38 protein-coding genes are annotated in these 52,000 nt (G+C 72.3%); 18 read left to right on the top strand and 20 right to left on the bottom strand.

Going from position 1 to position 52,000, the window contains the following annotated elements; genetic code table 11:
* The 5 genes from AB0G74_RS27845 to AB0G74_RS27825 form a co-directional block, all read right to left on the bottom strand.
* A partial coding sequence (locus AB0G74_RS27845; protein WP_361151472.1) for an NAD(P)-binding domain-containing protein occupies window positions 1-604 on the bottom strand: 604 nt, incomplete at its 3' end.
* Window positions 601-1,734 (bottom strand): phosphotransferase, encoded by a 1,134-nt coding sequence (locus AB0G74_RS27840; RefSeq protein ID WP_361151470.1) that lies wholly within the window; start codon window positions 1,732-1,734, stop codon window positions 601-603. The genes AB0G74_RS27845 and AB0G74_RS27840, both read right to left, overlap by 4 nt.
* Before the next feature lie 56 nt (window positions 1,735-1,790).
* A complete protein-coding gene (locus AB0G74_RS27835; protein WP_361151468.1) occupies window positions 1,791-2,390 on the bottom strand; it encodes a DUF6302 family protein in 600 nt (199 codons plus the stop codon).
* A gap of 215 nt (window positions 2,391-2,605) precedes the next feature.
* The gene (locus tag AB0G74_RS27830) at window positions 2,606-2,818 is read right to left on the bottom strand and encodes a hypothetical protein (protein ID WP_361151465.1); all 213 of its coding nucleotides are present in this window, start codon (window positions 2,816-2,818) and stop codon (window positions 2,606-2,608) included.
* Window positions 2,815-3,219, bottom strand: a complete 405-nt coding sequence (locus AB0G74_RS27825) for a hypothetical protein (protein ID WP_361151462.1) — start codon at window positions 3,217-3,219, stop codon at window positions 2,815-2,817. Before AB0G74_RS27825 ends, AB0G74_RS27830 begins: the two co-directional genes overlap by 4 nt.
* Before the next feature lie 650 nt (window positions 3,220-3,869).
* Between AB0G74_RS27825 and AB0G74_RS27820 the strand changes: the two genes are divergently transcribed.
* Together AB0G74_RS27820 and AB0G74_RS27815 are read left to right on the top strand one after the other, a co-directional pair.
* Window positions 3,870-4,829 (top strand): transcriptional regulator, encoded by a 960-nt coding sequence (locus AB0G74_RS27820; RefSeq protein WP_361151459.1) that lies wholly within the window; start codon window positions 3,870-3,872, stop codon window positions 4,827-4,829.
* A 122-nt stretch (window positions 4,830-4,951) separates the two neighbouring features.
* Complete coding sequence (locus tag AB0G74_RS27815) at window positions 4,952-5,326, top strand: hypothetical protein (protein ID WP_361151457.1); 375 nt, start codon at window positions 4,952-4,954, stop codon at window positions 5,324-5,326.
* A 212-nt stretch (window positions 5,327-5,538) separates the two neighbouring features.
* Here the strand turns inward: AB0G74_RS27815 and AB0G74_RS27810 are convergent, their stop codons facing one another.
* The gene (locus AB0G74_RS27810; protein ID WP_361151455.1) at window positions 5,539-5,829 is read right to left on the bottom strand and encodes a hypothetical protein; all 291 of its coding nucleotides are present in this window, start codon (window positions 5,827-5,829) and stop codon (window positions 5,539-5,541) included.
* 398 nt (window positions 5,830-6,227) lie between these two features.
* Between AB0G74_RS27810 and AB0G74_RS27805 the strand changes: the two genes are divergently transcribed.
* Window positions 6,228-6,473: a hypothetical protein gene (locus AB0G74_RS27805; protein ID WP_361151452.1), complete on the top strand. Its 246-nt coding sequence runs from the start codon at window positions 6,228-6,230 to the stop codon at window positions 6,471-6,473.
* Window positions 6,474-6,559: 86 nt separating this feature from the next.
* Here the strand turns inward: AB0G74_RS27805 and AB0G74_RS27800 are convergent, their stop codons facing one another.
* Window positions 6,560-24,226 (bottom strand): DUF6884 domain-containing protein, encoded by a 17,667-nt coding sequence (locus AB0G74_RS27800; protein ID WP_361151449.1) that lies wholly within the window; start codon window positions 24,224-24,226, stop codon window positions 6,560-6,562.
* Window positions 24,227-24,734: 508 nt separating this feature from the next.
* Here AB0G74_RS27800 and AB0G74_RS27795 point away from each other — a divergent pair.
* The 3 genes from AB0G74_RS27795 (at window position 24,735) to AB0G74_RS27785 (ending at window position 27,875) form a co-directional block, all read left to right on the top strand.
* The gene (locus AB0G74_RS27795; protein WP_361151446.1) at window positions 24,735-25,829 is read left to right on the top strand and encodes a hypothetical protein; all 1,095 of its coding nucleotides are present in this window, start codon (window positions 24,735-24,737) and stop codon (window positions 25,827-25,829) included.
* A complete protein-coding gene (locus AB0G74_RS27790) occupies window positions 25,829-26,038 on the top strand; it encodes a hypothetical protein (RefSeq protein ID WP_361151444.1) in 210 nt (69 codons plus the stop codon). Before AB0G74_RS27795 ends, AB0G74_RS27790 begins: the two co-directional genes overlap by 1 nt.
* 298 nt (window positions 26,039-26,336) lie before the next feature.
* The gene (locus AB0G74_RS27785) at window positions 26,337-27,875 is read left to right on the top strand and encodes a 3'-5' exonuclease (protein WP_361151441.1); all 1,539 of its coding nucleotides are present in this window, start codon (window positions 26,337-26,339) and stop codon (window positions 27,873-27,875) included.
* A gap of 106 nt (window positions 27,876-27,981) precedes the next feature.
* On the opposite strand, the gene AB0G74_RS27780 is transcribed toward AB0G74_RS27785, so the two are convergent.
* From AB0G74_RS27780 to AB0G74_RS27760, 5 genes are all read right to left on the bottom strand, one after another.
* Window positions 27,982-28,515 (bottom strand): nucleoside 2-deoxyribosyltransferase domain-containing protein, encoded by a 534-nt coding sequence (locus AB0G74_RS27780; protein WP_361151439.1) that lies wholly within the window; start codon window positions 28,513-28,515, stop codon window positions 27,982-27,984.
* Window positions 28,512-28,916 (bottom strand): HIT domain-containing protein, encoded by a 405-nt coding sequence (locus tag AB0G74_RS27775; RefSeq protein ID WP_361151436.1) that lies wholly within the window; start codon window positions 28,914-28,916, stop codon window positions 28,512-28,514. Before AB0G74_RS27775 ends, AB0G74_RS27780 begins: the two co-directional genes overlap by 4 nt.
* Window positions 28,917-29,023: 107 nt before the next feature.
* Complete coding sequence (locus AB0G74_RS27770; protein ID WP_361151434.1) at window positions 29,024-29,167, bottom strand: hypothetical protein; 144 nt, start codon at window positions 29,165-29,167, stop codon at window positions 29,024-29,026.
* A 22-nt stretch (window positions 29,168-29,189) separates the two neighbouring features.
* Window positions 29,190-29,771, bottom strand: coding sequence for a hypothetical protein (locus AB0G74_RS27765; RefSeq protein WP_361151432.1), 582 nt, complete (start codon window positions 29,769-29,771; stop codon window positions 29,190-29,192).
* Between the two features lie 81 nt (window positions 29,772-29,852).
* Window positions 29,853-31,052 carry a hypothetical protein gene (locus tag AB0G74_RS27760; protein ID WP_361151429.1) on the bottom strand — a complete coding sequence of 400 codons (1,200 nt, stop codon included), beginning with the start codon at window positions 31,050-31,052 and terminating at the stop codon, window positions 29,853-29,855.
* A 529-nt stretch (window positions 31,053-31,581) separates the two neighbouring features.
* On the opposite strand from AB0G74_RS27760, the gene AB0G74_RS27755 reads away from it, so the two are divergent.
* The 3 genes from AB0G74_RS27755 to AB0G74_RS27745 all read left to right on the top strand — a co-directional run bounded on the left by AB0G74_RS27755 (window position 31,582) and on the right by AB0G74_RS27745 (window position 34,330).
* On the top strand, window positions 31,582-32,568 hold the full coding sequence (locus AB0G74_RS27755; protein WP_361151426.1) for an AAA family ATPase: 987 nt from the start codon (window positions 31,582-31,584) through the stop codon (window positions 32,566-32,568).
* On the top strand, window positions 32,565-32,918 hold the full coding sequence (locus AB0G74_RS27750; protein ID WP_361151423.1) for a hypothetical protein: 354 nt from the start codon (window positions 32,565-32,567) through the stop codon (window positions 32,916-32,918). Before AB0G74_RS27755 ends, AB0G74_RS27750 begins: the two co-directional genes overlap by 4 nt.
* A gap of 143 nt (window positions 32,919-33,061) precedes the next feature.
* Window positions 33,062-34,330, top strand: coding sequence for a hypothetical protein (locus tag AB0G74_RS27745; protein WP_361151421.1), 1,269 nt, complete (start codon window positions 33,062-33,064; stop codon window positions 34,328-34,330).
* Window positions 34,331-34,772: 442 nt separating this feature from the next.
* On the opposite strand, the gene AB0G74_RS27740 is transcribed toward AB0G74_RS27745, so the two are convergent.
* Window positions 34,773-35,267: a hypothetical protein gene (locus AB0G74_RS27740; protein ID WP_361151418.1), complete on the bottom strand. Its 495-nt coding sequence runs from the start codon at window positions 35,265-35,267 to the stop codon at window positions 34,773-34,775.
* Between the two features lie 356 nt (window positions 35,268-35,623).
* Here AB0G74_RS27740 and AB0G74_RS27735 point away from each other — a divergent pair, with 356 nt between their 5' ends.
* Window positions 35,624-36,448, top strand: coding sequence for a hypothetical protein (locus AB0G74_RS27735; RefSeq protein WP_361151415.1), 825 nt, complete (start codon window positions 35,624-35,626; stop codon window positions 36,446-36,448).
* A gap of 1,020 nt (window positions 36,449-37,468) precedes the next feature.
* Here the strand turns inward: AB0G74_RS27735 and AB0G74_RS27730 are convergent.
* The 7 genes from AB0G74_RS27730 to AB0G74_RS27700 form a co-directional block, all read right to left on the bottom strand.
* Window positions 37,469-37,963, bottom strand: coding sequence for a hypothetical protein (locus tag AB0G74_RS27730; RefSeq protein ID WP_361151413.1), 495 nt, complete (start codon window positions 37,961-37,963; stop codon window positions 37,469-37,471).
* 1,108 nt (window positions 37,964-39,071) lie between these two features.
* Window positions 39,072-40,448, bottom strand: a complete 1,377-nt coding sequence (gene dnaB / locus AB0G74_RS27725; RefSeq protein WP_361151411.1) for a replicative DNA helicase — start codon at window positions 40,446-40,448, stop codon at window positions 39,072-39,074.
* A gap of 87 nt (window positions 40,449-40,535) precedes the next feature.
* Complete coding sequence (locus AB0G74_RS27720; RefSeq protein ID WP_361151409.1) at window positions 40,536-41,792, bottom strand: hypothetical protein; 1,257 nt, start codon at window positions 41,790-41,792, stop codon at window positions 40,536-40,538.
* Window positions 41,789-41,947 carry a hypothetical protein gene (locus AB0G74_RS27715; protein WP_361151407.1) on the bottom strand — a complete coding sequence of 53 codons (159 nt, stop codon included), beginning with the start codon at window positions 41,945-41,947 and terminating at the stop codon, window positions 41,789-41,791. Before AB0G74_RS27715 ends, AB0G74_RS27720 begins: the two co-directional genes overlap by 4 nt.
* Before the next feature lie 253 nt (window positions 41,948-42,200).
* Window positions 42,201-42,392, bottom strand: coding sequence for a hypothetical protein (locus tag AB0G74_RS27710; RefSeq protein ID WP_361151405.1), 192 nt, complete (start codon window positions 42,390-42,392; stop codon window positions 42,201-42,203).
* Between the two features lie 212 nt (window positions 42,393-42,604).
* Window positions 42,605-43,444 (bottom strand): integrase, encoded by an 840-nt coding sequence (locus AB0G74_RS27705; RefSeq protein WP_361151403.1) that lies wholly within the window; start codon window positions 43,442-43,444, stop codon window positions 42,605-42,607.
* Between the two features lie 13 nt (window positions 43,445-43,457).
* Complete coding sequence (locus AB0G74_RS27700) at window positions 43,458-44,381, bottom strand: sigma-70 family RNA polymerase sigma factor (RefSeq protein ID WP_361151401.1); 924 nt, start codon at window positions 44,379-44,381, stop codon at window positions 43,458-43,460.
* Window positions 44,382-44,864: 483 nt separating this feature from the next.
* On the opposite strand from AB0G74_RS27700, the gene AB0G74_RS27695 reads away from it, so the two are divergent.
* The 8 genes from AB0G74_RS27695 to AB0G74_RS27660 all read left to right on the top strand — a co-directional run bounded on the left by AB0G74_RS27695 (window position 44,865) and on the right by AB0G74_RS27660 (window position 51,950).
* Window positions 44,865-45,251 carry a hypothetical protein gene (locus AB0G74_RS27695; protein WP_361151398.1) on the top strand — a complete coding sequence of 129 codons (387 nt, stop codon included), beginning with the start codon at window positions 44,865-44,867 and terminating at the stop codon, window positions 45,249-45,251.
* Window positions 45,252-45,315: 64 nt separating this feature from the next.
* Complete coding sequence (locus AB0G74_RS27690) at window positions 45,316-45,957, top strand: hypothetical protein (protein WP_361151396.1); 642 nt, start codon at window positions 45,316-45,318, stop codon at window positions 45,955-45,957.
* Complete coding sequence (locus AB0G74_RS27685) at window positions 45,954-46,358, top strand: hypothetical protein (RefSeq protein ID WP_361151393.1); 405 nt, start codon at window positions 45,954-45,956, stop codon at window positions 46,356-46,358. Before AB0G74_RS27690 ends, AB0G74_RS27685 begins: the two co-directional genes overlap by 4 nt.
* A 66-nt stretch (window positions 46,359-46,424) precedes the next feature.
* The gene (locus AB0G74_RS27680) at window positions 46,425-48,281 is read left to right on the top strand and encodes a hypothetical protein (protein WP_361151390.1); all 1,857 of its coding nucleotides are present in this window, start codon (window positions 46,425-46,427) and stop codon (window positions 48,279-48,281) included.
* Between the two features lie 91 nt (window positions 48,282-48,372).
* Complete coding sequence (locus tag AB0G74_RS27675) at window positions 48,373-48,840, top strand: hypothetical protein (RefSeq protein ID WP_361151388.1); 468 nt, start codon at window positions 48,373-48,375, stop codon at window positions 48,838-48,840.
* Window positions 48,840-49,073, top strand: coding sequence for a hypothetical protein (locus AB0G74_RS27670; RefSeq protein ID WP_361151385.1), 234 nt, complete (start codon window positions 48,840-48,842; stop codon window positions 49,071-49,073). Before AB0G74_RS27675 ends, AB0G74_RS27670 begins: the two co-directional genes overlap by 1 nt.
* Before the next feature lie 149 nt (window positions 49,074-49,222).
* Entirely contained in the window at window positions 49,223-51,583 is a 2,361-nt protein-coding gene (locus AB0G74_RS27665; RefSeq protein WP_361151383.1) for a hypothetical protein, read from the top strand.
* A 1-nt stretch (window position 51,584) separates the two neighbouring features.
* A complete protein-coding gene (locus AB0G74_RS27660) occupies window positions 51,585-51,950 on the top strand; it encodes a plasmid transfer protein (RefSeq protein WP_361151381.1) in 366 nt (121 codons plus the stop codon).
* Window positions 51,951-52,000: the final 50 nt, after the last annotated feature.

Here is a 52,000-nt window from a genome sequence, read left to right as displayed (position 1 = left end):
GGACGTGCTCGGGGTCGTACGGGACCACCCGGCCGCCGACCGCCGCCCAGAGGGGGACGGCCGCCTCACCGTGCTCACCGATCACCTGCCCCCCGGTGACCTTCTCGACGGGGACGCCGCCGGTTCGGGCGAGGGTGATCCGGTAGCGGGCGGCGTCCGTCTCCGCGCCGACCCCGTAGACCCTGGCGCACCCCGAAGCCTCCGCGAAAACCCGGGACAGGACGTCGACCGGGTTAGTCACGACGACGACCGTCCCCGGATATCCGGTCAAGCGGCGGCCGAGCCGGCCGATGAGGGGGGCGTTCGCGGTGAGCCCGGCCATCCGGACATCGCGGGTAGCCGTGTTGGTGAACGGAGCGCGGGGGCACAGCACGATCGCCTCGCACCCGCGCATCCCGTCAACGTCGGACCGGGCGTGGCGGGTAGGGGAGCCGAGGACGACCGCCATGTCCTCCAGATCTGTCACCAGGGCGTCCGTCCGTGCCGCCGTACGGGAGGCGATGAGGATCCGCTCCGATTCCCCGGCCGCCGTCAGCAGCATCGCGACCGCCTGGCCGACCGCTCCGGCGCCGACGATGCCCACGGTTGCGGCTCGGGCGCTCACCGGGCCAGCACCTGGTCGGTGTGAGAGAGCGCGGTCGCCCAGGCCCGGCCGCCGTCACCGTTCTGCTCCAGGGCGCGGGCGATCCGGTCCAGCATCAGGACCACACGGTGATCCACGCCCAGCAGACCGTGGAGATGACCGGGCAGCGGCATCATCGCCGGGGCCGTCCGAACGGTGTGCAGGATGTTTGCCGTATCCATCGCCCACGCCAGAACGAGCTGCCACAGCCGCCCACCCCCGTGGGGCCCCGGCGCAGTGTGGCGGGCCCACTCCGCCACCGCTTCGTCGATCCCGGCCATCGCGCGGCAGGGGTTCGAAGAGGGGACGACCGCCAGGTACAGAACCAGCCGCGATACGAGCTTCGCGACGTCGAGCACGGGCGACCCGACGGACAGAGCGGGGTCGATGAACGCGTACCGGTCCCGTCCGACAAGGACATGCTCCGGCTTGAGGTCGCCGAACACCGCCACGTCAGGTGAGTCCAGACCTGCGGCCAGTTCGCGCAGCCGGATCACCGCCTGCTCCAGCAGCTCGTCCGACCGCTGACTCTGGCCGAACTTGCGCTCGAAGACGGCGGAGATCGTGGCATCGGGTGTGCCCGCCGCACGGGCCAGGACCAGGGCTTCCGGACGGGCAGTCAGGATATTCAGCTCCCGCAACGCCCCTCGGAGCAGTCGGCTGGTGCGGGCCGGGTACTGGGCGACCACGGCGCCCAGCGGACGGCCGGGCAACTCCCGGGTGAACAGAACGCCGTCCCGGACCACCGGCTGCGAATCGCCGAGCCCGGCGGACGCCAGCAACCCGTACTGAAGGGCCTGCCGCTCCATCAGATGCCCCGCGCCGGACTCGTACTGCTCCTGGGCCGCCAGCACCTCGGGCCACGCCCCGTGCGTGCCGCGCAGCACGGAGGACACGGACACGCCGAGCAGGGAAAGCTTCGCGACGAACGGCGTGTTGCCGACCGCGATCCGTAAGACGCACGAAGTCGCCGACGGGACGTACCCGCGAATCCGGATCGTCGACCCCGGCCACTGCGCCGCCGCGGCGTCCAGGATCCGGTCACGGCCGTACCGGAGGACCGGGGGTATATCCAGCTGGCGGTCGGTCGGCGCCAGGGACTGAGGGTTCATGATCGGCTCCAGATACAAGGGGTGGGACGGATGGTGAGCGGGACGAAGGGGGGAGGTCAGGGGGCGGTCGGCTCCGGCCGGCGGGGCGGGGTCGCGGTGCCGTCCGGGGCGAGAGCCCCGGTGTCGGAGAAGACGACGAGCCCGTTGCAGAGCCGGGCCCAGCCCGTCACGTCGTCCCGGCAGGTCACCCGCGCGGCCTCCTGGTCGGCGGCTCCGGCGCCGGGGCACGGCGGCCGGTGGGCACACGCCCGGCGCCGGGCGGCGTATTCGCCGATCGCCGACTCGCGGTAGCCGTAGAACCGGCCCAGGCGGACATCGTCGTCCGTGTCCGGCTGGGGCTCCCCCCATTCCACGGCGTGGCAGACGTCGCCGTCCGGGGACCAGTGGAGGCGCAGATGCGGGAAGCCCGGCAGGCCGGTGAGGAGTTCGCGGGCCTCGACGGCGAGGACCAGGACGTCGTAGGGGAGGTAGCCGCCGAGGCGGCCGGGGCCGACGGGCACGGCCAGCCGGGCGTCGTCGAGGACCCTGACGGTGACCGCGGCCTCCAGGAGCGAGGGGTCCGCCAGCCGTTCCCGGTAGTAGGCGATGTCTCTGGCGGCCTCGGGCGGCAGCAGCTGGATCTGGGACTCCACCTGGGGCGGATGGGTGACGGACACGGCACTCCTCTCGGCAACACGAACAAGGAAGAGGGAGGAAGGGGTTGGGCTCCCGGCCGCCGCCGCGTCGGGGCGCAGGGCGGCGGCCGGGGGTCCCGCCGAAAAGGGGAGGCGGCGGGAGCGGCACCGTCCTTTGCGGATCGCGGCACGGGCCGGATCGGGTCGGACGGCGCCCCGCAGGGGGCCGGGCCCCGGTCCCTGGCGGGGCCCGGCGGTCACGGGGAGCGGTGCCCTTGCAGGGCGGCGACCGGCGGTTCGGAGACCTCCTCCACGATCACCAGGACCGGCAGCATGGGACGCGGCACCATGATCAGATCCGGCGGCTCCCGGTCCCCGGCCAAAGGCCGGGGCGGCAGCGGATGCCCACGCGCGGCGGCTCCGGCGGCGTCATCGTCGGCCCGCTGGTGGTCGTACGGCGGCGGGGTCACAGGTCATCACCGACCCGGTCCAGGAGATCCAGCAGTACGAGGGCCAGGCGCCGCAGGTCCGCCAGCGGCATCGCGCCGACCGGACCGGCAGTCTCCACGGCTCCGGTGAGTTCGCGGGCCCGGGCCAGTACGTCCGTACAGCGCGCCGACAGCCGGGGCGATGCCCCTACCCGGGCCGCGACCCGCACCAGTCCCCAGAAGAGGCAGACCGCGACGGCGGGCGGGGGATGCGGTACGGAGTAGCGGCCGAGGACGTCCTCCAGCGCGTCGTACACCTCGTCGTCCGGGGCGGACAGGACGAGCCGGAGCTGCCGGAGCGTACGCGTACGGGCGCAGAGCCCGAACAAGCCGATCGGGGGAAGGGCCGGGGCGACGGGTTCGATCTCGGAGCGGGTGAGCATAGAGGTGTCCCAGGCGAGGGTGCGTGAGGGTATGCGGAACGGGTGCGCGGGAGCCGGACCGCGCGGAACACCGGCGGCGGGCCCAGTAATTGGGTAACGCCGGGTCGGGACGTGCCGAGAGGGCAGCAGGTATATGGCGTACAGCGGCCAGTGCCTCGACATCGCGGTGCGCGGCCCTCCCCTCAGTGGCCAGGATCGGCGTGCACACCAGGTAACCGCGTGGCCACAGCGCCGGGTACCGTGGAAGCGGAGCGCATTTTCCAAAGGTTCCAACGACGGCGGGGAGTTGAGCGGTGAGCACGGGATTCGAACGGCTGTACCGCGAGAGCGGATGGACGCTGCGGCAGCTGTCCCAAGCCGTGAACCGCATCGGCACCGAGCGGGGAACGCCGCTTCAGTACCGTGCGCAAGGGGTCCACCACTGGCTCTGCGGGAAGGTGCCGAAGACGACGGTCCGACCGATCGTCCTGGAGGCCCTGTCGCGCCAGCTCGGGCGTCAGGTGACGGCCCTTGAGGCAGGGTGGCCCGAAGAGGCTGACAGCCCCTTATCCGGCCGCTCAAGCCCTATTACGACGCTGCTCGACCTCGGGAGACAGGATATGGATCCGTCACGGCGCAGCATGATAAACGCAGGGCTTTTCTCCGTCGCCATGACCATCCCCGGATGGCCCGACGTCGTGGGCCGGATGGAGGCGGTGCAAGCGGGTACTCCCCGCCGGATCGGCGCTCGTGACGTCGACCTCGTACGGCAGATGACGGAAAAACTCGCCGACGTCGAAGATGACTTCGGCGGCCGGTTCGCGCGCCCCATGGCGGCGGCATTCATGGTCAACACCGTCGTCCCGTACCTCCGCGCCGACGCGCCGGAGGACATCCGCCGCGCCATGCTCTCGGCCGCCGCTTTCCTCAGCTATCTGACCGGGTGGATGGCCGTGGACGAAGGTCTCCACCGGCTGGCTCAGCGGTACTACACAACCGGCCTGGAACTCGCCGGAGCAGCCGGAGACCACAACACGTACTGCCACATCCTCCGCGGCATGTCCGTCCAAGCCGTCGACCTCGGCCACGGGGCCCCGGCCGCCCGGCTGGCAGCAGCCGCCATGGCCGCTGCTCCGTCGTCGGGCCCGCGAATGCTCGCCTTCATGGAGGGGCAGCAGGCGCACGCCCTGGCCGTCGCGGGCGACCGGGCCGGAGCGCTCCACAGCCTCCGCGTCACGGAGAAGGCCGTCAGCCGGGCCGAAAGCGGCGCCAAGACCTTCGGCGGGTACCGCCCCTCCACGCTGGCGCTCCACACGTCGCAGGTACGGTACGCACTCGGGGACCTGGCCGGGAGTGTCCAGTCCATGGAGGAATACTTCTCCCTCCGTGACGAGTCGAACTCACAGGTCGGCTTCCTCCGCTTCTCCGCCGTCCTGGCCGAGCGGCGGCTTGAACTCGGCCACCTCGAAGCCGCGTGCGAGACGTGGTCGACGGTGCTGGACGGCTACCCGGCGATGCACTCGGACCGCGTGGACCGGCATGTCCGGGAGATCGCCGTCCGCCTCCGGCCGTACCAGGCGAACCCTGCGGCCCGAGCGGTCTACGAGCGCGCGACGAGGGCCGTGGCCTGATACCGGGCCCGGAAATGTCACTCTCGACCGGCGGCCACAGCCGCTGAGCCCCCGGCGAACGAACGCCGGGGGCTCTAGTGTCTGCGCCGGGATCCCCGGGGCACGCCGTTTAGGGTCGCTGTGTGCGCGAGGAACCCGAACCGTCATCCGTACCGGACCGCGAGGCCGAGGAAGTCCCGCCGTGGCGGCCCGAGCACAGTCCCGGCTCCGTGAACGCCGTGGTGTACCGGCGGGGCCGCCTCCCCGGGCTCTGGATCTACACCCGCGGGGCCTGGCGCCGCGGATGGGTCCTGATGCGCCAGGACTACCCCGGCCCCGGCGGGCGCGGACGCCGGTACGCCTACCACGTCGAGATCACTCTCCCGAACGACGACGACGGTGTCCTCAGCACCCAGAACCTTGCCGTCTGGTGGGGCCAGGACGCCGTACGCGTCCTGCGTCCGCCGCTGCCTCCCGCCGACGGTTCACGGCCGACAGACGAGCCGTGGAGAACCTAACAACGGGACGGCGCGGGTTGTCGTACTGCGGACGCGCCGGGGCCGGGCACCGGGTGATCCGGGCCGCTCTGCACCTCGTGTAAACACCCGTCGCCAGTTCTGCGGATGCGCCACTCTATCTGTGACTGTGTGTGAACTGGTCCGGCACAAGTGGCTCCGGGCTCAACGGCCCGGCTTGAGGCTCGCTCGTGGGGCCGGATCACGAGACGGGGTCACGACTCTTCGCTCCGCGCGTCGTGCTGCGGCTGGAAGGCGGGCTTGGCGGTTGCTTCCTCCCACCAGGTCGGCCAGCTGTTGGGGTAGGCGAACCGGGTATCGCAGGGGCAAATTACATCCGGATTCTCGCCGGGCTCTCCCACCAGCGTGAGGCCCAGGTCCATGCCGCACTCCGGGCAAGCGGCATGCCGCAGTTCCCGCACTTCGTAGTAGATACGGTCGGTGAAGCGGATCCACTTCTCCGGCACTTTTCCCTCCCGGGGTCTGACACACAGATACTCGAACATAGCCCTTTGCTCACACGCAGAGGCTGAGCGCCCGGTTGCGGTGCCGTACTGATCAGATGCGCTGGGCCGGGAGCGGGTGAGGTCGCGGGACGCGCTGGCCGTCTCGCGTGTCCAGCTCGGCGGCCCGGGTGCTGTGGTACCCCGTGCGGGTGGTCATCCGGCCGTGGCCACCACCACCGGGCGGGAGGCCGGTTGACCTCAGTATGAAGATCATCAGCCGGGCTGCCGTGGTCACAACGGCGGCCCTTGTGTCCCTCTCCGCTCTCGTTGCTGCGCAGCCCGCTCCGGCGACATCCGGGACCATCCGCGTCCAGGAGTGCCGGAAGCCCCCCGCCGGGAGCGGGTGCACTCCGGCGATCGTCCTGCACACCTGGGCCGCGCCCGGCGGGAAGGTCGGCGTGGGATGGATCTACGCGTCCACGGAGTCGCCCCGGCGTACGCACGATCTGCGGTGGCTGGTCCAGACCCCCGGAGGGAAGCTCACCGCGAAGTCCGGCTGGGCGAAGGGGCGCCGGACCGGTGGAACCCACGTCGAGACCTACTGGGGCAAGGACGGCCGGACTGGGCCGCGCTACCCCAGGAAGACCCGGGTGTGTGTCCAGGTCCGGGGCGGGAAGCCGCTGTGCCTCCGGCTCTCGCGTTGACGGCCGGATAGACGGGGACAGCCGGATCGGCGTTCACCGGGTTCCGGCCGGGCGCGGACCGGTTGAGCCCGTGCCCGGCCGGGGCCTCAGCGCTGGTTGGGCTTGCGGCCCTGTTGCGGGTTGGTGGTCCCCCGGCGCAGGTGCCCGGACTGCTCGCCGCCGCCGGTGGTGGGCTTCTTCGGCTTTCCGGAGCGCTTTGCCGTTGTGGACCGGCCGCGCGCGGCCGCCGCCGACACTTTGCGCCCCTGGCCCGGCAGGGGCCGGGCCAGGGCCTCGCCCATCTTCCGCATCTCCGGGATATCGACGGTGCGGACCGGTGCCCCGCCGGCGTCCGACGCCGCTGGCGGTGGGCCGTGGCGCCGGGGCTCCGCGTAGTCGAAGGCCGCGTCCCCCAGCCGCAGCAGGGCCTCAGCACTCGGCAGGTCTCCGCCCCGCCCCGGCGGGTCGCTGTGCTTCCGGAGCCGGTCGGCACCAGCCCGCGCCAGCTCAGCTACCTTTTCGCAGACCTTCAGCGAAGTACGGCGGATGAAGTCCGAGAACCGACCGTCGCGCGTCATCAACTGCTCGAAGCCCTCGCCCGCGCGCTTCTTCAGGACGCTCATCAGGTTCGAGAAGGCCCCGCGGACGGTCTGGAGTCGCTGCCATTCCGGCAGGTCCGCGAGGGCGGGCGCGTGCTCGTCGGCCGCCCGCAGCGCCGTGTTCACCGCGTTCGCCTTCGCCCCCGTGTCCTCTGGCGCGGCTCCGGGCCCGGCGGCCGCGCCGGACGAAGCGGCGGCCACCGGCTCTTGGGGGGCGGGCCCGGTCCCGCCGGGCTCGCCCAGCGCGTCCCTGAGCCTGAGCAGCTCGGCCCGGACAGCGGCAAAGCCCTCGCCCGTGTCCCGGTCAGCGGGTACATGCTCGTCCCACGCCTCCTTCACCGCCTCGAACCCGGCGACGAGGTCGACTTCAGGGCCTGTCGGTACCGGGTCCGGGTCCGGTCCGGTCCACAGCGGCAGGTCCCCGGGCTTGAACTGAGGGGGTGTGGACATCTCGGACTCCTCCGGTGCTTGTGGGCTCGGGGCGGGTTCGGCTGGGATCGGTTCCGTGGCCGCCGCCGGGGCGGGGGTAGCCGCAGGCTCAGCAGCAGGGAGGGGCAGGGCGCGCAGTTGCTCGTAGGCGGTCGGTGTTGCGACGGCAAGCACCTGGGCCCGGCGGGCACCGTCGTTTCCCATGTAGGTCCACCACAGCAGCTCGGAGCCGTCGTTGGCTACGAGGGCGTCGGCTGACTGCTCGAACTGCGCGGTGAACTCGGCCAGCGTGGTGTGGGCGCTCTGGAGCAGGCCGTCCCGCTCGGTGGCCGTGGCCACCAGCCAGTCGGCGACCTCGTCAACGGTGGGCGCCATACCGTCCCGCAGAACGTCGCCGACCGCGACGACCAGTACCGGGCGGACCCGGGGTGTGCTCCAGGCCGGGGCCAGCGGGCTTTCGGCGAGGTACGGGGCGAGCCAGGCCGCCGTCTCCTCGTCGGAGACGAGCTGCTCTGCGTGCTGGGCCGGGCGATCCAGCATCGGGACGGTGACGGTGACGGGCAGGAGCTGGCCGGGCATGTCGGCGACGACGGCCCCGGGCAGAACGATGGTCTGCGACAGCGCCACGGTGTCGATCCGGGCAAGCACCTCCCCTGGCTCGGAGGCGGAGGACAGCGAGATGGTGACGGTCGGCCCCGTCACCGGCTCCACGGCTGGGACCGATTCCGGCCCTGGGACCGGTACGGCCGAGGACGCGGGGTCCGGAACGGGTGCCGGTCGGGGGGCCGAAGGCGCGGCTGTTGCCGTGTCCGGTACGGCAGCGGCGGCAGCCTCCCGCGCGTCCCGTTCCCGGGCGGCCGCGTCCCGTTCGCCCTGTACGGCGTCGAGGGTGGCCTGGAGCCGACCGCGCAGACGCGCGGCGTCGTAGAGCAACCGGGCGAGTGGGAAGACCAGGTGCTGCCGCTCCTGCGCGTCGGGGTTCTCCGGCAGCGTGACGCCCCAGGCGTTGACCGCGTCCCTCACCGCGATCAGGTCGGCTTCCATCTGCCGGGAGCCGTGGCCGCCGCTGACGGCGGCCGCGAGGCTGCCGAGGTGCCGGTCCAGCTCCTGGAAGGCCGGGTTCTGGGCGTAGTCGGTGTCCGCCCGGGCGGCAGCGGCGGTGACGGCCTCCCGGTGCCACAGCGCGGCTTCCCGCAGTTCGCGGCGCACTACGTCGGCCCGGGTCAGCGGCCCGGACGCGGTGGCCGCGACGACCGGCTCGCCGTACGGCGTCCCGGTGAATGCCGAGTACAGGATGGCCGCGTGGGCCCCGGCGGCCCGGGGCGTGTCATGGGGCCCCGTCACATCCGCGGGCAGGCCGTCGAATGCGAGGCGGGCGTACCAGCTCCCGGCGGCGGACTCCCGGATCTCCGCGATCACCCTGTCACCGTGCCGTACGCCGCCCTCAACGGGCCGCGGCTGCCCGTCCACCGTGACCAGGTGCAGCTCGTACGCGGGATCCGTGGACAAGGGCACGACCTCGATATGCCGACGGGGCTCCGGCGGGTCCTCGACGTCCACCACTGGCGTGGTCGCCGGTTCCTCCGTCGGCGGACCGGCGACCGGGGCCTCTGCCGTCGTCTCGGGCGCGGGAGCGTCAGGTTCGCCTGCCACTGTGTCCTCCTGCTCTGCGGGGTCGCCGTCCGGCTCGCGATCCGGTACGGGAGTCTCGGGCGGCGCCGCTTCGTCAGCCGGGCTCGTGTCGGAGCCCGGGGCGGCGGCCGTGCCCGGCCCGTCCTCGTCGGCTGGCCCGGCCGGGGGCGGGGCGTCGTCCGTGACGGCGCCGGGCTCGGTGCCCGCCGTCGTCCTTTCGGTCGTCGGCGGCGCTGCGGGGCCGGGGCCGGCGGCCGGTTCGCGGGACTCCGGCCCGGTGACGCTGTCCGGAGTTTCCTGCCGGTCGTCGCCGGTCGCGGGGGCCGGTTCGGCGGGCTCCGGCTCTGCTGCGGCTTTCTCCTGAGGGGCGGCGGCCGGTGCGGCGGATGCCGCGGCAAGGGCGGCCAGCTCCGTCTCGAACGCCTCCACCGTCGCCCGAGACCGGGAGGCCATCAGGTCAGCAGCCTCCCGGACCTGAACCAGCGGGCCGCGCAGATCTTCTCCCACCACGGGCTCCAGAGCGCCGCTCCAGACCGCGACCGTATGGACCTGGCGCACCAGATCGTCCGGCGAGCCCACCGGGCCGTCACGCAGGATCTGTTCGGCGTCCCGGTACGCCGCGGCCAACTGCGCCACGGCGTTGGCGGGGGGCCCGTCGCCGTCGGGGCGCTGCCGCCGGTCGGCGTCGTAGTACCGCTGCACTTCGGGCAGGGCCTCCCACAGCGCGAAGGCTTCGCCGAGCCGGTCGATGTCCGCCTGGGCTTCCTCGTCGGCGGTGTAAGGCTCGGCGGGGCCGAGGACGGGTACGTCGACGTTCAGGAGTACGACGTCCAGGTCCGGCGGTTCAGGCGCGGCCGGTGCCCCGGAGGTCTCTTCCGGGACGACGTCGTCCAGCGTCGGCGCCACCACGGCGGAACCCTTCCCCTTGCGCTTCCTGCCCGGGACTGACGCGGAGTTTGAGGACTCGGGGCTCTGGCTGCGGCGCACGGGCTCTGCCTCGGCGAGGGAGCGCGGCACCGCGTCCGCTCCCGGCGCCACCGGGCCGTGGGCCGGGTTGTGTGCCAGAGCCAGGGCCTCACCGGCGGAGAGACGGTCGGCGTACTCGGCGGCGTCGGCCCGCTCGGTCCAGCTGCACACGCACCACGCCTCCACCCAGTCCCGGCCCGGGCCGCCGAGGGTGACGAGCGTCGCGTGCGGCACTTCGTCAGCCGCCGATGAGGCGTGGAGACGGAGCCGTTCGAGCATCGCCGCCCACGAGGACATGTAGCCGTCGACGGCGTCGCAGGACGCGACCTGCGCCCCCGCCTGGTCCTCGATCAGGAGCGGGCCCAGCTCGCCGGAGGCGGTGCGGCCTCTCCACTCTTTGCGGACCGTGTACCGGGCTCCGGTCCCGGCGGTGATCGTCCACGAGCCGTCAGGATGGTACTGGATCGACTCCGACTCCCCGACGTCCGGCAGGAGCCACAGCCCCGCGTCGTACTGCATACGGCGGGCGACTGCGAACCCGGCCACCAGGTCGCCGCCGGTCTCGGTCGCGTGCTCGGCAACGGCCGCCAGGGCCGCGCTCTCGCCCTTGCCGGAACCGATGCTGATCACGTCCCACAGGCCCGACGGCTCTGCGCCGTACCAGGACGCCCGCCACATGATCCCCCGCGCGCCCTCACCCTGGGCGTCGTGGGAGATCGTGTATTCACCGACAGTCAGCCCGGGTCCGGTGACGTCGAACTGATAGAAGGACGGCTCCCCGTTAAGAATCCGAGGGGTGACGGTCAGCGCAGTGACGTCGACGGCCACGGGCGTCCCCTCGCCGGACCCCGCCGCCGCGCTGCCGCTCTCCGCCTCCGGGCCGTCGAGCCCCAGGGGCAGGGGTGCGACACCGTCGCGGGACGCCTCGTTCGCCGCTTCCACGGGGGCCGCGCCGCGCCGGGCGACCAGCGCCGCCCGGTCCTGACGGGCTGCGAACGCCGCCTCCGCCGCCCGTTTCTGGGCCTGCGCGTCTCCGCCCGCCGCCTTCACTTCGGCCCGTGCTTCACGCTTGGCGCGGTCGTCGCCCGCCTCGCACGCCTCGGCGACGATCTGATCCGCCAGAGCCCGGGCGGGCCACGGGGCAGCTTCTCCGGCATCCAGCGCGGCCGTCAGCATCTGCCCGGCCAGCTCGGCGATCCGGTCGTCCCAGAGCCCCCACCTGAGGTCGCACTCCTTCGGATCACCCTTGGCCAGATCCCGAGCGAGTACCTGGACCTCACGGTATCCGTGCCTGTCCTCGTCGCCGCTCAGCCGGAGGGACAGACACCGCGCGCACAGGGTGTAGTGACCCAGCTCGCCGCCCTGGTCATCGGCGACGGCGACCGTGTACCGGGCACCCGAATTCTTCGCGCTGTCCTTGCCGACGTACGGCCACGACCCGTCGCAGTACGCGTCCGGGGTGTCGGCCATGTCATCCGTGAGCCGGGCCACGACGCGTAGCCGCTCGTCCGGAATGGCTTCCTGGCCCGGTGCCCAGATTTTCCATTCGGCGACGTACTGCCGGGTGTCCTGGCCCTTCCGGGACCAGCCCTCACTGGTGCGGCCCTGCGCGCCGTCCGGGTCGGTCAGGTGCTGCCAGCCCCACCGGCACGACGCGATCAGGCCGATACGGCCGAACCGGTGGACCAGGTACACCCCCTCTTCGAGCTGGACGCGGTTGGTGGTCGTCTCGAACCGGGGGGCCTGCGCCGTCAGGTGCCCGTACCGGGCCCACAGCGAGGCGAACCGGGTACGGGTCGCCGAGTCCTCGCGGATCCGCGCCAGTACGGCGGCGAGGGTCCGGTCCTCGATGTTCACGTTCCACCACGAGGAGCCGCCGGTGTCGTGAGCACCCTCCCAGCGGTCCTGATCCGGACGGTCTGTCGCCGAGGGGCGAATGCGGAACGTGTGCCCGCCCGGCGTCGACAGGATCCAGCCCGCCGCCGGTACGTACGACCCGGTGAACGAGACGGGGACGATCGATTCGCCCTCGGCAAGCGCCGCCCGAAGCTCGGCTTCCCGCCCGGCGTCGGCCGCGGCGTCCTTGGGGTCGGTGCGGGGTGTCGCCGCTTCCTCTGCGGGCGCTTCAGCCGCTCCGTTCCCCTCAGCCTCACCATCAGGTGAAGCGCCGGGACCCTGGGCACCGGTTGCGGCGGCTGGCGAGGCGGGCTGTGGATCGCCGGACCCCGTCCCCGGCCCGGTGTCCGGGGACTCGTCAGCGGCTTCGCCTGCCTGACGGAGCCACTCCGCCGCGGCGGCCTGCTGCTCGGAGTTCTCGCCCACCGCTTCGGCGGCCGATCGTACGGCGGCCGCCGTCTCGATGTACGCCAGGCACTCGTCGCGCGTACCTGAGAACTCCACGACATCGGTCATCCCGCGGGACCGGCGGACGATGTGGAACTGGATGGTCTGCGGGTCTCCGGGCTGCAAGCCCCCGTGGAGGGAGTACGTGATGCCCGCTGCTCCGGTGACCTCAGTCATGCGGAGCTGGGCGCGCACCAGGTCGTCAGGGCCCGGTCCACCGCCCGGGTTCGGGGCGGGGGTCGGGCCTTTCGCCGGAGCCGGGTCGGCCCCGGCGCCTTCCCCTTCTCGCAGTGGTGAGTACCGGTCCCGGGACGCTGCGAGCTGTTCGTCGCTGGGCGGGGCGGTCTCGCGCAGGGCGTCGGTCGCCGTACGGATCGCCTGGTCGGGGCGGGGCTGGTCTCCTTCGCCGCGGTGCTCAGCGGCTGCTGCGCTCGTCTTCGCCGACGCCGCAGAGGCCGCCCGTTCGGCCAGGTGGGCTGCGGAGGCGGCCAGCCGCTGGGCCTGGTCGTCGAGATGCTGGTGGAGGCGGTGCAGCGGCACGCCGACGTACCGGTTGAGGACGTCGTCGTCGGTGGCGGCGAGCAGAGCCGCCGCCGCGGCGGCCGCCCTCTCCATCGCCGCAGAGTTGGCCCGGTAGACGTCCACCCCCCGGCCCGAGGGGATGATCGCCGCGATTGCCGCGTCGAGCGCACGGAGTTCGTCCCGGGGCCCGCCGCCGTTCGGCCACACCCTCCCGGTGGCGTCCGTGACAGCGGCGTGGAGGTCGTAGGTCCGCTGGACCTGGGAGGCGGCCTCTTCGTGGCTGCCGTGGTGGCCGAACAGCGCGGCGACGTCCTCCGAGGGGCGCCGCTCGCGGGGGACGACCGCGATCTCGTCGGCGACAGCCAGCCCGAAGCTGTTGGCGTCGCCGGTGACCGCGTCCCGGGTGGAGATCGTCATCATGCTGCCTCGCCCGCCCTGGACGAAGCGCAGTTCGGTGACGACCTCGCCCCGGGAGCCGCCTTCGGCGACGAGGTCACCCACCCGGATCTGCCCCACGGTGCGGGGCTCCGGCCGCAGGTCGTCACGATGGTCGGCCGGGATGAGCTGTACCTGTGCGGGCAGCAGCCGGACGAAGACCCGCTCGGCGGCGGTCACCTCCGCCCCTGTCTGATCGCGGATCACTGCGTCGAGCAGCGTCGTGTTCTGGCGGAAATCGCGGTACCCGGGGTAGACGGTGCCGGTGACGGTGACCGTCACCGGTACGGGCAGCCCCCAGGCGTCGGCGTCCCATTCGATGCTCGTGCCGCTCACGGCGACCGTGATCCGGTTGCCGCCCCGGAGCGACTGGCGGTCGACCTCGTGCGGCTCCCGGATCTCTGCGCCAACCGCCGCCTCCGGTTTGGCGCCAACCGGCGCAGCCGGGTCCGGTGACACCGGCGCGGGGGCCACGCGGGCCGCCCAGATACGGCGGGCCCGCGCCAGCTCGACCACCTCGGATTTCGGCACGCTCAGGCGGAGGCTGATGTGGTCGACGCATTCGGGGTCGCCGCTGTTGATCCGGTACAGCGGTTTGGCGTGGCCGTCGTTGAGGTGGAGGCTGCATTGGCCGCAGATCCCGTCGCCTGCCAGGTCTAGAGAGTGATTGCGGTACCGCGCGTTCAGCGGCTGGTCGGCCATCTTCCGGGCCTCGCGGGCCACGCGCACGCAGAGGGCCACGGCCGCCGCCCGGCTGTCTAGGGAAACGTACTCGGCGACGATGTCGCCGTCGGACTCGATGCGCGGCACGAAGGTTGAGGTCAGGGTCTCGTCGTTCTGGCTCAGCCGGACCACGAACGGGATGCCGTCCGCGGTGACGTCGAAGGCGACTTCGACCGGGTCGAAGCGGGGCCCCATGTCGCCGACCGTCACCGGGATCGGCTCGCGTACCGGGGACAATCCGTCGGTCGGCAGCCAGTCGGCGTACGGCGTGACCGGCCGGGCGGGGATGGAGTCCGCCTCCGGAAGGTCCTCCAGCGGCCGCTGGGCGCCGGGCCCGTCGGCGGGCCGCAGGTCCACGGCGTCATTGAGGGAGTACGAGTAGCCGGTGGACTTCTTCCCGGAGCGGGACAGCACGTGGTACTCGCCGGTGTGGCCGGTCCGGTCCGTGCTGACGAACCAGGTATTCGTGGCCGCTCCGGGGGCCATGACCTGGCCCGTCACCTCCTGGCCGGTCCGCTCGTCCCGCCAGGTCACCCACGAGCCGAGGCCGTACTCCGCCGGGGTCAGGCCGGGGCTGTCCGTACGCGGAGTCAGCCGCAGGGAGGGCAGCGGCCGGAACGGCTCCAGGCCGTTGTCCCCCTTGTACGTGTGCCGCCACCGGGCCAGTCGCTCGGCCTGTTCGTCCGGCGTCTGCGCCGTCTGCTCGTTCTTCGTCTCGACGACCGCAGTGAACTCGGCGAGGCGCCGCTGATACCCCTCCACCGCCTGTGGTGCGAGGCCCGCGTCCGCCGGGACTTCGAGCAGAGTGAACGTCAGCTGTCCGTCCGCGCTGGTCAGGCGGACCCTGCCGTCGTCCCGCGTGATGGCCCCCTGGTCGGCGGGAGCCGTGTCGGGCTGTACCTCGTCCACGGTCATCTGCCCGCCGGGGACGCCGGTCTCGTCCGTCTCCTCTTCAGGGTCGGGGCCGTCCTGCGGCGGGGCCGGGACACGTCCGGGCTGCGGGACACCGAACTCGTCGAACAAGTCGCCCGTCCCATACCCGTCGCCGTCCGCTGCCTCATCCGTGTTGCCGGCGGGCTGGGGGATCGGCTCACCGGGAGCGCGCTTGGCCAGCATGGACAGGTACTGACGCTGGTACCCCAAGCCGCCCAGCCCGGCCAGCGGGGTGGCCGCGTCCGGCCACACCTCAAGCGCCGCGGCGGTGTACGTCTCCCCAGCCAGGATGACGACCTCTTGCGCGCCGTCGACCCCCAGCTCGCGGGCCTGCTCGCGCAGTTTCTCGACGGTGACGGAGCCGAGCTGTCCCATCCGGAGGTCGTACGGCTCGATCTCCTGATCCAGGGTGACGAGACCGTACAGCGCCGACAGGATCAGGACGGTGCCCCCGTCGGCCGTCAGCGCGTCCGCCGCTTCCCGGCAGCTCCGGTGATACGGGCCCACGTACAGCTCGCCAGCGGCGGCCTTACGGTCCAGCTTGGCGGACCCGCAAGGAATGATCACCAGAGGGCCGGTCTGCGCTTCGGGCGCCTGCCCGGCGTAGGCCAGGTGTTCTGCCAGGCTCCACCTGACCCACTCCGGGTGCCGGGGCAGCGGCTGTCCGGCCTCCAGAGCCGCGCTCATGCGCCGGACGTCTTCCGCCTGGTTGACATGCTTCGTGGGGTTGATGCGCATGTGGTCCAGCGGAGTGCGCACGTCCTGGTGCCACCCGGCGGGCCGCCAGCGCACGTTGTTGGGCCCCACGCTGACGATCACTCCACTGCCGGAGTGGCGAGTGCGGGACCCCGGCCAGTACGGGGGCAGGTACTGAACGTGCATTCCGGGCTTGACCACGCCCGGCCCGGCGATGATCCCCGGGACTCCGTTCCACAGTTCCTCTCCGGGAGCTGCGGCGGGCGCCGGTTCTGCCTCCCCGGCCGCCGTCTCCGCTGCCGGTTCCGGGCGGTCCGCGGGCTGCTTCGTCGGCTGCTCAGGGTGTTCGTCGGGAGGCCCGGGGGTGGTCGGCGGGGCGCCGATGTGCCCGAAGACGACGCGGCCGCCGAAGCCGTCGATCAGCCCTTGCAGAGTTCCGCTGGCGCCTGTGGTCTCGCGTCCGGACGAGGGTTCGGAGGGCTCGGTGGCGGCTGTGGTCCGAGTATCCGCGGGCGAGGCGGCATCGTCCACCGGCTCACCGGAACCGGCCGTGTCCGCGGGTGGGCCGCCCGCCTCCTCCAGCGCGGCGAGACGGGCGGCGACGGTGCCGTCCGGGTCCCCGTGGACGGTGATGTGGGCGCGCAGGATCGTCGCCTCGCTCTCCCTCTCCTGCGCGGAGAGCCAGGCCGGGTCCCGGCGGGGCCCTGCATCGGGCAGGATTCCGCCCGCCTCCGGTGATGCCTCCGCCGGGGCGTCGGCGTCGAGCTGGTCCAACTGCCGCTGGAGGCCGTCGCGCCGTTCAACGGCTGCCTTGCGGTTCTTGGTCTCGTCGGCTGATTCCTTCTCGCTGGGCTTGCCCGCCTTGTTCACCGCGACCTGCGCTTTGACCAGGGCGTCGACCAGGCTGAGCCGTTCGCGGGCCAGAGCCAGTCCGGGGACCTGCCCGCGCAGTTCCTCGGACTGGATCAGCAGGTTGTCCCGGGTTTTCTGCTTCGCCCGGAGGTTTCCCTCGTCCTCGGTCTGCCGTCCGGGGGCCTCCGTGATGGTCTTCGTCAGGCGCCGCAGCAGCGCCTCGCCTTTGAGGATGCTCAGCTGGACCGCGTCGAAGCGCTGGAGGGAGTCCGGCAGACCGTCCAGGTGGACGCGGACGAAGGGCACCTCCTGGTTGTCCTCGCGGAAGGCCACGGCGACCAGGTCGCGGCCGCCGAGCTGGCCCAGGACCACGTCCCGGGTGCTCGGACGGTCCTCCGGCAGGGCCTCCAGGACACCGGAGAGTGCCGTGGTCAGCGGTACGGCAGCGTCCTTGTGCTTGGTGTAGGAGGCGCCGCCGAGGGTGATCTGGAAGTCGTCGCCGAGCACGGGCAGCAGCGACGGCAGGACGGCACCGCGACGGGTGATGTTGCGTTCCAGTACCTCGATCTCGGCGCTGACGGCCTGGACCTTCTTGAAGATGATGGACCGCTGGGTGGCCCGGTTGTTCTGGCTGAGGGTGAGCTTCTTGAGCTTCTTGCGCAGGTCTTCCTGGGCAATGAGGTACTCGTTGCCGGAGATGATCGCCTGTGCTTCCTCGTACGGGACGAGCGCTTCGTCGACTTCCTGGATCTCGTCGGTCCCGGCATCGAGCCGGGCCTTGTAGAGCTGGTCGAAGCCCTTGGCCTTGGTGGCGAGGATGCCGTACATCCGGGAGTCGAAGGTGCCCTCCGTGGCGGCCCAGACGATCCCGACGTTCTTGTTCTGGTTGCCCTGCCGCAGGGCACGGCCGTCCTTCTGCTTCATGTCGGCGGGCCGGAAATCCGGGTCGACGTGGTACAGGGCGATGGTCCGGTTCTGCGCGTTCAGGCCCTTGCCCATGCGCTGGGTGGAGCCGATCAGAACGTTGCAGCCGCCGTGGTTGGCGCGGGCGACGAGCTTGCGCCGCTGGTCGGCGCGGGACGCGTCGTGGATGAAGTCGATCTTGTCGGCGGGTACGTCCCGCTCGACGAGGAGGTCTTTCATCTCCTGGTAGGCGTTGAAGTTGCCGCGGTTCTTGCCCCCCGGCGTGCCCTGGTTGAGGAACACCATCTGGAGCGCCCCCGGGACGGGGTGGGGGCGCAGGTCCTTGGTGGTGTAGGTGTAGCGGTTGTCCTTCGTCTCGTGGTACGTCGCGGCGATCCGGTCGGCGAGGAGGCGGAGCTTGTTGCCGGGCTCGGCGTCCGCGTCGATCAGCCGGGGGTCCAGGGCGATGACCCGGGCGTCGGTGTTGATGGAGAGCGCGTTGTCCTCGCTCTTGTCGACCTCGCCCTGGTGGCACGCTTCGTACCGCTCGCCCAGCTCCTCCATGAGCTTTTGCTGGCCGGGAGTGGCGGGCACGAGCATGAGTTCCGGCTCGCCGCCCTTGATGCCCGGCAGCGGGAGCCCGAGGTCTTCCTCGTCCTTGTAGTCGACGGCCGGAAGCCACAGCTGCCGCAGTAGCGAGTTCACGCTGTGGAAGGCGGCGAACCGCTCGACGGACTTGAAGCCCTTGCCGTCGACGGTCATCTCCAGCCGCTCCACCATCTTCCCGTACATGGTGGCGAAGGCGTCGAACTCCTCGATGCCGAGGTCCCGCAGCAGCTGAGGGTTGGCCAGCAGGAGGAGGCTGTGCAGTTCGCCGATGGCGTTCGACAGCGGGGTGCCGGTGGCCAGACAGCCCATCGGGCCCGTCGGCTTGTTGCGGCGGGCCCACTCCAGCACGGCGTGCAGGTGCTGCGCCTTCGCCGAGCCCTTGACCCGGGCGCCCGGGATCTTGGACTGGACGGCGAGGTTCTTGTACTCGTGTGCCTCGTCGATGGCGAAGAAGTCCAGGCCCAGGTCGTCCATGTAGACCTGCCCGGGGGTACGGATGGAGTCCGCGCGCTCCTTCAGTTTCTGCGCGTGGGTCTGGCGCCGTTCCTCCAGTTGCTTGAGGGAGATCGACTTTCCCTCGCGGCGCCGCTCGTGGACGATCTGCGCGTCCATCTTGCGCAGTTCGTCGTCGTTGTAGAACTCGTAGAACTCCGGGCTGAGCGGGATCGAGTCGAACAGCGAGTGGGACATGATGATCATGTCGAAGCTGTTCGCGCGGACGTACTGGAGCATCCGGTCGCGCTTGCCGTCGGCAAGGTCGTCGCTGGTCAGGGTGAGGATGCGGGCGGCCGGGAACAGCTTGCGGACCTCGCCCTCCCACTGCTCGACCAGGTAGTTCGGCACCGCCACCAGCGGCTTTTCGATCTGGCCGGTGTTCTTCATGGCCATCATGCCGATGGCCAGCGCCCCGGTCTTCCCGGCGCCGACCACATGGGACAGCACCAGGCAGCGCTCGTGCGCCATCCGGGCCGCGGCCGCCAGCTGATGGTCGTACGGGGTGAAGTCGGGGTCGAGCCCGGCCAGGGAGGGACGGGTGCCGGTGAAGTCCCGGACCACCCGGTTGTTCATCTGCCGGTTGTAGACGTCCGCGACCCGGGCGGCCCGCGCGGAGTCGTCCAGGACCCACGCCTCGAAGGCGTCGCGCCACTCCTCCGCCCGGGTCCGCACCGCGTGAGCGGCTTCCTCGTCGTCCGCGGGCCGCCCCGTCATGGAGCCGCCGTTGAGGACCCGGCTGACCAGGGCGAGCGGGTCCAGGCCGCCCGCAGTGTGCTTGACCTCGTCCTCTTCACTCAGGCCGCGGCCCTTGAGGATGTGCCAGTTCCCGTTGCCGGAGTGCTGGATCGTCAGGTGCGCATCCCCCAGGAACTGGCGGAAGAACTCCTGCACCAGGTCGTCGGGCAGCCAGGCGGCACCGAGGCGGATGGCGAACTGCCCGGGCAGCATCTCGCGCGGCAGGATGCGCTCCAGCTCGGCGACGTTGACCTGGAACGCCGCATCCTGCCGGGCGGCCTGCCGGGCGATTTCCAGCTTGGTGCGCACATCCCCGGAGAGGTAGTCGGCGCTGTAGAGCAGATCCGAGGTGAGCGGGTCGGTGAACACCGACCGGCCCAGCCGCCGGCGGGCCTCGTCTTCGTCGACCTGGAGCATCCACGCGATGTGGGGGAGGTCGACGTGCCCGCGTTCGGCGACCACCGCGTCCAGCGCCTGCTGCGGGTCGTCGGTGTGCCGTCCCAGGATGCTGCGGCGGGCGGCCGGGGCCCGGTCGAGGATTTCCGAGACGCGCACGGTCTCGGTGTCCGCCTCCCACATCTCCAGCGCCAGGACCTCGTACGCCTGCGGGTCGTTGAGGAAGTACCCCCAGGCGGTCAGCCCGGTGACACTCGCGCCGTCGCCGGTCTGAGTCGTGACGTTCTGCTGCTGCCGGGGCCGGGACAGCGGCCCGTAGGCGGCGACGTACCGCTCGTATGTCTCCTTGGTCAGACGGCGGTGCGCATCCGCCAGGGCCCGGTCGGAGCCGGAGCGGTCCAGCTCGTTCAGCCCGCGCACCAGGTCCTTGAGTTCGATCAGCGAGGCGAGCTGGGCGTGCTGCTTGGCAGGCAGCTCGACGGCGACCTGGTCCCCTTCGCCCACGGCCTGCCACAGCTTGCCGTCCACATCGGCGGACAGCCGCCCGGTGAAGTCCTGGATGTCGGCCGCGGGCTTCAGCCGCAGCGGCGGCCGGTGCGGCCCCTCGGGGTGCGGGGCATACGAGCGCCGCGCGAGGACCGCACTGTCGGCGATCTGCCGCAGAGCGACCCGCAGGGATACGGAGACGTCCGGGTCGCCGAAGACGGCGACCTCCGGACGCACCCTGCCCATACGGCTGGTCAGCGTCCCCAGCACCCGCTCCGGGTGCTCGACGAAGTAGTCGTTCACCGGCAGTACATGGTCGCCGAGCTGCCGTCGCTGGACGTTCAGCCACGTCCGGTCCAGCGGCTCCTCGCCGTCCATCCGGCGGCGCAGGATGAGGATGTCCGCGAACACATTCGTACCGGCCGACCGGGCGAACACATTCCGGGGCAGGCGCACGGCACCGAGCAGGTCGGCCATCTCGAAGAGTTCCGCCCGGGCCTTGTCGCCCTCGGTGTCCATGACGTACCCGGACGCGATCAGAGCGACCACGCCGCCGGGCCGGGTCAGGGCCAAGGACTTGAGGACGAAGTGGTTGTGAATACGGTGGCGGCCGCGGTTGTGCTTCGGGTCGTAGAGCGTCACCCGGGCGAAGGGCACGTTGCCCACCACGGCGTCGAACGCGCCGTCGGGCGCCACGGTGTCGGCGAACGACTCGTTCAGGACCGTCACCCCGGGCGCCAGCAGCCGGGAGATCGCGGCGCTGGTGGGGTCGATCTCGATACCGGTCAGCCGGGCCGACTCCGGCGCCGTGCCGAAGGTGACGCCCGCGCCGGAGCCGGGCTCCAGTACCTCGCCGCCGTCGAACCCGAGATCGGCCAGCGCCTGCCACATCGCGGAGGTGATCTCCGGCGGGGTGTAGTGGGCACTCAGGGTGGACGCGGCCGCCGCCCGCCACTCGCCGTCGTCGAGGAGGACGCGCAGCGGGTCGCGGACATCCGCGAACGACTCCCAGCGAGCTGCGGCGGCCGCGTAGCCGTTCTCCCGCTCTCCGCCCGGCCCGAAGACGGGATCGTCCTCGACAGGACGGTCCGCCAGGACCTCCGGGACCGCCCCCCAACCGGACCAGCGGGCCATCACCTGCTGTTCGGCGGCGGTCGCCGCCCGCTGCTCCTCCCGTACGAGCTTGAGGACGCGGACGGCTTCGAGGTTGGCGGCGGCCTTGGCCCGCTCCCCAGCCGGAGCCAGGTCGTCCTGGGAGACGGGCCGGAAAACTACCGGCGGGGCAGCTCCGCGTCCCGGCGCTCCTCCTCCGGCTCCAGAAACACGATCTCCCTCAGCGCCTGCTCCCGCGCCACCTGCTGCGCCATGTTCAGCTTGCCCGCCCGCCGCTGGTGATCGGTCTCCCCCATCGCCTCGGGCATCTTCTCCTCCACCAGCTCCGCGATCCGCTGCTCCACGTCCGCCGCCAGATCCCGGAAGAACTGCTCCGGGTCCTCCATCCCGGCCAGCTCCCTGGGCCGGAACGTCTCCCAGTGCCGCCGGGCCGTCTTCGCGTACTCGCTCACCCTCACCCTCACCCTCTGCTTCCGGTGCCGCTCCTGCATTCTCATTATCCGCCCTCAGCGGCTCCAGGCCCTGGGCCCCCATCACCTCCGCGAGGTCGTCCAGCGCGCGCAGCACGTGCGGGCGGGCCCGCTTGGCCCGCTCCCTGGTCTTGCGGTCGTCACAGTCCAGCTCGTCGTCGAGGAGGCCGACCAGCCGCCGCCCCATCTGCTCCAGAACGGGCAGCGCCTGCCGCGGCACGTCGAGGGCGTGCACCATGATCTTCTTGCCGTGCTCGTCCTGCGACTGCGTCCGCGAGGAGTCGGCGAGCATCGTGATCAGGTACTTCTCCGCCTCCTCCGACAGCGTCAGGGAGCTGAAGCGGGTAGTGAGCTGGTCGACGAACGACGGCGGCAGCTCGACATCGACGTACGCGCCCCAGGTCCGCGTGTCGTACGTCTCCGGGTCCTTCTCGTACTCCCCGATCAGCCAGCGCAGCGCCCCGGTGCGCCACGTCACCTCCCGCGAGTCGTGGCCCCGACCGCGCCACAACTGCACCCGGTACTCCGAGTACAAGTCGGTGATCTCGCCGTACCAGCGATTGTCGATCTTCACCCTGGTGGCGCGGTCGTTGTGAGACCAGGTCTTCAGGCGAATCCGGCCGTCCGTCTCCAGCAGCGCCCGGAACGCCTTCTCGTCGCGCTCCTTGACCTCCGTCCCCAGCACATGCCGACGGGCCTTGAACGCCTCCTCCACCAGTTCCTTGGCCGGGTCCGAGCCCGCGAACTCGGTGTCGGACAGCCGCTGCCCGCGCAGCGTCTCCAGCGCCCCGGTCAGCTCGTCGTCGTCGAGCCCGGCGACCGGAGGCTGCTCCCCCCAGGCCCGAAGCCGCCGCTCCGCGATCTCCCGGCCGACCACCGTGACCCGCGCGCCGAAGGCGTCCGCCGCTTCCGGCGGCCGCTGGTGCCGGATCTTGACCAGCTGAGCGCCCTCCGCCTGGAGGTCCTCGTCCGTCATCTGGGCGACCGGCGTCCGGGCCTCCAGCTCCGCGGCCGTACGCCGGGCCTGCTCCACCCGCAGCAGCTCGTCCCGCTCCCGGCGGGCCTCCGCCAGCGGCGTCTTGTCCACGTAGCCGTACGCGGGGTGGCCCAGCGCGGCCGCCAGGGCCTCCCGCTCGGCGGCGATCTCCCCGTCCTCCATGCCCGCGGGGTCTGCCCGGCTCCCCACCTCCTCGACCTGGCGCCGGTCGTGCTCCTGCTTCAGGGGCGCAATCTGCTCATCCAGCCGCTGGCGCCGCGCACTGCCGTACGGAGCGCGGCGGCGTTCCTCGTTCAGCCGCTCCAGTTCGGCGGAGATCTGGTCGGCCGTCAGGTCCTGCGGGGCGAGCACCGGCCCGGGCTCCGGCACCGGCGCGGCCGGTGCGTCCGCTCCGGCAGCCGCTGGCGGAGCCTCCGCCGGTGCCGTCACGGCTGGGACGGCGGTACGGGCGGCCGCCGGCGGCGGGACGGCGGGCGCGTGGACACCGCGCAACCGGTTCTCGTCCGCCCGGATCTCCACCATCCGGCCCTTCTCGTACAGGGCCCGGGCAAGCCGGTCGACACCCTGTGCCCGGGCCACGGACCGGGTGGTGCCCGTGGTGACGTACGCCTTCGCGAAGCCGCTCCAGGTGAACCCGGCGGACCGCAGCAGCGCCTTCATCTCGGGATGGTCGGCGGCGTACTTGTCGACGCCGTGGACGATCGGCCGGTGATCGAGGTAGTAGATCCACACGTCGTCCCGGGCAGCGGGCTCCAGCTGGGCGATGCGGTGCTGCCACACGGCGTTCTCGACGAAGTGCCGCGCCCACTCTCCGGAGAGACGCCGCCCGTCGCGCATCTCGCCGATGAACGCGGACTTCCGGGTGTTCCGGTCGAACTGGCGCTCCGCCCGCGCGATCAGCAGCCCGTCCGGGTCGTAGACCGACACCTTGTCCATGGTGTCGTCGTAGACGTACGCCTGCCCGTCGTCGGTCTCCCAGACGTCCGCGTCCGCCGAGGCCGAACCCGCCCAGCGGGCCTCCGGATCCCTGCCGCGGACCTGATCGAGCATCCCCTGCCCGTACGGCGACCGGACCCGGTCGACCAGCCCCTCACTGCTCCAGTCGAACGCCTCCCCGGCGGCGTCCCGCCACTGGTCGAGCGCTTCGGCCAGCGCGCGGGCCGCTTCGCCGTCCTGCCCGGCCTCCATCATCAGCACGGGCAGTGCGGTGCCCGTATGAAAAATGCCCCACCGGTACCGGCCCGTATCGGAGTAGTGCATCCGCGCAACGACCAGGGCGTCGCTGATGAGCGCCATCTCGCTCGCGCGCCGCTCCCGTTGCCAGGGGGCCGCCATGCGGCTGGCCGACTCGTCCTTCGTCTCCGTGATCCGGAACTGATCGCCTCCCCCGATCCGCCAGTGGGCCGCTACGTCTTCTGGCGTCGTGAACCGGTCCCCCATGCGTTTCTCCCCGTGCCGTCATCTCGCGGCACGTCAGCAAACACATGCCACGTCATCCCCACTGGACCCTACCCACCGAGGCCGCAAACCTCGCTTGAGATATGCCGGGTACAACGCCGGGCCCGGGAACCTGACACGTCGTCGGCCTCAGTCGCCACACCAGCCTCACATTTGGACTCCTTGCCACACCGGGCGTACGGGAGAGGCCCCGTACGCCGCCAAGGAGGTATCGAGGACCGGGGCGTCATTGGCGTGTTCCCGTACGCGGTATTGCCGGACCCGCTACCGTGGTAAAAGCACGGCCCGCGCACGGGCCCAAGCCAGCCTCAGCCCATGACTGACGCACATCTGAGGCGAAGGTGCCAGGACCACGACGGTCCCAGCGCATCAGTGCGGAGAGCACCACCCGTTGGTCACGACCGACACCATCCGTATGCCCGCTGAGCGATCACCGTCTCCGCGTGCACCGGGTCATGGGTAACCGCCGCACGCTCCGAGGAGATCTGCTGTGGTCAAGGGACACGGAAAGAAGCAGCGCGCCAAGCAGCGCGCCCAGCGAACCGGGACCGGACACGCGAGCGCCGCCGCCGGTGCCGCGCACGAGCACAACCCCCTGCCGGACATGGACATCCTCACCCGCCTGCCCCACGGGGCCGGGCGCACCCTCGACCTCGGCCTGGCGGCCCGGCTGGTCGCGGCCTGCCGCGCCGGGTGCCAGCCCTGCCAGCGGTCGCTGGCCCGCAAGCTCCGGACCGAGCAGCGGCCGACCCTCGCGGTGCTCGCGGGCGCGGCGTACGGCACGCTGCCCGCCCCCGGACCCACCCCCGGACTCCTTGCGTCCCCGGCCACCCGGGCGTGGGCGCCGCTCGCCCGGGCCGGGAAGACCGGCACCGAGGCGGCCGCCGCCGCCCTGGCCGCCGTGGAGGCGATGAGCGACGACGACGCCTCCGACCTCCTGGAGGACACGCTCGACCACTGGGCCGCGGGCGGGGCCGGTGCCGACGAGATCGCCGACGCGATCAAGACGGTGATGTCCCCGGAGGCGCCGCCCCGGCAGCGGCCCGCCGATCCGCTGGACGGACTGCGGGCCGCCGGGATCGAGGTCTTCACTCTGGACGACATCGACCTCCCCGAGGGCATCGACCCCTACCACCTGGTCCCGGACTACGGCGTCATGCTCATGAAGACGGACACGCCGGACGGGCGCCCGATGCCGATGCTCGTGCTGTACCCGGAGACCGAGGGCGCCGGGATCGACGACCTGGAGGCCCGGACGGACTGGGAGCACTGGGGCCTGCACGGGATGCCGGACGTGGACCCGCGCTGGCGGGTGCGCGCCCGGATCGCCGACCGGTCCCTGCGCGGCCTGGTCCACACCGGCCCGGACGGCGAGGACGGCATCGAGCTGTGGCGGGCCGCCGAGACCGTCAGTCTGGCCGCCGAGACCGTCAGTCTGCCCGAGCACTGGTGGAACCTCCTCGACTGCGTCCAGCACGTCCTGGTCGCCGGGCCCGTGGACAAGCCCGAGGACCCCGGGGCGCTCGCGGCCGCCGGTGACGCGGGCAAACTCCTCGCGGTCGTCGCACCAGTGAGTTTCGTCTGATGGCCGCCCGTCCCCGCCGCGAGCGGACCCCCCGCACCTATCTGCCCGGGATCGCCGACGTACGGATCTGCGGCGACGAGGCCACGGTCAAAGCCGTCCTCGAAGTCCTGGACACCGAGTTCCGCACCACGACCGCCCGGGGGTACGACGGCGGTACGCGCGCGTACCTCCAGCTCGACACCGGATGCACCGATCCCGACGCGGACTGACCGCCTCATTCCCGTTCGGATATCTGAAACCCGCCCGGCTCAGGGCCAGAGGGCGCACGGCCCCGGTGCCGTCCGGCGCGCACGCACCCGCACCACGGGAGCGCGGCCCGCGCCGGGCGGTGCCGGGGGGAGCGGGGGTCCGGGGGCCGGCGAAGGCCCCCGGCGACCACCGGCCCCGGCCCCGGGTGACCCCCGGAGAAGTGACCGTCAGATGCCCATTTACCCCTTGGCGGAGACGGAAGAGGGTGCGAAGCCGATACCGCCGACGAACCGGAACACCGACGAGAAGGAGCCTCTGATGACGGACACGACCACCACGACCGCCCGTACCGGGACCGCTGGCACCACCGCGCCGGTCCCGCAGCAGGAGCGGCACGTACCGGAGGCCCTGGGGGTCCACCGGATTGCCGCGCTCCTGGCCGGACACACCGAAGCGCCGGTCACGGCCGACGACGTGGACACCCTGATCGAGCAGGGGCACCTGGAGCCGCACTCCACCTGGAAGCGCTGGACCCTCTACAGCACGGCGGCCGCACTGGCCCTGGACAAGGAGCTGGTGACCGGGGTCGCCCGGGAGCGGGTCGCCTGGGTTGAGGCGAGCGTCACCCGCGACGAGGCCGCGGCCCGGATCGGCTGGCACTGGCGGGACATCGCCCGGATGGGCGAGGAGGGCCGCATCGTCAAGGGACGGCTGGGCCGGTACCTCACCGCCGACGTCGACCGTCTTGCCGCCGAGGCGGACGGCGAGCAGTACCTCACCGCCCAGTCCGCGGCCGCCGATGTGCTGGAGATCCGCCACCCGGCCGACTGGAAGTACGTGGAGGCCGCCGGGTGGATCACCCCCGCGACGACGTACGAGCTGCCGGTGGGCACCAGCGGCCGGCGGACCGTCACGGTGCCGCTCTACCGGCTCGCCGATGTCCGCGCGGTCCGGGATCTGCCCGGTGTGGACTGGGAAGCCGTCCGCGGGCTGCCGAAGGGGAAGGTGTCCCCGCTGCGGGAGTACGCCGCGCTCGCCCCCACCCGCGCGGCCGCCGTCCGCGCCTTCGCGCAGGCCCTGGCCGACCGGCACCAGGTGACCGTCTGGGCCCGGCACAGCCCCTACACCGGCCGGTGGGAGGTCGAGTGGGAGCGCCGTGACGACCACGAGCCCATCCGGAGCGCGGTCGCTGCCGCGCTGGCCGCCGACCCGGCGGCCAGCGCCTTCTGGGAGGAGGTCGACCTGGGCGGCACCGATTGGGGCCCCATCACCCGCGAGGCCCGGCAACTGCTGGAGCCCGGCGCGGCGGTGGTCCTCGATACGGAGACGACGGACCTGGGCGGCCGCACGGTCGAGATCGCGGTCGTCGATGCCGCCACCGGCAAGAAGCTCATGGAGACCCTGGTCAACCCCGAGGCGCCGATCACCGACGGAGCCCGCTGGGTACACGGCATCACGGACGAGATGGTCGCCGACGCCAGGACGTTCGACAAGATCCTCCCCCGGCTGAAGAAGGTCACCCGGGACCGGACCGTGTGCGCGTACAACACCGAGTTCGACCAGTCGGTAGTAGTGGGCGACACGGAACGGGTCGGGAAGAAGCCGGACCACCTGGGCGGGGCATCCTGGTACTGCCTCATGAAGGCGTACGCCTCCTGGCTCGGCTCCGGCCCCTGGATCCGGCTCGGCGGCCGTCACCGCGCACTCGGCGACGCCCAGGCCGCCCGGGAAGTGCTGATTGAGATGAGCAAGGGCCGCGGAACGGAGTTCACCCCGCGTCCGCCCGCCCCCGGGGACCCGGTCAGTGGCCCGCCCCCCGGAACGGCCCTCGCCGCCGACGCCGCAGCACAGAGCTGACAAGGACCGGCGTGTCCGAAACCGTGGCGAGCCCGGTCTCATGCCAGGCGACCGGGCTCGCTGACTACGAGGGCCTGGGCCCGGTTGCCGCCGGACCCGGCCTCGTTCATTCCAGAGCGTCCAGCATCCGGATGCCCGTGCCCGGTTCCCGGGCGCCGTGCTGTTCGACGAGGGTCAGGGCCGCGGCCGCCGTACCGTCCAGGGTCTCGCACACGGGGGCGTTGAACCGGCGCGCGACGTAGATCAGGTACCGGTTGCGCTCCGGGTTCGCGCAGTCCGGCGGGCAGCCGAGGACCGCGCGGCCCGACGGGGCGTCAAGGCCCCATTCGACGTTCGTGGTGAACCCGGGCATCGTCGCCACGTCGCGGGGGATCCAGAACATGATCGCACTCGCCGCGGCGCGGGCGTTCGTCTCCCAGTCGACCTGGTCCTCGTACCGGTCGGCCCGGGCGCCGTTGCGGGACTCGGGGGTCAGAACGGTCAGCGTGCCGGGGCCGGTCCACTGTGCGGTCAGCGCCGCCAGGGCGGCGGGCCGCCAGGACGGGACGGGGGTGCGCTTGTCGGGGGTGGGCCCGGCGAGGAACACGCTCGGACCGGCGGGGACCGGCTCGCGGGCCATGACCAGTTCGACGGTGCTCATCGGGTCTCTCCGTTCTGCGCGGCGGCGCGGGCGGCGTGCTGCGGGGTCCAGGGGAGCGGGAGGCCGTCGTCCTTGGCCCGGGGGATGACGTGCCAGTGGAGGTGGGAAACCGTCTGCGTGGCGTCCGGTCCGACGCTGGTGATGAGGTTCAGGTCGGCGCCGATCTCGGCCGCGTACTGCGCGGCGCGGCGCACGGTGTAGGCGGTGACGTCCGGGTTCTCGACGGCGTTCGCGACGTGGATGCGCGGGATGACGAGCGTGTGCCCGTCGTTGACGCCGCCGCTGCGGGGCCGGATGGCGAGAGCGTCGTCCCATTCACGGACGACGGCGGCCGGTGAGGTTCCGGCGGCGATGGCGCAGAAGACGCAGGGCGTCTTGCGGGGTGTGAGTGTGGCGGGCACGGGGTGGACCTCCGGGAAGCGGGCGGGCCCCGGCGTGGTGCGGGGCCCGCGTGGTGTGCTGTGCTGGTGGGAGTGTCCGGGGCTGTCGACAGCAGTCCCGGGCACGGTCATTTCGTACTGCTGCCGAGGCGGTGGTGCCCGGCCTCGGTGGTGATGCCGCGGGCGGTGAGGATCTCGGCGACCGTGTCGCCGTCTCGCCAGCGGCTTGTGGCGTGGGCGGATTCGCCTTTGCCCTCGTTGTCAGCGGGCATCGTGGTCAGAGCCTGGCGGGGGTCAGTTCTGGCGCTGGCGGGTGGCGAGCCAGGTAGTGACGGCGGCGGCGGCCACGCCGACGATCCGGTGCAGGGCGGCGTCCAGCTCGATCCATGCGGTGCCGGGGCCGTTCTCCTCGGCGACCGGGGTGCCGTTCTCGTCCAGCCGGACGGCGTGGCAGTGGTCGACGTACCCGCGCTTGCTGGCCTTGTCGGCCAGCCACAGGAACGCGGCGCCCCGGTCGATCACCATGTGGGTCGCGCCGTTGATGACCGCCCCGGCCGTCAGGGCGCTGGCAGGGACGCGGTACCCGAAGGCGCGGGTCAGGGCGATCGCGGCGCCGGTCTGGATCGCGGTGTACGTGGCGACGTGAACGGCGGCGGCACGGCGGCCGCGGGCGCTGGCGGTCGTCGTCGGCGCCCCGGTCCGGTCGTCGCTCTCCTCCCCCACCCGGACCCCGTCGCGGTAGACCTGGTGGGAGCCATAGAGGCGCTTGCACCTTGCCGTGGTGGACCCCTGGGCCCACTGGTCGCAGAAGGGATGGATCTCCCCGAAGGCACTCAGGATCGTGCCGAAGAGGGCCAGACGTTCGATGGGAAGCACGGTTCTCCGTTCGTCGTTGGTGTCGTTCGTGGTGCGCGCGGCCGGAGCCGGTTCCGATGACTCCGGCCGCCTGGTCGAGGGTCAGGACGACGCGTCGTCGTCTTCGCCGGTCTTGCTGGTGCGGATCTTGTGCACGGCCTGCCGTGACATCCGGGCGCGGACGCCGATGTCGGAGTCGCTGCGGCCCCGTTCGATGGCGTTCCTCACGAGCCCCAGCCGCTCCGATCGCAGCACGGACAGCTCGGCTTCGAGCCGGGCGACCTCGGAGCCGACCACGGCCAGCCGGTCCCACTCCTGCTCGCGCAGGTGGGTCCGGTGTCCGTACGCGGCCCGCTGGGCGCCGATCAGCCGCAGCCCCTTGCGGGCGGCCCGGTCGTCCTCTTGTGCGGCCCACGCGTCCAGTTCCGCGTCGGTGCTCTGGGAGGTGATGCCCCCGGGCAGCGGCCGGTGCTCGGCCTCCCAGTCGCGGAAGTCGTGCAGGGGCCGGGGGTCCCCGGCGAGCAGCACGGTGCGGTACCAGGACCGGACGCCCAGGACTTCGACGGCGATCCCGCTGCCGTCGCTGTACGGCCTGCCGTACCTCGCGGTGATCTCCGGGTGCGAGGGCCCGCCCAGGTACCTGGTCAGGCCCTCGCACTCGTCGGCGAGGGCGTCGAGCTGGGCTCCGAGGATCTGCGGCCGGTACGCCTGGGGGAACAGCCCGACGACCTCCGTGTAGTCGACCAGGTCGGAGTCGACCTCCGGCTGGGCGGCCTGGCGGTACCGGGAGGTCAGTCGGCACAGCTGGCGGCCCGCGCGGGCCGAAGCGGCCGACCAGTCCAGCTCGCCCCCCGCCTCGAAGAGGCCGTCGAGCAGGTCCTGGGCGTACGGCGCGACCAGCTCCAGCAGCTCGTTGGCGGTTCGGACGTTGAGGTACGGACGCCCGGTAGCCCCCCCGCAGTCGACGGTCCAGCTCAACAGCCCGGGGACCGGGGCGAACCACATGTGGACCCCGGCCCCCGGCAGGAACGGCTTCCCCGGGTGCCAGCGCTCCCACGTCTCACGGGGGACGTCGGTCACGGCCTTCCACGCGGGGTTCCACGGCTCCAGATGCTCGGTGCTCTCGTGGAACGCCAGCCCGCCCGTCGCCGTGTTCAGCAGAACGCGCTGGTACGCCCCCGGGCGCCGTGCGCCCGTGACCGGTTCGGCGGAGACCACGGCGGTGACGGGCTCGATTGTGACCCGGGGGGCCGCGTACCTCCCCACGACGACTTCGGGGACCTCGGGGATCTCATCGCTCATGCATTTCTCCTGCCTCCACTTGCGTGTCAACAGGTTGACGAATGGCGGAAGTTACTGTCAATCGGTTTACGATTTGAGCCGCGATTTGGCCGGTACTCCGCCACTGCCGGTAGCGGTTCGGGCCAGGCGCGGGTCCTGCCACCGCCGGGCGGGCGGGGCGACGGCGGCGGCGCGGTCGGACCTGTTGGGTCCAACGGGTCTAAGTGCTGCCCGTCCGGCCCCCCCGGTGGAGCCCTCCGGCCGGCGGCCGGGGCGAGGCCGCGCCCCGGCCCTCGTGAACCGGTCGGCAGGGCTCCGGTCGCCCGGCCCCGCCGGTGAGCTGCGGGGGTGTCTCACCAGGGACGACGCGCCGGTATTCGGCCCAACAGGTCTAGAACCATTGGGTCCAACGGGTCGAACGGCGACTGTTCTGCGGTTTTCCCGGAACGGCGGGTTCGGGGCGGAGCTGGCAGCGGCCCGGACGGGCGATACGGTCGGGGCGTGAACCGTACGACGGGAATGCCGGGAACCGGCCGATGAGGAGCACCGTATGTCCATGACTGTCCTGGGCCCCCTGCCCGAGACCGCCGACCGCCTGGACGTGGTCAGCGAATGGCGCCTCGACGACCTGATCGACGCACTGGGCCGAGAGAAAGAGGTTGTCGACGCCGCTCTCGCCAAGCTCGACTACAGCCGCGACCTGCGCGCCCAGCTGTTCGTCCCGCCCGCGCTGACCGTGCCCCCGACCTTCACCGGCGGGCACCTGACGTACGTCTGCGTGAACCAGAAGGGCGGCGCGGGCAAGACGACGACGTCCCTGGAACTGGCCGCCGCGTGGGTGGCCATGGGCTACACGGTCCGCCTGATCGACGCCGACCCGCAGGAAGCCTCCCTGTCCGGCGAGTGGCTGCTGCCCCGTCTCGACGGCATCGCCGTCCACGAGCGCCACACCCTGACCGACGTCCTTTTCGACCGGCAGCCGCTGGACGAGGCGACGTACGAGACGGCCATCCAGGGCCTCTACATCGTGCCCAGCGGCGACGAGCTGGCCACCGCCGAGTACGACCCGCGGGCCGCGCGGGACGGCAGCCTGCGCACCGCGATCCGCAAGTCCAAGGCGCCCATCGACATCACGATCATCGACGCGCCGCCCGCCCTGGGGAAACTGTCGATCAACGGCCTCATCGCCGCCGACCGGGTCATCGTCCCCCTCAAGGTCGGCGCGCTGGACCGCAAGGCGCTCAAGGACCTCCACAAGACGATCCGCCGGGTCCAGGAGGACGAGAACCCCGGCCTGGTGGTCGCGGCCGCGGTGATGACGTCGTGGGACAAGAGCAACTACGCCGGACTCGTCGGGGCCGCCCTGCGCCGCGACTTCCCCGAAGCGATCATCGCCCCGGCCCGCCGCAACGTCCAGGTCGCCGCGGCCGCAGACTTCGGCCTGCCGGTCCGCGCCCTGCACCCCAAGGCCACCACCACCGCCGACTACGACCAGCTCGCCCGCCTCCTCCTGCCCGTGAAGGGAGCAGCGGCATGAGCAAGCCCTTCGGCGGCGGCAACAACGCCAGTGGTCCGGGATCCGGGGCCGGTCGCCAGACCACCGGCGGCAGCAGCATCCTCGGCAAGCTCATCGGCGGGCAGCAGGTGCCCGGCGGGAAGTCGAAGGTACCCGCCTACGTGAACAACGCGCTGCTGGATCGGCTGCGCGACACGGTCGTCGCCCTCCAGCGCAGCCCGCGGGTCGAGGTCCCGCCGGTCTCCCTGTCGGCGTTCGTCGAGGCCGCCATCGAGGCCGCCGTCACCGAAGCGGAGGCGGAGTACAACGACGGCGACCGGTTCCCTCCCCGGCCGAACGCCAAGCTCAAGACCGGACCGCCGGTCGGCTGACCCCGCGGACCCAGGGCCTCGCCGGACACCCCGGCGAGGCCCTGCATCTTTCCCGGCCGGAGCCGGTTAGGGGCATTGCCCCCAATGGGCCTAATCCCGCATCCGGTCCCCCCGCCCGGCCGGACATGACTACCGTGCCAACCGTGAAGAACAAGCCGGACCCCCTCGACGAGATGCCCGAACTGAAGGCGGCGGTCGCCTCCGCCTGCCGCGAGGCCCCGTCCGAGGCCCGCGAGCGGCAGATCCGCGCTCACGCCCGGGAACTGGTCCGAGCCCTCCGGCACGCCGACCACCCCCTCGGCACCGACGCGGATCTGACCGACGTATTCGACCGGGCCTCGCTCAAGACGTACGAGCGCCTGGCCCTGGCGGGCGAACTGCGCGACCGGGGCGCGATCCGGCCCACCGCCGAGGCCACGGCGAACACCCGCTCCGGAGTGATGGCGCTGCTCCAGCGCGAACTCGGCCTCACGGTCGTCCACCTGCGCCACCAGGAGGAGCAGCCCCGCAAGGAGCCGGTCGACGCCGCCCGCCGCGAGCGGATGCGCACCAGCCTCCAAACCGCCGCCGACTACATCGGCCGGAGCACCCGCTGGACCGCAGAGGGCGGCCTCCTCGCCAGCGGCTTCCCCCGGTGGGTGCGGATGCTGGCGATGGCCTCCGTCACCCTCGACACCGGCTCCCGGGTCGGCGAGCTGTGCGTACTCCGCCTGGAGAACCTCTCCCCCGCCCTGGAAGAAGTCCGCATAGAACGCCGACCCCAGAACGCCCGCCCCGGCGATCCCCCCTCCCTGGAGATCTACCCGCTGCGCCGGACCACCCGCGCCGCCCTGATCCGCTGGCTCCTCGTCCGCCGCCTGCTGATGAGCGAGGTCACCGGCGGCGCCGACGCGCTGTGGGTCTCGGTACGCGGAAACCACTCGGGCGCCGCCGACCCGGAGACCGGACCGCGCAACCGGCCCCCCGGAACCCCCCTGCGGCCGCGCGGCGCCGGACGCGCGTACACCGCGGCGGTCGCCAAGGTGAACACCGAACTCGGCGGCACCTTGGGCTGGAGCCCGCTCCCGGAGCGCATGGAGCAACTGCGCCGCGGCGTAGCCGCCTCCAAGGTCCGCCTCGCTGCGCCGCACCCCGACGCCGAGACGGCCGCCGCGCTCATGGGCCGCCTGGAGGAAGCGGGCCGACAGCTCTCCGCCCTGCCCGACACCAGCGCCGCCGCGACCACCGGCCTCGCCGCCCGCACCGAGGCCCGCACCGTCCTGCGCGAGGCGTGGCGGCTCGGCATCGAGCACCAGGTCCAGCTCGACGTCCTCGGCGGCTCCGGACTGCTCGCCTACGACACCCCGCGCGCCGGATGGGAGCCCGAACTCCTGCGGGCCCTGGACCGGGCGGCCCGCCTCACCCCCCGGTAGACCCGTTGGACCCAACAGGTCTACCGGGCCCGCTCCGGCGGCCCGGTACCCGATCCGCCGTCACCTCGGCGAGCGGCTGCGGCTCGCCCTCGGTCCGGCCCGCAAACCGGGCGGCGAGACAGGCTCCCCCGTCCCGGCTCCCGGCCCGGGGCGCCTCGTCGGCCGCGATCCGGCCGAGGAGAACGCCTCGCTGCTGGCCAGCCGCAGATACACGGAGGGGCCTGGCCTGTGTGCACCTCCCGGCCGAGGCCGGTCAGACCTGTTAGACCCAACGGGTCTGACCGGCAGCGCTGCCGAGGCAGCTCCGAACGGCAGCGCGCCCGGTGTTCCCACGGGGCCAGCAGCCCCGGAGCTGGCCGGGCCCATTGGGCCTAACAGCCCCAACATGCCCCTGGCCGGCGGAGCCACGGGAGTCCTGCACCGCCGGATCCGCGCCACGCCTTCACCTCGCCGCCGGGGACGGGACCAGGGCGAGCGCCTGTTCCGGCTGCGGTCCGCCGGTGCCGGTACGACGGCGGAGCCCGAAGGGCGTCTTCGTCCCGTCGAATCCGCCGTCCTCGGCGAGCTGGCGCAGCACGGTGTTCAGCAGGGACCCGGTGGTGTCCGGCGGCCACAGGCCGGGCGCGTTCCAGAACCGTTTCCAGGTCGGCCCGTGCCCGTGCTCGTCCCAGTAGGCGTCGGTCCACGACAGGGCCCGCTCACGCCACACGGGGTCGCCGGTGAGCCGCAGGGCGCGCTCCCGGATGGTCTTCGTGTCCTTCCACCACCGGCGGCCGCCGCCCTGGGGGCCCATGGCCCGGGCGAGGATCTCCAGCCCTTCCTCCGGAGTGATCTCCGGGCACAGCGGGCACGCCACGGCCCGGGCGATCGACTCCTGCACGCGCGCTGCCCGCGCCTGCCGCACGGCACGCCAGTCCTTCACCGCTGTCTCGCTCACGGCCCCAGCCTCGCCAGCCCGGGAAGCGGGCTCAAGCCGCCACGCGGGAAGCTAGCCCGGGCCGGGCGTCGACGGCACTGGCCCGCTCGCAGGCCCCGGCGCGGCCTCGGCAGCCCAGGCCGTATCGGACCTGTTAGACCCAACGACCCCAACCGCCCCCGGCGGCAAACGGGCTCCGGAACCGAACCAGAACCCTCAAACCCTTCGGCCAACGGCGCCTGGACCTGTTGGGCCCAACAGGGGCAACCCGTCCCGTCAGCGCCTTACGGACGAGACCTTCCTGCGGCGGTCCGGGAGGAAACCGGCGGCGCGACCGGCACAATCGTGTGATCGGCCGACAAGCCCTTGGGGGAGCTGTGCGGGAACTCCGCTTCGACGACATCCGGTTCACCGTCACGGTCGGCGCCGACCAGACATCGCTGCGGCGCGCGTTGGGAGGGCACGAGCTGAGCGTCCAGCTCGCGGTCGGGGTGTCGCCGTTCGCCGAGGCGGGGAAGATCCTCGCCCTGGAGGCGGACCTGTTCGGCTACGGCACGGTACCGGCGCACCGCTCCCGGCTCGCCCGCACCACGGCGAACCTCGCCTACACCCCCACCGTCACCGTTCACCGGACGACCCTGTCGTTCCCGCTCACCTCGCTCCAGGTCCACGCGATCGAGGAGGGCCGCAGCGGCGACGCGCGCTTCGAGATCGACCTCAACGCGACCCTGCCACAGGCCCCCGGGTACCCGGGCTGCGCCCAGGACACGGTGCACATCACCATCGCCAAGAGCCGGTGGGAGGAGCAGATCGCCCAGCTGGGACCGTCCGCGGCTTTCGAGCTGGCCGTGCCGTACCCGCTCGGTGATCCCGAACGGGCCGAAGTCGGCCGTACCCTGCGGGAAGCCCAGCGGCTGCTGACCGCGGGGGAGACCCGGGCGGCGATCCTGGAGGTCAGACGGGCCCTGGAGTGGATCCGGGAGAACGCGGCCTGGGACAACCCCGGGCCGAAGAAGCTCTCCAGCCAGTGCAACCAGACCGAACGCTGGTGGCGTATCCAGGACTCCCTGTACGGCCAGACGTGCGGCGCCCTGCACAATGACGCGGTCACCAAGGACTTCACCTACGACCGGGCCGAGGCCGAGACCCTTGTCGCGATGACCGGCGCACTGCTGCGGAGCGTGCCCGTCGGCACCGGATGACCTGGCGAGGCAGGATCAGACCCGTTGGACCTAACGCCCCTAATCCGCGCCGCGCGGCCCTCCGGCCGCGCCTTCGCCGTGGCGCCGACGAATGGGTTCCGAGGCTGGCCTCGCCAGACCGCGTGACCGAGGCCCCCGTGATCACCGCCCTTCGGGTGGCCCCGCGGTACGGCGGCCGACGCCCGGCGGTTCACCGTCTCAGCCCCGCTCATCGACTTCCGCAAACCCAGGTGATGCGGCCCGAGCAGGCTGGGCACCCGTCACCGCCGGTGCAGTCGCGCCACCCTCGGTGCGGGAGCGCGACCCCTGGGCACTCCAGCCCCCGGGTGCACGAAATGGACCCGTCCCGGTGATCGAGCTGATAGCCCCTGCACCGGGCGTACCCCGGGGTCGGTGCTGAACAGCCGCACCCGTCGGTACAGGTCCCGGCCGCCCCGGGACCGGCACCGGACCCCGGGGCGGCCGTTGTCCGGCGGCTCGCCGGGTTCTGCGGTCCGATTCGCCGGTTACGAGGCTTCTTGTCTCTCTTGCTCATATCCCATCCAACGACCGGCACCGTCACCCGGGACAACGCCGTCAGGGTGAACCGCCGTCGCGCTTCTCGCGGCAGTACGCCGACCCGTTGCGACAGGCGTTTCTCTGAACTGGAAACACCTTCACGCGGCACCGTGAGCCCGGCCCATGATCAATCTCCGCGCCAACCGCTGTAGGCCCTGTACCGATGTTCCCCGAGGCCGTAGACCTGTTGGGTCCAACAGGGGCAACCGGTCCCGTCCGTTGATCGCGCAGGGGGATCTTCGGGCGGGTTGGTCGGGGAAGAGACCTGGGGTGATCCGGCGAGGGGTCGCTGGGGGACTTCGCCGTCCCCCAGCGACCCCGCTCCGGTCGGCATCCCCCGGCGCGTACCGGCGTCGTCTCGGCCGGGCCCGGTCCGCGCCGGGGGCACACCGCCCCGTGGTCCGATGCGGCCGGATCGGACGGGGCACCCGTCACCGCCTGCGGAATACCGCCTGGTGGCGCTCAGCGGGCCTCGACACCCTCCAGCGCGGCCAGGCAGGACAGCATCGCCAACACGGTGGTGGTGGCCGTCATGTCGGAGACCACGACGCCGAAAGCCCCCTTCTCCGCTGCCTTCCGGGTGCTGGCGGCGGCCTGCCACATCACCTTCGCACACAAGTCCTGAGTCCCGACGGCGGCGCGCTCCAGGAACTCGGTCGGCTCGTCGGCAAGCCACGGCGCCAGGGCCCGCAGGGTGGCCGGTGTGCACAGGCCCGCGCTGTGCGCGGTCATCCACTCGGACAGCGCGTCCGGGCCCGTCTCGGGCAGACCCGCTGCCCGGCCTGCGCGCTGGGCAAGCTCCCACAGGGCGTCGGCGTACCAGTCCAGCACCGATCCGGGTGTGACGTTCGGCCAGCCGGGTGGGTTGAGGGAGTGCACGGCGGCCCGCTCTCCATCCGTACGAGCCGCTCGTACGGCGGCGTCACAGGCACGCTGAAGGTCGGTGTCGGTCGTCATCACGTCTCCGGTCTCTCATGGCGGCGTCCGCCCCCGTGCGGGGCCGGGGCACGATCGCGGACGGCCCCGGGCCGAGGCGCTTGTTCATGCCCGGGCAGAAGGTGCCGCACGGCTAGATGTTGGACCAGTCCTTCCGTGCGCAGGTGGCGATCCCCCCAATCTGTCCGCCACTCGCGGCGACACCCCGGATTAACCCCGTTGGACCTAACGCGTCTAATCCGTGCCGCGCGGCGGCCGTCCGCCGGGCCGCGCCGGGAGTTTGGGCCGGTTCCCCGGCTCAACGCGGCCATTGGGCTTGTGGGACCTAACGGCTCTCGCGGGCGGGCCTGGCCCGCCCGGCGGCACGCCGCTTCTGCCTGTGGGGCGCCTCCTCGTTGCGGGCGGCACGGAGGCGAGGGCTCTCTCGCTGAACATCTCATATGGGCGTGATCTACCTCAAAAAGCCCAGCGACCTGGGCCGTTGCCGGTATGCCGACACCGGCCGATCATGCACAGGGGGCCCGTCCCGGGCCCTGAGGGGGGACAGGAGGCCCCACCACGGCGCCGTGGTGGTGGTCGGCCCGGCCACGCCCCGGGGGTCGCACAGGGACACTCAGGGACGCCCCGGCCCTGCTCCTGTAAATCGCCGCGCGAAGCGCGTCCGTATTGGTTCTGACCTGCTCGTTCCCACGGAGAGTCGGCTCACGCGCGGCCCGGCGCCCGCAGGGGGCCGGGCCGCGCCCCTTCCCAAGGGCTATTAACAGGCCCAGGCGCCCATTACTGGCCGGTAGCCTTTCAGGTATGACCTGCGGTTCCCCGGGGGATCGGCCGTCTTCGGCCGGGCTTACGGCCTGGCTTCCAGCGCGAGGGGGTCATGATCGTTCGTGTGGGGATGGGGCGGGGCGGTGTTCTGAGCTGGGGTGATGGGAGCGGTACGAGCCGGGCGGGTGGTGTTTTTCCGGGGGCGCAGTGGCCTGTTAACAGCAGGGTGTCGCCGGGGGACGGCGCTTCGGCGTGCAGGACGAGCGACCGCCCCCGGCGCGAATGTGCCGGGGGCGGTCGGAGGTGCGGGTTCGGCCCGGCTCCGCCCGCCGGTGCGGACGAATCGTGGCCGAACAGAGGTTCGATTTCAGGTCTGGGCCATGTCCACGAAACGGCTGTAGTGGCCCTGGAACGCGGTCGTGATGATCGCGGTCGGCCCGTTGCGGTGCTTGCCGACGATCAGGTCCGCCTCGCCCGCGCGCGGGGACTCCTTCTCGTACTGGTCCTCGCGGTGCAGCAGGATCACCACGTCGGCGTCCTGCTCCAGCGAGCCGGACTCGCGCAGGTCGGAGACCTGAGGCTTCTTGTCGGTGCGCTGCTCGGGCCCGCGGTTGAGCTGCGACAGCGCAATGACCGGGATCTCCAGCTCCTTGGCCATGAGCTTCAGCTGGCGGGAGATGTCGGAGACCTCTTGCTGACGGTTCTCGGGGCGGCGGCCGCCGCCGTACTGGAGCAGCTGGAGGTAGTCGATGACGACCAGGTCGAGCTTGCCTCGCTGCTTGAGCCGCCGGGCCTTGGTGCGGATCGACATGGCGGTCAGTTCGGGGGAGTCGTCCAGGAGCAGGTTCCCGGCGTCGACCCGGGCCTTGGCCTTGGCCATCCGGCCCCAGGCCGCGTCGTCGAGCCGGCCGGAGCGGATGTGGTGCAGGGGAACGGAGCCCTCGGCGGACAGCAGCCGCATATGGAGTTCCTTGCGGCCCATCTCCAGGGAGAAGAACGCGCTGGTCAGCCCGTGCTTGAGGCTGGCGGCCCGGGCGATGTCCAGGCCCAGGGTCGACTTGCCCATCGCCGGGCGCCCGGCGATCAGGACGAGCTGGCCGGGCTGGAGGCCGAGGGTGAGGCTGTCGAGGTCGGTGAAGCCGGTCGGCACGCCGGTGAGTTCACCGTTCTTGCGCTTCCCGGCGGCCTCGATGTCGTCGAAGGTGGCGTCCATGCCCTCCGAGGCGTCCTTGAGCGAGTCGTCGCCGCGGTGGCGGACCACGCCGTACAAGCACTCCTGCGCCCGCTCGACCAGCTCGTCGGTCTCGCCGTCGCGGGCGTACCCGCTGGCGGCGATGGCCGTACCGGCGACGACGAGGTTCCGGGCGACGGCGGCGTCGTAGACGATCTCGGCGTAGTACTCGGCGTTCGCCGCCGTGGGCACCTGCTGGACCAGCGTGTGCAGGTACGGGGCGCCGCCGACCCTGGCCAGCTCGCCGGTGGTGGTCAGGTGCGCCGCGACCGTGATCGGGTCGGCGGGCTCGCCCTTGCCGTGGACGTCGAGGATCGCGCGGAACACGGTCTCGTGCGCCGGTCGGTAGAAGTCCGGGGCTTGCAGGATCTCGGCGACGTCGCCGATCGCGTCCTTCGACAGCAGCATTCCGCCGAGGACGCACTGCTCGGCCTCCAGCTCCTGGGGCGGGACGCGCTCGAAGTCGCGCGGACCGTCGCCGGACACGGCGGGGGCGGGGATGGATACGCTCATGGTGGATCTCCGTTCACGGGATTCGGGCAGCGGCCGGACCGGGCAAGGTCTCCGGCCGCTGCTGTCGTACGGGGAGGGGCCGGAAAGTCAGGGTGCGGCCGTGAGGGCGGGGGCCCTGCGGCACTCGCACGGGCCGACCGGCAGGAAGGTCTCCGGGTCCTCGGCCAGGCCGGACCCGTTGCACATCGCGCACTTCGGGGCGGCCGCCGCCGGGTGACCACCCGATCCGGCCGGAGCCGACGGGAGGTTCTTGAGGTGGGTCCGGTAGATCGCCACCACACTGAAGACCCGGTCCGGGTCGCAGCAGCGGGCCAGGTGGTTGCGCAGCTTGGGCGCCGTCCAGCCGACGGCCAGGGCCTCGACGGCGAGCGGCAGCAGCATGTCCGCCACCTCGTTGCGGTTCATCCGGTCCCGGCCGGGCAGGCCCAGCAGCATCTCCAGCAGCTCGGCAGTCTGCCCGTCGTCGGCCTGGCCGTCGCGGGGAGCCGGAACCTCGACAGCCGCCGAAGCGGGGTTGTTTTCCGGCGCAGCCGTCTCTCTCGTCTCGCCCGTCGCCGTCGCCGTCGGTGCGGCTGAGGCGGACGAGGAGCGAGAGAGAGATTGGTCTAGTTGAGATTGATCTCGTTCAACCCCCTCCAGCGGGGGTACGGGACCCCCTCCAGCGGGGGTACGTACCCCCTCCAGCGGGGGTACGGCGCGACCTGCGGTTTTCCGGATAGCCGCAGGTCGCGCCGTACCCCCTCCAGCGGGGGTACGGGACTCGTCGAGAGTCGGGGCCACGAACAGCTCGACCACCGGGAACGGGGCCTTCGCCTTCTTCGCGGCTGCCCGGGCCTTGGCGACCTTGTCGCAGTGGGCCTTGAGCCCGGCGTCGACCGCCGCCAGCCACGCGTCGAACCCCGCTTCGCGCTCCTTGCGGGCCTCCGCCGACTCGCCCTTCGGGCCGCGGTTCAGCGCGTACCACTGGCTCGTCGAGGTCGGACCGGTGTGGGAGGACGGCGGGGTCTGGTGGACGATGTAGCGGTTGCGGCGCACCAGGCCGACCGTCGTCCGTACGACGTCGATGGCGCCGATGACCTCAAGCTGGAGCATGTACTTCGCCACGTTCTCCGGCTTCTTCAGCTTGAGAATCCGGGCCAGTGTGGCCAGGCCCGGCCAGACCTCCGTGTCGTCGCGGACGCTGGTGTTGATGTGCGCGGACAGACCCCAGTACAAGGTCCGGGCGTCGGAGTCCACGCCGGAGAACAGCACCCAGTCGCCGAGCTGGCTGAACGGGGCGCGTCGGCCAAGGGCAACCTCAAGGGTCTCGTCAAGCTCGTTCGGGTCGATCGGTTGCTCGTTCACCGGGACACCGCCACGACCGTCAGGGCGGAGGGGGCCTTGTAGTTGCAGGTCAAGGCGCGGTTCTGCTCAGAAGTCTTCGGCACGGCGCCTTCGTACGCGGCCGGGACGGTTACCGTCGCGGGCTCCGCGGAGGCGAGCCGGAGGGGGCGGTGCATGAGATGCGATCTCTCCCAATCGAGTGGGAGCCGTACATCGGTGATCTTCACCGGGTAACCGGGCGGGCCAATGGACGGTGCTGCGCAAAGGCCATATGGGCGGTTACCCTGGCTGATGGTGACCGGGCCCCGAGGGGTCGGGAACCCGGCATCAGCCGACGTACGACTCAGGTTCTGAGGCTTCACGGGCCAGCTGCTGAGTCAAAGCTCGAATCGAGGGCCGCTCCTGTTGGCGCAGGGGCGGCCCTCGGCGTTACGGGGCGCGAGCGGTCATGGTGACCATGGTGGAGTCCTTCCGCCAGTTGGGGAAACCGGCGATGAGCTGGTAGGAGGCGGTGCATCCGGTGATCGTGCCGGACGACGTCGTGGTGTTGTACCGGGTTTCCGGCGCGGATACTCCGAGATCCCGTTCTCCGGGAGAGAACTTGCGGAGGCGTACCGTCACCCGGGAAGCACGGGCTGTCGTCGGCGTGTCGCCGTGTCCCGCTGGCCCACCGTCAGTGGGTACGCGTAGCCTGCAACGCATCGCAGGCACCTCCTCGATAGGTGCTTGGTCCGCCCCGCCGACCACCACAACCGGCGAGCGCGACCGGCAGGCCCCCACGGGGGCCTGTTCGCGTTCCGGGCCATCTTCCTCCTTCGCGCCCCGGCGCGTGGTCAGCGCGCCGATTCCGGAGTGTCGCCATGGCCGCGGGTCGGCGTGACGTAGGCCGCAGTGGCGTCGTCAGAGCGCTTGAACCGGGGCCACCGCTCTCCCACCGGGTCGGCGAGTTCTGCCTCGCGGGTGCGGGCGATCAGCGCGGACGGACCCTCGGAGCGCAGAAGGGAAAGCAGCTCGTACCAGGTGAGGGCATCGAAGGAGTCGACGAGACGGCTGGCGCCGTCGGTGAGCAAAGCGGCCTGCTGCACCCGCGTGAGTTCTACGGAGCCGGTGAGGGCTTCGTCAGCGGCGGCCGGGTCGGTGGCCGCGACCCAGTATCCGCCGGGCTTGTTGCGGAGACGACGCTGGACGCTGACGAGCTGTGACACGCGGGCAGCGTGCTCGGCCGTCCCAGTCGGCCCACGCAAGGCGGCCTGCATCTCGTCGGCCGCGACCTCTTCCACCCGTTTGTCGACGATGGTCCTGATGCCGTCGGACCCAAGGTCGAGCACCAAGACGTTGTCGGAGAGCACCAAGTAGTCGAGGACGTCGCCGCGCTCGCGGATCATCACCACGGTCGAGGCTGGCACCGCCTCTTGGTCGAGGTCGCAGGTGTCGCGGTGCAGGTTGTTGACCTTGGTGATGGCGTGACGGAGGGCCGCTCGGAGGGACACTTCGTCGTCGCCGATCAGGTTGACCAGGGTGGTGCCTAGCTGTCGTACGAACCATGGGGTGCCGTGAATGCACCCCATGGGCAGGTCCTTCGGGGCGGACAGGCCGTCCAGCACGACGACCCCGGTGGGGCTCACGTGGACTGTGTCCTCGTTCGCGGTGCCCACACCCTGGGTCGATGCCATGGATACCTGCACGTCAGGCCCCTTCCGGGCGGTAGAACGGCGTGATGCGCTTGCTGGAGGTGATCTCCAGCGTGTCAGGGTCGAACGTGCTGGAGATGAGGGTCGAGAACCGCTTCGCCTTGAGTTCGCGGTGGACGTCGGCCAGCTCCTGGTTGAGCCAGTGGACGACGCCGCCCGAGCCCCGGGCGTGGATGCCAGCGATGTAGAGGAAGGTGCCCTGACCGTCAGGGCGAGGGAGTCGGCTGAAGTACGCGATGTCGCTGTTCTTGCCGCGGTCCATCGGTGAGCGGTAGGTCTCGCCAGTGTTCCGGTCGGTGAGGAACCAGCCTGCGCCGTCCTTGTCGAAACGGAGGTGAGGATCACCTTCGAGGATCTGCTCGATCAGGGGGGACAGGCGCGGTCCGCAGATCACCACCAGGTTGTTGCGGTTGAGCCGGACGTTACCGCCCAGCGGAATCCGCTCGAAGGTGATCTCCAGGCCGACCTCCTCGGCCAGTTCCCGCAGATGCTCGTAGGTCTGGACATCCTCCGTGGCGATCACAGGGCCTTGGACTGGCTTGTCTCTGCCGTCTTGCAGCCGGCCGTCCTCCAGCTTCTCGGCGAGCGCCACGATGACCTTGCCGGAGCCGAGGAAGAGCCGCTCAGGCGGCGCTCCCTTGGCGAGCTGGCTTACTCGCCCCTTGCTGATGCCCAGCTCAGCCGCGAGCTGGGTGCTGTTCAGGCTTCCCACCCGCAGGGTCTCGTTCATCGCCTCGTTGCGTACGGCCTGGAACTCGTTTCCGTAGTTCTGCGCCCGGCTGACGAGGTTATGGGCCGCCTTGGCCCGCTCCAGCGGGTCGGACAACTCCTTCAACTGGGACAACGTGATGTCGAACATCGCGTCGGTTTGCTCCCGCAGCGAGTGGGGCGTCGTTGCGTCGAGTCGTTCCTGTTCCATTCGTGCCTCCCTTCGTAGGGTCATGTTTACCTCACTAAACGGCGCGAGTTCAAGGTGGTTGACTCGAAGCGGAGAGTCGCCCTATGGTTTCGCTGTGCGGCGGTTTAGTTCACTAAATCTAAGCGTCGCGCTGGCTATACCTGCACTTCAAGCGTCATTTGGGGCCCCGGTGAACTCGCTCTCGTGGCGGGGTGATGGGTGGCCGTTCGTTCCTTGAGAACTCAACAGTGGATAGAACTTCGGGCCGCGGCGCCCCTGCCGTCACTTTGTGACGAGACGACCTCTCACCTGCATGGTGGGTCTTGAGCGGGGGGTTGGCCGCGTGGCAGCCCGAGAGCGGATCTACAGAGGGCCCCAGGGGTTGGGGCCGAGGGTGCGAGTCCCCATTCGCTCACTGCGCCGAGATACGGCGCGACCCCCGGTACGGCGGTGCAACGCCATGTGTACCGGGGGTCTACGGATCCAACCTGGAGGGTGATCCGCTTGACCATCATGCCGTCCGACCTGCCGATGAACCACCTCGGGGTCGCCGAGGAGCTGACCGACGCGATGCCGGAGGTCTTCCCGCTGTTCGAGCAGGTCCAGAAGATGGCCCGGCTGGGCGTGAACGTCCAGTTCACCGTGGCGCCGTCCACGATCATCGCCACCATCACCGTGGCGCCCGACGCCGCGACCGTGCTCCCCGCGCTGCTGGCGGAGATCGACAACGTCCGGCCCGTGAAGCTGGAGAGCGGCCGACTCGCCGCCCTCGGCGAGATGTTGCAGGGCACCGTGACCATGCGGGTGGTGATCCCGGAGGGCTGGGTGACCCAGGAGGAGCTGGCGGTGCTGACCGGCGCCGCGGCCGCCGACCCCTCCGCCCTGCTGTGACCGGGCAGGGAACCGCGCCGACGGGGGACGTCGGCGCGGGTCTGCCGGACGTTGAGCGGGACGCGTGCCCGGTCTGCACGCGCTGGGGCTGCAACGGCACCAACTGCCCGCCGCGGCCCGCGATCGGGGGCGGGCGATGAAGCTCCGCCTCCCCGTCCTGATGATCCGCACGACGAGCCTCTCGGCTCTCCGGGACGGCACCGCCCGCGCTGCCGTCCTCCGGACCGACCTCGACACCGCCGAGGCCGCCATCGAGGCGTGCCGGGCCGACCTGATCGGCCAGGACGGGGTCCGCCAGCGCTTGGCGGGCGAGCTTGCCGAGCTGCGTTCCGAGCTGGAGTCCGCCCGGGCCCGCACGGACGGACTGACCCGGCTGGCCGCCCTGGTGCTGGCCGCGTTGGAGGAGACCCGGCTGGCCGCCGAGGCTCCGGTGTCGGTTCTCCTGCACGACGGGATGGTCCAGAGCGTGCACCGGGACCCCAAGTCCGCGATGGTCGCGGCTCCGCTGCCCTGGGCCGACTGGGTCGAGCCGGGTCAGGGGCCGGACGGTCCGGCCGAGGGCTGGAAGGTCTGCACCCGGAAACTTCCGCCTCTGCCCGCACCGGACACCGCGGACGAGATGGAGGCCCTTCTGGAGTGGCTGAAGGCCCCGGAGCCGGGCCATCCCAGCACGGCTGACACGAACGGAGAGGTGACTACCGCGTGAACACCCTGCTCAAGCCCAGCATCACCACCCGGCCGGGGAATTGCTCCGGGCCGGTCGAGACCTGGACGTCCACGGACTTCGAGGTGTTCGAGAACCTCACCGCGATCGCGCGGGCCGCGTCCCCGTACCGGGGGCCGGTCCGGCGGCGGGCGGCGGCGGTGACCGTGTTCGGCTACGCCACCGGCTTGTACGCGGTGGCGCTGCTGGTCCGCGCGGTGCGCGGCCAGCGGGCACCGCGGCTGGAGGGGCACCTCGACGCGGTGGTGGCCGGGCCGCTCGCCGATGCCGAGCGCCGTCTGCGGGCGGCGGGGGACGGGTTGTTCCGCCTGAGGGTGGAGCAGACCGGCCGCCGGGTCATCGGAGCGATCGACCGTACGGCCGCCCGGCTCGCCCGGGACTGACGGACCGCCGCCGCAGGGCCGACCCGGGGTCGGCCCTGCGGCACCGAGTTGTGAAAGGAGGCCGCTGTGGCGGCCCGAACAGCTACCCGCAGCAGGACGAAGAAGGCGGCGGCCCGCACACCGCCGGTGAAGAAGAAGGCGACGGCGCCCGTGGCGCCGCGCCGGTCGCCCGAGGCGGCGGCCGGTACGGCGGCGGCCGTGGAGGCGCGGATCGCGGACGCCCGGGACCGGGCCGCCGATATCGCGGACCTCGCCGCCGACCGGCTGGCCGAGGCCCGGATGGCCGCCGCCGAGGAGGCGGCGGAGCTGACGCGGCAGGCCGGGAAGGCCGCCGAGGAGATTCGGATCGCGGCGGCCGCCGACGCGGAACGGGCCCTGGCGGCCGCGGCCGCCGAGGCCGGTGATCTGATCCGGGGCGCCGCCCGGCACGCGGAGACGGTCCGTGCCGAGGCCGAGGAAGCGGCCCGGGCGGAGGCCGGGAACCGGGAGCAGCTGCTCGCGGACGCGGAGGCCCGGGTCGGTGGGGTCTTGGCGGAGGCGGAGGAGCGGGCGGCCGAGCTGGTCGCTCTGCGCCGGGCGTCGGCCGAGGGTGCGTACCGCACGGCGCTGGAGGACGCGGCCCGGATCGTGGCCGGGGCCCAGGAGCAGGCGGCGGAGGCCCGGATCGCGCGGGTCTCGCTGGAGACGGAACTGGAGCTGGCCCGCCGCCGGTCGATGCTCGACCTCGACGAGGACCTGGCCGTACGGCGCGGTGAGATCCGGGACCGCCTCAGCGCCTACCGCGAGGAGGCCGAGGAAGTCCGGGCCCAGACGGAGGCATCCTTCCGGGCGCTCGGTGAGGAGCACGAGCGGCAGCGGCAGGGGCAGCGGGCAGCGCTGGCGGCCGAGCTGGAGGAAATGAGGGCGAACGCCGAGGCCGCCGCCCGGGCTGCGGCCCGGGAGATCGTGGCCGGTGCCGAGGGGCAGAAGGCGGACCTGGTCGCCGAGACCCGGGCCGCCCTTGAGCGGGCCAAGGCCCGGGAGGCCGAGGCCAAGCGCCAGCTCGGTCAGGCACGGGCCGCGGACCGCCGCAGGGCCCGGCGGGCCAGCACCTCGGACAGGCTGTGGCGCGGGGCGCCCTGGGTCGCGCTCGCGGCCGGAGTCGGGCTCGCGGCGTCCGGCGAGTACGAACTCGCGCGGCTCGTGGGCTTTCACCCGTACGTCGCGCCGCTTTTCCCGCTCAGCGTGGACATCTACGCGGTAGTCGCCTTTAAGAAGAAGCGCGACGTCCGCCCGGCGCTGTCGATCATGGCCGCCTCCAACCTGGCCTACCACCTGGCCGAGCGCGGCGGCGTCCACGACCCGTCCCACCCGTACGGGGACGCGATCGTCCTCGGGCTGACCACCGTCGTGGTCCTGACGTTCGTCGTCATCATCTGGCGGGTCCACCGCCTCCTCGACGGCGACCACCCCGCCGCCCCTGGTACGGCGCCGGACCGTACGGCGGCCGGGGACCCCGCGCCCGTACGGGAGGAACCCTGCCGTACGGACGGGGAGGAGCCCGTACGGCCGGACGCGGCGGAGCCCGTACGTACGGACCGTACGGACGGTGCCCGTACGGCTCCCGTACGGCCGGACCGTACGGGCCGTACGGCCGGAGCCCGTACGGCGCCCGTACGGCCGGACGGTACGGACCGTACGGACAAGTCCCGTACGGACGGAGCCCGTACGGACCGTACGGACAAGCCCCGTCCGGCCCGTACGGACGACGAGGCGCTGGCCGTACTGCGGAAGCTGCCCCGTACGGACAGCGGGTTCGTCACCGTCAACGCCGCCCGTACGGCCGTCGGCTGCAACCGGGACCGCGCCGTACGGCTGCTCGGTACGGCCCGGCTGCTGTCCCCGGCGGACGCCGCCAAGCACCTGACCCCCACCACCCCGTGACGGCCGTACGGCCGTACGCCCGCTGCGGGCCGGGCCCGCTCCCCTGCCGCTGTCGGCAGGGCGGGCCCGACCCCCAGAAGGAGAACCACTCATGGACCTGTCCAACCTGCTGACCCCCGAGGAATTCGCGAAGTTCGCCCAGGCGCGGCGCCGGTCGCACGGCACGGACCACGAGGTGTACGACGACCTGCTGGCCGCGATCCGGGCGAAATACCGGGCCGAGCACGTGCCGGGCGACAGCCGCTGGGACGCGGCCCGCCGCGCCCGCCGGATGGAGAAGCACGCGAAGAAGCTGGTCAGGGCCGCCCGCGTGCAGTACGAGGCGCTGGAGGCGCTCCAGATCGCCCACACCAACCACATCGCCCACGTCCTGGGCCTGCCCGGCCAGCGGGAGGCGAAGGAACTGGCGAAGGCCGGGCGCAGCGCCGCGCTGGGCGAGCTGGCCGCCAAGTCCCTCCACAAGACCGCCGGTGCGCTCAAAGACGCAGCTCAGAGCAGGAGCGAGAGCGACGGCGGGCGCGTGCCGTCGTCGCTGCACGACCTGCGGCGGGGTGCCTGATGGGACAGCAGCGGCCGATCACCCAGATTGAGGCCCGGCGAATCCGGCAGGCCGCACACCACCAGGCCCGGCTGGAGGACTTCACCGCGCGCCTGGGGGCGTGGGGGGTGGTCCTGGCGTGGACGGAGGAAGCCCGCCGGATCGCGAAGCAGCATGAGCGGCGGGGCGACGAGGAGCCCGTGGCCGAGCTGGCGCGGCTGCTGGAGTCCTACTGCGCCCACTACCGGCTGTGACCATCGCGCCCCTCGCGGTCGGACGGTTCCAGGGGCTTTCCCGGCCGGGAAAGCCCCTGATCCGGTCCCCAACCGGAGGCGCGGACGCACGGACGCGCGGACACGCGCGCGCGTACACGAGATCGTGACTCTCTGTCAAGGAGTAATGGATGTCAGACGACGACGAGGGAGTGGTCCACCGCTTCCCGCCGCGGCGCGGAACCGGACCGGGACCGGGTTCACCCGGGCTGCCGGGCCTGCCTCCGGCCCGCCCGGCCGCTCCTGCGGAGAGGCCGGAGGAGACCACCCTCGAACTCCCGGCGGTGCCGGACCGGGTGGCGGCGGACGCGGATGCGGCCCTTATCACCGGTACGGCGGCGCGCGGGACCGCGATGCCGCAGCTGCCCGCCGCGTTCCGGGCCCGCCCGGCCGGTGAGGGGCCCGAGCAGGGCGCGGGCGCGCTGGCTGTGGCGGCCCCGCTCGCCGTCGCGCTGGCGGTCCTGCGGGCCGTCGTGACCACGGTGGACGACTGGCGGCAGCGCCGGATGGACGCCCACGCCGAGGGTGCCGGACTGCGCGAGGCGAAGATGGCGGCCCGGGTCGCCGCCGAGCAGCAGCACAGCGGCCACGTACTGAAGATGAAGGAGCTGGCCGACAAGCTCCGCGAGGCCCGCAAGGGCGCGGCGGGCGGCGGTGGTACGGGCGGCGGGGCGAAGTCCGGCGGCCCGAAGAACTCTTCCGGGCCCAGGCCCCCGGGCAGCAGCGGGGCGAAGTCCGGCAAGGGCGGTACGGGCCCCTCCGGGGCGAAGGGCGGCGGCGCGTCGCCGGTGAAGCCCTCCGCCTCCGGCTCCGGCTCGGGGCCGGGTCCGGACAAGCCGCCCGGCAGGAAAGGCGGCGGGAAGCCCGGCAAGGGCGGTACGGGGCCGGGCGGAAGCGGGTCAGGATCCTCCGGTGGTATGGCGCCCGGCTCCGGCAAGGGTTCGGGGGGCGGCAAGACCACCGGCTCCGGCTCGGGGGCCGGGTTCGGCCCGGGCAAGGGCAAGGGCAAGGGCAAGGGCAAGGGCAAGGGCAAGGGGTCCGGCTCGGGGGCCGGGTTCGGCCCGGGCAAGGGCAAGGGCAAGGGCAAGGGCAAGGGCAAGGGGTCCGGTTCGGGAGGCGGCAGGTTCGGCCGGGGGCCGGACGGCGGGCACGTCGGCGGCGGGGCGGGTTCTGCGTCGCAGGAGCGGGCCGCCCGCCGCCGGGAACGGTCCGCGGCCCGGGACAAGCGGCGCGCTGACCGGCTGGCCGCCGGTCTGGCCGACCGGTCCAAGGACCGCGACCAGGCGCGCAAGGACGCTGCCCGGCAGGACAAGGGCCGGCGGAAGGAGCGGAACGCCAGGAAGAAGGCCAGGGCCCGGGGTGAAGGGGCGGAGCGGGTCACGCTCGGCGAGGCCCTGGCCGAGGCGGCGGCCCGGCGTCTGGCCGGGCGGCGGGCCGACCTGGACCCGCCGGTCCTGACCAAGGACTCCCCGGAATCCTCCGCCGGTCACCGCGGCGGTACGGAAGGGGAGACCGGCCCGGCGGCGGGCGGCGGGGGACCGGAGGGGACCGCCCCGGGCGAGGTGCCCCAAGGCCCGGGGGAAGCGGAAGCCGCGGAAGCCTTCCAGGGCGCCGGGGGCACCGCCCCGGACGGCGCCGCTCCCGCCCCGGACGGGGACGGCTCCGAGCGGGACCCGGAGGACTCCGACGACGACTACGAAGAGCACATGAGGGCCTGGCAGTGGTGGCGCGACAAACGGGACCGGGACGCCGCTGGCGCCTGGTCGCGGGAGGACGCCCACACCTCTGCCGCGCGGGCCGCCGGTCCGATCCGGGACTGGGATCTGTGGACGCGGGACGACCCGGACCAGCCCGGCCCGGGCGGGCCCCGGGCGCTGGGGGCCGACCGCCGGGCCCTGCCCCGGGCGCCCGAGCCCCACACCGAACGGCCCGGCACCACCGACCCCGGCGCCCCGCCGGAGCCCGGCCCCCCGGACAACACCCCCGGCACCAGCAGCACCGCCCCGGCTTTCCGGGGCGGGACGGAGGAGAACATGAGACACACCAGCACCGGCAGCAGGGGCGGGGGAGTGGAGATCCGTTCCCCCGGCACTACGGTCGCCACCCGGCACCGGACCGAACTGTCGCTGAGCGGCTACCTGGCGGCGATGGCCCGGATCGCCACGGACACCGGTCTGATCCAGGAAGAGGCGGCCGTGACCGCCGACCTCCTGCGCAACGCAATCAAGTCGATGAAGACACTCCACGCGATGGTCAAGGACGACGACAACGTGACGGACACGGGTCTGCTGGCCCGGCTCGACCACCTCGTCGACCGGGCCGGGGCCCTGCGGAACAGTTCCAGGGCGATGGCCGACCGGTGCCTCGCGGCCCGGGAGCGGGCGCAGACGGCCGCTCTCGCGGTCGAAGCCGACTACCGGCGCGACCAGGACGCGAAGGCCGACGCCGGGCTGGCGTCGGTGTCCGCGGCATCCCATCACGAAGGCGGCTGACATGAGCGACGGATACATCGGACTCCAGCGGGCCCTGCTCACGTTCGCGGCCGCCGTGAACCGGGCCGAGGCCGACCTGGACGCGGTCGCCCGGGGGATGAACCGCAACGCGGCCCTGGCGGCGGACACGGCCGTACTGCTGGGCCGGGCCGGAGGAGACAGCCGCTACGTGGACATGACGGCCTCCGTCGCCGCCGAACTCGGCGCCACCGCGACCGCCGTCACCGCCACCCGGATCGCCGCCAGCGAAGCCCATGCCGCCGCCCAGGACGCCGCCGAAACCCACCGGCGCAAGTACGGCGCCCTGGACGAGATCCGCCGCAACCGCCACACGAAGACCCCCAAACCCGGGTTCTTCGACGACTGACCACCCCGGGGAACCGCGGCCGGGTGGTGGGGGCGGGCCGTACCGGCCCG

The organism is Streptomyces sp. NPDC020875, assembly GCF_040641415.1.
In the GTDB taxonomy this organism is placed as follows: domain Bacteria; phylum Actinomycetota; class Actinomycetes; order Streptomycetales; family Streptomycetaceae; genus Streptomyces.
The sequence above is the reverse complement of the archived record's forward strand: the minus strand, read 5'-3'. Positions and strand labels throughout refer to the sequence as shown.

Bases quoted from the DNA above. Each gene is read 5' to 3' on its own strand.
- AB0G74_RS27840 (WP_361151470.1), bottom strand. From the start codon at position 1,734: ATGAACCCTCAGTCCCTGGCGCCGACCGACCGCCAGCTGGATATACCC.
- AB0G74_RS27825 (WP_361151462.1), bottom strand. From the start codon at position 3,219: ATGCTCACCCGCTCCGAGATCGAACCCGTCGCCCCGGCCCTTCCCCCG.
- AB0G74_RS27820 (WP_361151459.1), top strand. From the start codon at position 3,870: ATGACCATCCCCGGATGGCCCGACGTCGTGGGCCGGATGGAGGCGGTG.
- AB0G74_RS27810 (WP_361151455.1), bottom strand. From the start codon at position 5,829: ATGTTCGAGTATCTGTGTGTCAGACCCCGGGAGGGAAAAGTGCCGGAG.
- AB0G74_RS27800 (WP_361151449.1), bottom strand. From the start codon at position 24,226: ATGGGGGACCGGTTCACGACGCCAGAAGACGTAGCGGCCCACTGGCGG.
- AB0G74_RS27790 (WP_361151444.1), top strand. From the start codon at position 25,829: ATGGCCGCCCGTCCCCGCCGCGAGCGGACCCCCCGCACCTATCTGCCC.
- AB0G74_RS27785 (WP_361151441.1), top strand. From the start codon at position 26,337: ATGACGGACACGACCACCACGACCGCCCGTACCGGGACCGCTGGCACC.
- AB0G74_RS27780 (WP_361151439.1), bottom strand. From the start codon at position 28,515: ATGAGCACCGTCGAACTGGTCATGGCCCGCGAGCCGGTCCCCGCCGGT.
- AB0G74_RS27770 (WP_361151434.1), bottom strand. From the start codon at position 29,167: ATGCCCGCTGACAACGAGGGCAAAGGCGAATCCGCCCACGCCACAAGC.
- AB0G74_RS27760 (WP_361151429.1), bottom strand. From the start codon at position 31,052: ATGAGCGATGAGATCCCCGAGGTCCCCGAAGTCGTCGTGGGGAGGTAC.
- AB0G74_RS27755 (WP_361151426.1), top strand. From the start codon at position 31,582: ATGTCCATGACTGTCCTGGGCCCCCTGCCCGAGACCGCCGACCGCCTG.
- AB0G74_RS27750 (WP_361151423.1), top strand. From the start codon at position 32,565: ATGAGCAAGCCCTTCGGCGGCGGCAACAACGCCAGTGGTCCGGGATCC.
- AB0G74_RS27730 (WP_361151413.1), bottom strand. From the start codon at position 37,963: ATGACGACCGACACCGACCTTCAGCGTGCCTGTGACGCCGCCGTACGA.
- dnaB (WP_361151411.1), bottom strand. From the start codon at position 40,448: ATGAGCGTATCCATCCCCGCCCCCGCCGTGTCCGGCGACGGTCCGCGC.
- AB0G74_RS27715 (WP_361151407.1), bottom strand. From the start codon at position 41,947: ATGCACCGCCCCCTCCGGCTCGCCTCCGCGGAGCCCGCGACGGTAACC.
- AB0G74_RS27705 (WP_361151403.1), bottom strand. From the start codon at position 43,444: ATGGCATCGACCCAGGGTGTGGGCACCGCGAACGAGGACACAGTCCAC.
- AB0G74_RS27700 (WP_361151401.1), bottom strand. From the start codon at position 44,381: ATGGAACAGGAACGACTCGACGCAACGACGCCCCACTCGCTGCGGGAG.
- AB0G74_RS27675 (WP_361151388.1), top strand. From the start codon at position 48,373: ATGGACCTGTCCAACCTGCTGACCCCCGAGGAATTCGCGAAGTTCGCC.
- AB0G74_RS27670 (WP_361151385.1), top strand. From the start codon at position 48,840: ATGGGACAGCAGCGGCCGATCACCCAGATTGAGGCCCGGCGAATCCGG.
- AB0G74_RS27665 (WP_361151383.1), top strand. From the start codon at position 49,223: ATGTCAGACGACGACGAGGGAGTGGTCCACCGCTTCCCGCCGCGGCGC.
- AB0G74_RS27660 (WP_361151381.1), top strand. From the start codon at position 51,585: ATGAGCGACGGATACATCGGACTCCAGCGGGCCCTGCTCACGTTCGCG.